Below are 57,671 nucleotides of genomic sequence, written 5' to 3'. Positions count from 1 at the left end.
CACGGAGTCCACGGAGCCGCTCAGGTTCTGCCACCTGCACCGCCAAGCACAGCAACCCCATCAACAGGATTTAGATGCGGCGCCGGATCTTGCAGGCCACCTTGCTCGCGGTGGCCGTCACCACGGTCGTGCTGGGGCTCCCGCTGGGCTTCAGCGCGCTCAAGCTCGTCCAGGACCTCACCGGTGCCGACCTGTCGACGCGGGCGCAGCAGATCGCGACGCTGCTCGACGAGCAGGTCGCCAACCAGCGCCCGATCGACCTCAACGCCGTGCGGCTGGCGGTTCCGGAGGGAGCTCGCCTGGTGGTGCGGACCCAGGCGCACGACTACGTCTACGGGCCCGATCCCGGTGAGGACCCGCTGGTCCAGAGCGTGCCGATGGTGCAGAGCGGCACGGTGACCATCGCCGCGCCCAGCGCTCCGGTGCGCACCCAGCAGCTCCAAGTGGCCGGGCTGGTGCTGATGCTCGTGGTCCTGTCCGCAGGCACCGGCATGATCGTCGCCTCGGTGACGGCGCGACGGCTCGCCGATCCGCTCCGCCACGTCGCGTCGCGAGCCGCGCGGCTCGGCGCGGGTGACTTCCGGCCCGATCCGCAGCGGCACGAGGTTCCCGAGCTCGACCGGGTCGCCGACGCGCTGGACGCTTCCGGCGCGGCGCTGTCCCAGCTGGTGCAGCGGGAGCGCGAGCTCGTCGGGGACGTCTCGCACCAGCTGCGCAGCCGCCTGACCGCGCTGCACCTGAGGTTGGAGGCGCTGGCTGCGGTCGACGACGCCGACGTCTCCGAGGAGGCGGGCGCCGCGCTGGAGCAGGCCGAGCGGCTCTCCGCGGTGCTCGACGACCTGCTGGCGGCGGCGACCGCGGCGCGCGCCCGCGACGCCGAACCGCTCGACGTGACCAGCCTGCTCAACCAGGTCGCCGACGAGTGGCGCGAACCGCTGCGCAACCAGGGCCGCACCTTGCGGCTCAAGATCGGTGACGAGCTGCTGGCGCGCGCCACCCCGGCGCGGCTGCGGGAAGCGATCGGGGTGCTGCTGGACAACGCGCTGCGGCACGGCGAAGGCCCGGTCACGCTCACAGCCAGGCACGGCGGTGGCACGGTGCTCATCGAGGTCTCCGACGCCGGATCGGGAGTGCCGGACGAGCTGGTGCCGCACGTCTTCGAGCGCGGCTTCTCCGGGCACGGCTCGACCGGGGTCGGGTTGGCGCTGGCCCGGGCGCTGGTGGAGGCCGACGGCGGTCGTCTGGAGCTCAGCCAGGCGCGTCCGGCGATGTTCGAGGTGTTCCTCCGGGTCGCGCGCGCCGACGACGTGCTGGGCCTGCTGTGGAAGCCGGAACCCACCCCGCGCTGAGCCTCAGCGGGCCAGCGCCGGGTCGTTCTCCGGGGTGTCCTCTTCGTGGTCGGTGGGGAAGACCCACTTGCGGAAGGCCCACCAGCGGAACGCCATCCCGAGCAGCAGCCCGACGATCTGCCCGGAGGTGAAGTCGGCGATCTCCTCGATCAGCCTGCTCGTGTAGGGCGTTTGCAGGTGGAGCACGTAGCGGGAGACCCACAGCGGCGCGGAGTACAGGCCGACTCCGATGCCGCTGATGATGAAGTACAGCGTCGCCTCGTGGTGCCTGCGATGACCGCCGCGCGTGCGGAACGACCAGTCGCGGTTGAGCACGTAGGACACCAGCGTCGCCACCAGCACCGCGATGACCTTCGACGTCACGGGTTTCGGCGAGAGGATCGTCAGCTTCAGCGCGTAGAAGATGCCCGTGTCGATGAAGAAGGTGATCGCGCCGACGACCCCGAACTTGAGCAGCTCGCGGTACCGCAACGCGAAAGCCCGGTACGGCTGCGGGACCCGCGCGAGTACCGAATCTGCAACGGACACCCCCCAAGTCTACGGAGGGGCCGCGCGTCCCTGGGCCAGGACCGGAGTACGCCACCTCACTTCCGGCCGCTCGTCCCGGCCCCGATCGGACCGCCGATCAAGGCCGGGACGAGCGCTGAGCAGGTCAGGAACCGGACGTGGTGGTGCTCGACGTCGTGGTGCTCGACGTGGTCGGGCGCGACGTGGTGGACGACGACGGCGGTGCGGTGGTCGTCGACGGGGGCGTGGACGACGAGCTCGGAGTCGGGCTCGGCGTCGTCGTGGTCGTCGTCGGCGGTGGTGGTGCTGTCGTCGTCGTGGGCGGGACCGCGGTCGGCGACGGCTGCGGCGGCGGGAGCGGGCGCTCGTGCGACGGCGGGTGGCAGTGCCCGTGCTCCCACGGCCGGTCGTGCCCGTTGCCGTGCCCGTGTCCGGGCGGCCACGGCGGCTCCCCGGTGTGGCCCGGCGGCCACCACGGCGGGCAGTCCGGCCGGGTGCTGGTCGTCGTCGACGTGGTCGTGCCGGTGGTGGTCGGCGGCGGGGTCGGTTCCGGCGGCTTCGGCGGCCACCAGGGCGACCACAGGTGCAGTGCCACGACCTGCCGATCGGTCGCCTCGCCCAGCGTCGCGGTGATCGGAACCCAGACGTCGTGCCGGTGACGTCCCTCGACGGCCACCGCGTCCGGGTCGTGCACCGGCCACCACGGGTGGCCCCGGTGATCGCGGTCGCTGGAGACCCACAGCTCCCGGTAGAAGCCCTCGTGCGGTGCGAGATCGTCTTCGGCGCAGGTGACGGTTCGACCGACGGCGGTGCAGCCGGTCGGCACGACGTCGGCTTCGGCGCCCTCGGGCAGCTCGGCCACCACTTCCGCGCGACCGGTGCTGGTGCCGGTGTTGCGGACCCCGATCGCGACCCGGCTGATGTCCATCCACGGCTGGTCCCACGCCCAGGCGTGGAGATCGACCCGGTCGACGGGCTTCGGCGGTGCCGGCGGTGCGGGCGGCGGGGGCTCCGGCGCGGGCTGCACGATCACCGGTACCGCGGGCAGCCGCAGGTTGATCTGGCCACCGGCGCTGATGGACACGGTGATCTCGCCGCCGGTCGCCGACTCGTCGGCCCGCACCAGGTAGTCGAAGACCATCGACTCGCCGGGCCGCAGCCCCCGGTCGGTGGTGCAGGTGACGGTGCCGCTCGAACCGTTGCAGCGCACCGCCGGAGCACCGGCCGCCTGCGTCACCGAGGCGCTCTGCGGCGACGTGCTCGCGGGCGTGGTCGACGCGGCCTGGGGCGCGGTGCTCGCCGGGCCGGACACGGCCGCCGGGAGCTGCGCGGTCACGCCCGGAGGCAGCGCCATCGTCGAGGTGAGCGGCACCGACGGACCGGTTCCGCTGTTGGTCACCCGGATCGGCACCGACACGGGCGCACCCCCGGCGACCAGCTGCAACGGCTGCGAGGGGCCGGTCGCGTTGAGCGAGGGCGTCACAGCCGGAGGGGGAGGCGGGGCGAGCGCCGGTGCGGGTGCGGGAGCGGCGGGCGGCGCCGCGGGAGGAGCCGCCGGAGCGGGAGCCGCAGGCGGCGCGGCCGGGGGTGCCGCAGGTGGCGCCGGAGCCGGTGCCGGCGCGGGCGGTTCCGCGGCGGGCGGAGCCGCAGGTGGCTGCGCGACCGGGATGGACTGGTCGGCGCCGGAGGTCATGGCGACCGCGATCGCGGCGGCCAGCACGGCGGACGCGACACCGGCGGTCACCGCCTGGCGAGGACCCGAGCTGGCCGCGTCCCCGGCGGCCGCACCGGCACCACCGGCGGCGCCACCGGTGACGAGCGCCCCGGCAGCGGTACCGCCGGAGGAAGCCGCGGCGAGGTAGCCGGTGGCGGTGACGCCCAGGACCAGCGGCGCGATGATGACCCGCAGCGCGCCGTTGACGTCGGCGAGCTCGGCCGCCAGCGCGCGGCACCGGTCGCAGGTGTCGAGATGGGTTTCGACCTGCGCGGTCTCGCGCTTGGACAGGCCGCCCCGGGTCCACGAGCCCAGCTTGTCGACGGCGGCCCGGCACTGCTCGACACCGGAGCCGGTGGCTTCCAGCTGACCGAGGTGGACCTGCAGGTAGGCCTGCCGGAGCCCTTCCCTGGCGCGGTAGGCCAGCGCGGACACGCCGTTGGGCGTCAGCCCGAGCAGCGGGGCGACCTCGGCGGGCGACTGCCCTTCGATCTCGACGTGCCAGAGCACGGTCTGCCAGCGCTCCGGCAGCCGGGAGAACGCCTGCGCGGCGAGGGTGCGCTCCAACCCGTCGACGGCGGTGTCGGTGAACGGCACGCTGACGTCGGCCCCGGAGACCTCGGCGACGTCGTCGGCCAGCTGCACCTTGCGCTCGCGCCGAGTCCGGTCGTAGGCGCAGTGCCGCAGCGCGGTCAGCAGGTAGGCGCGGAAGGCCGTGGTGGGACCGCGTCCTTCCCGCAGCGTGTCGAGGACCTTGGCGAACGCCTCGGAGACGAGGTCGTCAGCCTCGGCCGCGGACTTGGCGACCTGGCGGGCCATGTTGTAGGCCGCCGCCACGTGTCGCTCGTAGAGCTCGCCGTAGGCCTGCGACGAACCGCCGCGCACCTCTTCCAGGAGCTCACCGTCGCTGGGGCTCTCGACTTCTGCTGGGACAGTCGCCACGCCGCACCTTCCTCCCCGCAGGGGGCATGTCCTCGTCAGTCCTACCTGGGAGCTCGGTCGGCGAAAACCACCTGATGTGGAATTCGCCGAACATTGTGATCCGAATCGTATGGGCAAAGCCAGCGAGTCCACCGTCATGGGCGACCGTCTGCTTCGTCTCGCTCACGAGTAGGCCCGATGGGGAGGGACGTTGAGCATGCGGGACTGGCCACTGAGGTGTGACGCGTCGGCAGTGCGGACGCTGGAACGAGCGGTGCGCTCGCGCTGGCGGACGGCGAGCCTAGCAGCGGGGTGGCCGTTTCCCAGCGATTGGGAGGTTTCGGCCGTCGAAGCCGTGTGCGCGGCCGTCGTCGCGGGCGACGACCTGTCCGATCCGCTGGCGGAACTGGGCGCGTCGCGCGCGGAATCCGGTGTCGGACTGTCCGGAACGCTGCAGGACCTCGCCGCCCTGCACGCCGTGGCCGGCGAGGACTCCGACGGGCTGGTCTCGGCCGACCCGGACGCGGTGCCCGCATCGCTGATCCGGATCACGGCGCTGGGCTGGGCGGACGCGGTCAGCGGCATGGCGGTCGGCCGCGAGGTCCAGGACCCGCTGACCGGGCTCAACACCGCCGCCTACCTGCGCACCCGGCTGCACGAGGTCTACCGGGAGGCGAGCTCGCGGGGCTCCACCGCCGACGAGGACTACGCGCTGATCACCGTGATGCTGGGCGTGTCCACCGACGGCTACCCGCGGATGGTCGCGATGGTGCTCATCGCCGACGTGCTGCGCTCCGTCTTCGACGCGGGCGAGACCACGGCGCTGCTGCGCGCGGCCACGGCGGCGGTCCTCGCCCCGCGCACGCCGCAGCTGCGCAGCCGCTGCCAGCAGGCGCAATGGCTGATCGAGAACCGGCTTGCCGCGGACCCGGCGCTGCGCGACTGCGGCCAGATCCGGTTCCAGGAGGAGACGCTGCCGGGCGATCACGCGGAGGTGTGCCGGTTGCTCGCCGCGTTGTGATCACCCGCGCCGAGCTGTGAACCAGGTCGCGCTAGTTCGTCCCGGTGCAGGTGTGAGGCGTGCACCGCCTTACGCTGGACGGGTGGACCAGCGCACCGGAACCCCAGTTGTCGGCATGATCGGCGGTGGCCAGCTCGCCCGGATGACTCACCAGGCGGCGATTCCGCTCGGGCAGTCGCTGAAGGTGCTGGCGAACTCGGCGGACGAGTCCGCTGCGCTGGTGGCCTCGAACGTCGAGTTCGGCCACCACACCGACCTGGAGGCGCTGAAGACCTTCGCCCAGGGCTGCGACGTGGTCACCTTCGACCACGAGCACGTTCCCGGCGATCACCTCCGCGCGCTGGAGGCCGCCGGCGTGTCCGTGCAGCCGCGCCCCGACGCGCTGCTGCACGCCCAGGACAAGCTGGTGATGCGCCGCAAGCTCGCCGAGCTGGGCCTGCCGGTGCCGCCGTTCGCCGAGATCACCTCGGTCGACGACGTGCTGAAGTTCGGTGCCGAGCACGGCTTCCCGTGCGTGCTCAAGACCGCTCGCGGCGGCTACGACGGTCGCGGCGTGTGGATGCTCGACTCCGCCGAGGACGCCGAGCGCACCGTCTCCGAGCTGCTCGACGGCGGCGCACCGCTGCTGGCCGAGCAGCGCGTGCCGCTGCGCCGCGAGCTGGCCGCGCTGGTCGCGCGCTCGCCGTTCGGTCAGGGCGCCGTGTGGCCGCTGGTGGAGACCGTGCAGGAGGACGGCATCTGCGTGCAGGTGCTGGCACCGGCCCCGGACGCCTCGCCGGAGCTGATCGAGCGGGCGCAGGACATCGCCCTCAACGTCGCCGAGTCGCTGGGCGTCACCGGCGTGCTCGCGGTGGAGCTGTTCGAGACCGCCGACGGCCTGGTGATCAACGAGCTGGCGATGCGCCCGCACAACTCCGGGCACTGGACCATCGAGGGTTCCCGCACCTCCCAGTTCGAGCAGCACCTGCGTTCGGTCCTCGACTACCCGCTGGGCAGCACCGAGCAGACCGCGCCCGCCGTGGTGATGGCGAACCTGCTGGGCGCCGAGGTCGAGCCGACGATGAGCGTCGACGAGCGGCTGCACCACCTGTTCGCCCGCTACCCGCACGCCAAGGTGCACCTCTACGGCAAGAGCGAGCGCCCCGGCCGCAAGCTGGGCCACATCACGGTTCTCGGCGACGACATGGCCGAGGTCCGCGAGCAGGCACGGCTGGCGGCGCACTGGCTCTCCGCGGGTGAGTGGCTCGACGGCCACGAAATCCACTGACGTCCAGCAGCTTTCGACATTCCAGGAGGTCCGCGTGAGTGAGCAGCCGCTCGTTGGCGTGATCATGGGCAGCGACTCCGACTGGCCGGTGATGCAGGCTGCCGGTGAGGCGCTCGCCGAGTTCGACGTCCCCTTCGAGGTCGGCGTCTACTCCGCGCACCGCACGCCGCAGCGGATGCTCGACTACGCGCGCGAGGCCGCTGACCGCGGGATCCGCGTGATCATCGCCGGCGCGGGCGGCGCCGCGCACCTGCCGGGCATGGTCGCCTCGGCCACGGTGCTGCCGGTGATCGGCGTCCCGGTGCCCCTGAAGCACCTCGACGGCATGGATTCCCTGCTCTCCATCGTGCAGATGCCCGCGGGAGTCCCGGTCGCCACGGTGTCGGTCGGCGGAGCCCGCAACGCGGGCCTCCTCGCGGTCCGCACCCTCGCCACCGACTCCGGCGACCTGGGCACCCGCCTCCGCCACCAGATGGCCGACTTCCAGGCAAACCTCGAAACCCTGGTCCACGAAAAGCACGCAGCCCTCCAGTCCAAGGCCGACCAGTCCTGACCCGCGCCCCAGCGCGACCAACGCACCGAACCAACCCCGAACCCCCGGACATTCAGCCACCGGATCACGGCAGTTCTCCGCATCCGGCCCGTCCCCAGCTGGGTTCCCGATTTCAGTGGAAGTCCTCTGCCGGACTTCAGTGGAAATCGGAACCCGGATTTCCACTGAAATCCGGGATGCCGGGAGACCGCCACGCGTCTGGACCGCCCCGGGCTGCCCGGATTACGGCGGTATTCGGGCCCCTGTTCACGGCGGTTTTCCGGGTTCGGATCGTGAAAGTGGTCGGGTTGCGCCGGTGGGTGTGAGGGGTGTTGTCGTTTAGCCAAGTTGGTTGACCATGACTGCTTCTTGGGCTGTGCCGATGGGGCCCTCGGTGTCGTAGAGGCGGGCGTGGGCTGTGCCGATCCCGGTGAGCTGGACGTCTCGTCGCATCTCCATGCCGAGCCACTCGCCGCGCATCTCGCGGTGCAGGTAGATCGAGACGTCGGTGTTGATCCAGGGACCGAACAGTTCGCCGACCGGGCTGGCGGCGCTGATCGCGTCGGCGAGGATCGCCACGTGCGACAGCGGGCTGAGGGGTTCACCCGGCAGCAGCGGAAGCGGCATCCGCATCCACGCGCGGCTGACGCCGGTCGCCGACTGGTCGGCGATCCACCGCACCTGCATCACGTCGTGCACTCCCCAGCGCAGCCCCAGCTCGGGTGGGAGCAGCGTGCGGTCCTCCAGGCCGTCAGGACCGTCGAACGGCACGGCGGAGCCGGGCGCCGGTCCGTCGAGGTCGGAGCGCCGCAGCAAGTGGGCGGTTGCGTTGGTGTGCAGCCGGCCGTCGATGTGCAGCCCGGCCTGCACCACCTGGAGCCGCTTGCCGGTGCGCAGCGGACGCACCTCGATCGACAGCGGGACGCGCGGCACCGGGCGCATCAGGTCCACGGTGAGCCGGGCGAGGAATAGGTCCGGGTCGTCGTTGGCCGCCTCGATGGCGCGGGCGATCAGACCCGCGACCGGGCCGCCCCCGGTCAGCTCGCCCCAGGGGTTCCCGGACGCCTCGTTCGGCACGAAGAGCTCGCCCTCGGTGCGGAAGAGTGACTGCGCAGCACGCATCCCTCGATGTTACCCGCGAGTAGGTAACTGATGCGGGCCTTGTGTGAGGGGCCTCTCAGAGCCCGAGTTCGACGGTCGTGCGCTCGTCGGCGCGTCGCTTGTCGAGCTTGGCGAGGTCCGGGTTGGTGCAGTGCACGAGCGCGGCCTCCGCGGCGAGCACCGCGAGCAGCCCGTCCACGACGCCACCGGGCAACGTCCAGTCCAAGGTGGACAGGACCCGGTCGCTGCGGCCGATTCCCAGCTCACCCGCGCGGCGCTTCGCCAGCTCCAGCACCTCGTCGACCGACTTGCCCAGCAGCGCGGGCGAGTCCCCGGCGACGGGCGTGATCGGGCTGAAGTCGTCACCGTGCACGCGGATGTCCGAGACGTAGTCGACGGCGTCGGTGGGCAGGCCGCGAACCGGCGCCCCCATCGGGTCCAGACCGACGGCGGCCACCACGTGCGCGCCCTCGCCGCGCGCGAGGTCGGCGGCCGGGACGAACGCGACCTCGGCGCCCGCGGGCTCGTCGGTCACGTGCGCACCCGCCCACCAGGCGCCCAGCAGCACGCCGACGGTCTGCCAGTGCGCGGGCAGCGACACCGAGACCGGCGTCTCCGGCTCCAGGTCGATCTCGTCCACCAGCCAGTTCGCCGTCTTCGCCGCCCAGTTCGCGGTGGTGGCTCGGGAGAGCTCGATGCGAGCACCGGTGGCGTCGTCGTAGTGCGTGATCAGGGGTTTGGGTGCTCCGCTCGCCAGCAGCGGGCCGAGAAGTGCCTGGGTGACGCTCATGCGCGCAGCCTAACCGGCTAGTTCACGCAGGGAACGTCGCCGTCGGAGGTGATCGGTCGTTGCCGGGCGGTCCCGTCCAGGCGCAGACCCGGTTTCGGGGCCAGGCCGGGGGCGTTGGCGGACAGGCCGGCGAAGAACTGCTGCACGGCCGCGCGGTCGATGGAGACGATGCTCTGGCCCCGCTCGTCGCGCGCGCCCGCGCTGAGCACCGGCATCGTCACGAAGTTGACCCGCCCTGCGGCGATCTGCTGCATCTGCTGCACGAAACCCAGCGCGTCCCAGTCCTCGTCGAGCTCGACCGTGCGCTGGGTGGCCGCGGTCAGGTCGTTGACCATCGCGGGATCGGTAAGCGTGCCGGTCGAGAGCACCTTGTTCGCCAACGCCGCCATGAACACCTGCTGGCGCACGATGCGGTCCAGGTCGCCGCGCGGCAGGCCGTGCCGCTGGCGGACGAACGACAACGCGTCGCCGCCGGTGACGGTGTGCCGCCCGGCGCTGAAGTCGGCCCCGGAGTCCTTGTCGCTGGTCGCGTTGTTGAGGCACACCTCGACACCGCCGACGGCGTCGGTGAGCTCGAAGAACCCGAGCAGGTTGATCTCGGCGTAGTGGTCGATGCGCATGCCGGTGAGCGTCTGCACGGTCTGCACCAGCGCGCGCTGCCCGGCGACCTTCGAGCGGTGCTCGACCTCGACGGCGGGCAGGTTCTGGTCCTCCAGCTCCTCGGCCGCGGCCTTCTTGGTGAGCCCGTACACCGAGTTGATCTTGTCGGGGTTGCCGGACGGCGTCTCGGTGTAGGTGTCGCGCGGGATGGACACCGCGGTCGGAGCCGCACCGCTGTGCGGAACGCGGATGAGCACCAGGCTGTCGGTGTTGAGCCCACCGGTGGCCTCGGTCCGCAACTGCTTGAGGACCTTCAGCGGCAGCGGATTGCCCTGAGCGTCCGTGCGGCTGTCGCTGCCGACCAGCAGCACATCGGTGGCCCCGTCGTCGGGCGGAGGAGCGTGCGGCACCTCGGCGAGCACCTTCGCCGAGCTGACCTCGCTGAGCCGGTCGATGACGAACCAGCCGACGGCGCTGAGCCCCAGCACGACGACCGACGCGAACGCCACCACGCTCCGTCCCGCGATCCGCGCCGCTGAGCGGGACCGGCCGGACGAAACGACTTCGGGGCCGTCCGGTTCGGGGAGCTCATGCCCCTGATCCGGTTCGTCCACCGAGCCCTCCCCCTGGGTTTTGTGTCGATGATTCACAGTAAACCGCCGAGGATCATGCTCAAAAGCCGGAGGAGGGGAACCTTTCGGTCACGTCGTGAGGGGAACGTCTCGGTCACGAGGAGGGGAACTTTCCGCTCACTTGATGAAGGGGCCCCTGGGGCACGAGGAAGGGAGCCTTTCGCTCACCTCGTGAGGGGAGCTCTTCGGTCAGGAGTGGGGGAACTTTCCGCTCACTTCGCGAGAGGAGGCCCTGGGGTGCGAGGAGGGGAACCTTTCGCTCACGTCGCGAAGGGAGCCCTGGACGCGGCGAAGCCCGCGCCGGTGCGGCGCGGGCTTCGGGCGGGAGTTGCGTGGGTCAGAACAGGACGCCCTGGGCCGAGGGCTGGAGGGTGCCGACCTGCAGGCTCTTCAGCGGGATCTCGGTGACGGGCTCGTTGTTCAGGCCGTTGACCGGGGCGTTGACCGAGCCGCTCATGTCGGCGGGGCTGGCGACGAAACCGCTGGTGACGTAGGTGTTCGAGTCGCCCTTGTCGCCCAGTTCGGCGTGGACGCCGGCGAAAGCGGTGCGACCCGGCTCGAGGGTGATGTCCTGCGGTCCGCCCGGGATCTCGACGTTCTCGCTGGGAACCTCCTCGATCGGCTCGTTCGCCATGTTGGTGGGGGTCAGGTTCACCCAGCCGCCGAGCTCGCAGGCCTTGTCCGAGGTGTTGGTCATGGTCAGCAGGTACTGGTTCGGGTTGGGCTGGGCCTGCAGCTTGATCTGGAAGTCCGTCGCCGAGCAGTTGGACGCGGAGACGTCATCGTCCTGCGCGGTGCCGACGCCGGCGGCGTTGACGGCCTGCGGACCGGAGTTGGACAGCCCGGCCGGCGAGTTCGTCGCGGCCTGACCGCTGCACCCGGCGATCAGCAGGGTTCCGCCGAGAAGGGCGGTCGCGGCACCGACGGTACGAATTCGCTTCAGCATGATTGGGTCCTTCCCCCAGGGCGCTACCGGGCTTTTCTCACCCGCTTTTGCTTCGTAAGACGTGCCGCCCCCGTCTCGGTTGCTTCGCGTTGAAAAAGAATGCGAGCAAGTCCCTGACCTGCTGGTTCGTTGTTCGCGGGGAGGAGTGGGTCACTGTTCGCGCGGCTTTCGGGGGAATCCCCTAGGGGTTGTCCCCCATATTTCAAGCGCGATTCCAGATCTGCGTGCACGAGGCGCGAAATCACGAGAGCGGGAGTGCCGTCAATTGCGATTCAAGTGCCTGGCCCCGCGCAGGGCCGGCCGCACGAGGGAAGCACGGCCCCGAGCGCGGTCGGGTGGATCCAGCCCCTCACAGCAGAAGCATGGGAGCTTTCCTGTCATCTGCTGGTGACAGGAAAGCTCCCATGCTGCTTGGCGGTGACAGGGAAGTTCCCACGCGGCTCAGTCGATGCAGGGGACCCCATCCGCGGTGATGGGGTTGTTCCCGGTGTCCGCCTGCGTGCGCAGCGGGGCGGCCTTGTTCAGGCCGTCGAGGCGGAGGGTGGGGGCGCCGGTGAAGTTCGACTTGCCGGGGCCCTTGTAGTCCTTGCCGATGTAGACCTCGACGCTGCCCGCGGTCAGGTTGGGGCTGACCTCGGTGGGCAGGCCGCCGAGGGACTCGGCGACCATCTTGCCGACGTCCTGCTCGCCGTTGGCGTAGTAGACGACCGAGGAGCTGCGGGTCTCGGAGTTGGAGCTGCTGCCTTCCTGGAATCCCTGACTGGTCAGCTCCTCCAGCACGTTGGCGGCCAGCCCGCTGATGCCGGAGGCGTTGTAGACGCTGGTGGTGATCTTGGTCGGGGACTTCAGGGTCGCCAGCTTCTGCGCGCGCTGCTGCGGGGGCAGGAGCAGGTCGGCCGCGAACTGCTTGCTCTCGGCGATGTTGAGCGTGACGTCCTCCTGGCCGGACTCGCCGACCAGGTGCACCGGGGCGCTGTAGAACTGCACGTTGCCGCCGGCGATGCCCTGCATCTGCTCGGCGAAGCCGAGGATGTCGCTGGCCAGCGCCGGGTCCAGGGTGACCGACTTGTTGATCGCGTCGATCAGCGCGCTGAGCTTCGCCGGGTTGGCCAGGGTGCCGGAGGACAGGATCCGGTGGGCGAGCGCGGACATGAACACCTGCTGGCGCTTGCCGCGGGAGAGCTCGTTGAGCAGGCCGTGGCGCTGCCGGACGAAGGCGAGCGCGTCGGCGCCCTGGATCGTCTGCACGCCCTTCTTGAAGTTGGCGCCGGAGTAGCTGTCCTTGGTGGCGTCGTTGAGGCAGACCTCGACGCCGCCGACGGCCTTGGTGATCTCGTAGAACCCGAGCAGGTTGACCTCGGCGTAGTGATCGATGCTGACGCCGGTGAGCTTCTCTATGGTCTCCAGCAGCGCCTGCTTGCCGGCCAGCCGCGACTTCTCGTCGAGCTCCTTGGGGTCGGTGACCCCTTCGTCCTGCAGCTTGGCGCGTTCGGCGTCCTTGCCGCGGTTCATGGTCTCGGTGAGCTTGTGCTTGTCCTCGCCGATGCCGCTGTTGACCATGGTGTCCCGGGGGAAGGACATGGCGCTGGCGCTGTGACCGCCGTTGGGGATGCGCACCAGGATCATGGCGTCGGTGAGGTCGCCGCCCTCCTGCGTGGTGTGCAGCTCCTGCAGGATCTGCTTGGGCAGCGGGTTGCCCTGCGCGTCGGTGCGGCTGTCGTTGCCGATCAGCAGGATGTCGGTGGCGCCGTCGGGGGCGCTGAACCCGCTGCCGATGACGTCGGCGGTGCCGGTACCGCCCGCTCCCGGCCGGAACATCGCCCAGGCGAAGCCGGTGATGCACAGGACGATCACCGACAGCAGGGCGGTGAGGGTGCGCGCGCCGTTGCGGGTGCTCTTCCGCTGCCAGAAGCCGCCTCGGCTCCAGACATCGTCGGGATGAAGGTCGGCGTCACCGGTTCGAGCGGATTGCCTCGCCGCAGCCTTACTCTGAGCAGTCGCTGCTGTGCTCCTCGCAGCACCCGCGGAGCCGGTCTTCGCAGCGCCTGCCGCACCGGTGCGACGAGCACCCTGCGGTCGGCCGGCAGGAGCGCCGGAGCGGGCCGGTCCGCCTCCGGGGCCACGTGGCGGAACACCTCTTCCGGGCCGCCCATCAGGGCTCCCGGGCCGCCTCGGCCGGTCGTCCACGCGATTCCTCCTTGGGGGCTGCGGGGGCGAGCGTTACACCTACACGAGTGATATTGCCCGACTTCTCGGAGAAGGCTAACGGTGATCCACTCGAACCATGACGGGTCCCTCGAGATCTGGTGATCTCACTCATAAGGGTGAACCCCATCTGTGACGGTACGTAACTTGGGAGTCGATGGGGTCGAGCATCGGCGCATGTCAGACTGCCCATCGCGGGCCGTGCGCCTACTGCCCGCGCAGGACGAGGAAGAGGCGGAATGCGGATTCTGGTCACCGGTGGGGCCGGCTTCATCGGCTCGCACTACGTCAGGCAGCTGCTCAGCGGGGCTTACCCGGCCTTCAGCGGTGCCGAAGTGATCGTGCTGGACAAGCTGACCTACGCGGGCAACGAGGCGAACCTGGCAGAGGTGGCCGATGATCCTCGGCTGCGGTTCGTGCGCGGCGACATCTGCGACCGCGACCTGCTCGGCGAGGTCATGACCAGCGTCGACGTGGTGGTGCACTTCGCCGCGGAGACCCACGTGGACCGCTCCATCACCGGCTCCGACGCCTTCGTGGTGACCAACGTCGTGGGGACCAACGCGCTGCTGCAGGCCGCGCTGGAAGCCGGCGTGGGCAAGTTCGTCCACGTCTCCACCGACGAGGTCTACGGCTCGATCGAGACCGGTTCGTGGCCAGAAGATCATCTTCTCGAGCCCAATTCTCCTTATTCGGCGGCCAAAGCGGGCTCCGACCTGCTGGCGCGCGCCTACCACCGCACGCACGGGCTGCCGGTGTGCATCACGCGGTGCTCGAACAACTACGGCCCGTACCAGTTCCCGGAGAAGGTGCTGCCGCTGTTCATCACGAACCTGATGGACGGGCGCAAGGTCCCCCTCTACGGCGACGGCATGAACGTGCGCGACTGGTTGCACGTCGGCGATCACTGCCGAGGCATCCAGCTCGTCGCCGAGTCCGGGACGCCGGGCGAGATCTACAACATCGGCGGCGGCACCGAGCTGACCAACCGGGAGCTGACCGAACGGCTGCTCGCCGAGTTCGGACTGGACTTCTCGATGGTCGAACCCGTCGAGGACCGCAAGGGCCACGACCGCCGCTACTCGGTCGACCACGCCAAGATCGCCGAGCTCGGCTACGCCCCGCAGATCGACTTCGAGACCGGGCTGCGCGACACCATCGCCTGGTACCGGGAGAACCGGTCGTGGTGGGAACCGCTGAAGGAGCGCGCGGCGGTGGCCCGATGACCCGGCTGGCGGTGCTCGTCCCGGGCGGCAAGGGCCAGGTCGGCTCCGAGCTGTCGGCCATCCTCGACGCCCGGCGCGAGAACCTGGTGCACGCACCGGGATCGGGCGAACTCGACATCACCGACCCCGAATCCGCGCGCGACGCCGTCGCATCGTTCGCCCAGGCCGCCAGCGACGCCGAGCTCCGCCCGGTCGTGATCAACACCGCCGCCTACACCGCGGTGGACGCGGCCGAGTCCGATCCCGAAGGGGCGCACCGGGTCAACGTCGCTGGTCCTGCCGCGCTGGCGGAGGCGTGCCGGGACGGCGGACTGCCGCTGCTGCACGTGTCCACCGACTACGTCTTCCCCGGCGACGCCGACCGCCCCTACGAGCCGGGCGACGAGACCGGGCCGCGCACCGTCTACGGCCGCACCAAGCTCGAAGGCGAGCGGGCGGTGCTGGAATCCGGTGCGAGCGCGTGGATCGTGCGCACCGCCTGGGTCTACGGCGCGCACGGCGGCAACTTCGTCAAGACCATGGCCCGGCTGGCGGCCCAGCGCGACGAGCTGTCCGTCGTGGACGACCAGATCGGCTCGCCCACCTGGGCCGCGGACCTCGCTCGCGGCCTGCTGGAACTCGCCGAACCCGTCGCCGCGGGCACCGGACCGCAGCAGCGGGTGCTGCACTGCACCAACACCGGGTCCACGAGCTGGTTCGAGTTCGCCCGCGCCATCTTCACCGAACTGGGCCTCGACCCGAACCGGGTGAACCCCTGCAGCAGCGCCGACTACCCGACCAGAACCCCGCGCCCGGCCTACTCGGTGCTGTCCGAGAACGCCTGGAAGGGTGCGGGTCTGACACCATTGCGGCCTTGGCAGGACGCGCTGAAGGAGGCCTTCACCACCAGCGGGGAAGCTTTCCGCCACCGCGGATGAGCGGAAGGTTCCCCTACGCCACGGCGCGCAGGTAGGCGGCATGGGTCCGGCTCGCGCAGTGCTCCCAGCTGAAGCTCTTCGCGTGCGCGCGACCGGCTTCGGCATCCGGGGGAGCGGCCAGTGCGCGGCGCAACGACTCGCGCAGCGCGGCCGGGTCCTCGGCCGGTGCGAGGACCGCGTGCGAACCGGCGACCTCGCGCAGCGCGGGGAGGTCCGAGCACACCACCGGCACCCCGCACGCCAGCGCCTCCAGCACCGGCAACCCGAAGCCCTCGTCGCGCGACGGCAGCACCAGCGCGCTCGCCCCGGCCACCAAGCCGCGCAACTCCTCGTCGGCGAGGTAGCCGGTGCGGATCACCCCGTCGGCCTCGCCCGCCGCACCCGGGCCCGCGATGACCAGCGGCGGGAGGTCCGGAGCGAGCGCCGATCGCAGCACGTCGAGGCCCTTGCGCGGGCCCTCCGCGCCGACGAACAGCAGGTATTCGGGAGGAATCCGATCACCTGAGGCCGGTGCCGCCGAGAACCACTCGGGATCGACCCCCAAGGGCGTGACCGCCAGCTTCTCCGGCGAGACGTCCAGGCGCTCCGCGACCCGGTCGGCCATCGCCGCCGTCGGCGTGCACACCACGCGGGCCCGCTGCGCCGAAAGCCGCACCAGCGCGGGCAGATCCTCGTCGGCCAGCGAAGGATCGTCCAGGAACGCCAGGTCGTGCACCGTCACCACACCCGCCGCGCGCACCGACGGGGGCAGCACGAAGTTCGTCCCGTGCACCACGTCGACCGCCCCGGACAGCAGCTCCACCGGCGGGAAGCGCCCACCCCGCCACAACATCCGCAGCGCGCGAGCCGGAATCGGCGGCCCCACCACGTGAGTCCCGGCCGGTGCCTCGGTGCGCAACCGGCGCCACCCCCGCGTGCTGAAGCCGATCAACCGAACGTCCACATCGGACGCCAACGCCGCCACCAGCGACGCCGTGTAGCGGCCGATGCCGGTGCGCGGCCCCAGCAGCGGTGTGGCGTCCAGCAGAACCCGCAGGTCAGCGGCCACGGAGTCGTTCCCCGGCGATGCGCCGCAACCGGCCGGTCGCGCGCTTGGCGACCTCGGCGGGACCACCGGCGTCGAGGTACTCCCGCAGCAGCGACAGATCCCGGCGCACCGTCTCCACCCGTCCCGGCTGCGCGGTGCGCACCAGCGGCGCGGCGGCGGTGAGCCGGTCGGCGGCCGGACGCGGATCGCGGCAGAACGACGTCAGCGGCGAGAGCACCGCCTCCCAGGTGAAGCGCTCGCGGACCGGCTCGATCCGGCGACGGCACTCGGCGGCGAACTCCGCGTCGTAGAGGACCTTCTCCAGGGCGTCGGCGAGCGCCTCGGGATCCTCGGCGGGCACCACGACGCCGATGCCCTCGCTGCGCACCAGGTCGGCGAACGAATCACCGTCGGTGGTGATCACCGGCAGACCCGACCACAGGTAGTCCAGCACCCTCGTGCGGAACGCGAAGGTCGTCTCCACGTGCTCGAAGTGCGTGGTGACACCGCAATCGGCGTCCAGCAGGAAGTTCTGCCGCTCCTGGTAGGGAACCCAGGTCTCGTTGAAGAACACGAACTTGCCGGTCAGGCCGAGCCGCTGCGACAGCGCCCGGGTCTGCCCGGCCATGCCCATCTCCGGCACGTCCGGGTTCGGGTGCTTCATGCCCAGGAAGAACAACCGCACGTCGCTCCGCCGCTGCGCCAGCCGGTCGATCGCGCGCAGCAGGGTCAGCGGGTCGAACCAGCTGTAGACGCCACCCGCCCACAGCACGACCTTGTCGTCCGCCGAGATCCCCGGCCTGGTGCCCTTGATCGCGGGCGCGGTGCGGCGCGGAGCCACCGACGGCAACCCGAACGGAACCACCGACAGCAGCGACCGCACGGTCGGATCGTTGTCGTAGAGGCCCGGCGTCAACCGGCCCAGCGAAGCCAGGTGCCCGAGCCAGAAGTGCCGCTGGCGCTCCGAGGCGCACAGGAAGAAGTCACCGCGCTCCAGCTGCGCGTTGAGCACCTTGGTGACACCGGCGAGGTCCTTCGCGCGGCGCTCGTCATCGGAATCCCGGCCCTGCTCCAGCAGTTCCAGGTGCATCGGGTCGTAGACGTCGCAGACCACGATCTTGGTGGAGTCCACGCGCTTGAGCGCGGGCACCATCTCCAGGACGTGCCCCTGCAGCACCACGATGTCGGCCCACTCGACGTGCTCGCCCAGCTCGCGCGGCTTGGCGGCCAGCACCTCGAACTCCGACTCCGGCGGATCCACCCGGGCGTTGACGCTGACCAGCCGGACCTGGTGCTCGGCGGCCAGCACCTCGGCCATGTGCCAGGCGCGGATCGCGGGACCGGCCATCCGCTCGGTGACCGCGTCGCCGGTGATCACCACGATCTTGCGCGGCCGGCCGAACACCTCGTCCAGCTCGAACGCCTCCACCAGCGCCTCGTGCGCGGCCAGGTAGCGGGGCAGCGGGTAGGCGGGCTCCATCGCCTTGCGCATGAGCGGCAGCAGGTCGGCATCGGTGCGCACCCGCTCCCGCTGCTCCTGCTCGCGGGAGAGCTTCAGCGACGGGAGCAGCTCCACGAACTGGTCGATGGCCAGCATCCCCGCCAGCGCGGAGCGGTCGATCGGCACCGGCGAGTCGTCCTCGGCCTCGCCGCGCCGCGTGATCTCCAGCTGCGTCGGGTCGATCTCGCCGCGCGCCGTGGCCCGCCGCACCGCCAGCGCCATCGCCGCGGGCAGCGCCTTGGCGAGCGTCTCGTCGGAGACGTTCTTGTACAGCGCGGCCAGCGCGTTGCGCTCCAGCAGGTAGTGCTCGCGGGAGGAGGCCACCTCGGCCATCGACGCGTGGTGGCGGTGGAAGGTCAGCGACCTCGGCTCGTAGCGGACCCGCCAGCCGCGCAGGTTCAGCCGCCAGCCCAGGTCCACGTCCTCGTAGAACATGAAGAAGCGCTCGTCGAAACCGTCCAGCGCCGCGAACAGCTCGGCCCGCACGAACAGCGCCGAGCCGGTGCCGAACAGCACGTCGCGGGCCGCGTCGTGCGAACCGTCGTCGAGCTCACCGGCGTGCCGCTTGTAGCCCATGCCGAACCAGGTGAGGCCGCCGTCGACGAAGTCGACGCGCTCGCCGTCCCAGTCCAGGACCTTGCTGGCCACCGCGCCCACGGTCGGTTCCGCCCGCAGCACCTCCACGGCCGCCCGCGCCCAGCTGCGGTCCGGACGGGCGTCGTTGTTGAGGAACGCCAGCACCTGCCCGGTCGCCTCGCGCGCGGCCAGGTTGCAGCCACCGGCGAAACCGGTGTTGCTCGCCGACTCGATCAACCGCACCTCGGGCACGGCCTCGCGGATGCGCTGCGCGGAGCCGTCACCGGAGGCGTTGTCGACGCACAGCACCTCCAGCTTGTCGGCCGGGTAGTCCAGCTCGTCGCGCACCGCGCGCAGGCAGGTGATGGTGTCGTCCGCGCCGCGGTAGTTCACGACGATCACGGAGACGACGGGAAGGTTCGCTTCGACCACGCCCCAAGCCTGCACCATCGCGAGGCCGGGCCGCCCAGGTGTTCGGTCAATTCGGTCGCCATGACCTGCCACGGCGGCCGCTCGCGCCTCGCCGAGGGGCGGTTCCGGCCCGAACTGTCCGGGCATATCAGACATCGATCATGGCCGGTTCGGACCACGAACCGCCCCTGTCCTCACCTCGGTCCCCGGCTGAGCAGCTCCCGGAGCCTCGGGGTGTACAGCGCCGTGATGTCGGCGGCGCCGGCGAAGGCGTCGAAGTAGATCGACGTCAGCTCCTCGTCCTGCTGGATCGCGCGCAGCAGATCCAGCCGCTGCTCGTTCGGCGGCGTCATCCGCGCCACCGACAGCGTCGCCGCGTAACCCGAGGCCGAGGTGCTGTCGCGCTCGGCCGCGAACCCCCGCAACGCCGCGTCCAGCCTCGCCGGCGAATCGAGGAATCCGCTGATGTGCCTGGCCAGCGACTCGGCCTGGATGAACGCGTCGCTGATCCCGCGCGCGGTGATCGAGTCCTTGTGGTGCCCGGCATCGCCCACCAGCACCCAACCCGGACCGGCCGCCTCGCGGAAGAAGTTCTGCTGATCACCCGACCCCCGCAACCGCTCCACCTGCTCCCCGCCCTGCAAGCGCTCGTGCAGCTCAGGTGCGGTCTCCCGGACGCGGTCGAGGTGGGCGCGCTGCGCGTCGGCGCGCACCGAGCGGAACCGCGACTGCGGGAAGTAGGTCAGCACCAGCGTCGCGTGCCCGTGCGTGGGCGTGGCCGCCACCCAACTGCCCGGCGACTCGTAGATCTCCAGATCCGCGGGCACACCCGTCCAGTACGAGTAGTAGGCGCAGGTCAACCGCTCGTCCCAGGTCGTGAACCCGGCACCGGCGTGCGCGGCCACCGACGAGCGCATCCCGTCCGCGCCGACCACCAGCGACGCGCGCTCGGTGAACTCCACGCCCCGGTGCTCGCCGCGCACCCCCACCACCCGGCCGCTGTCGTCCCGCAGCAACCCGGTGACCCGGCACTTCTCCCGCAACTCAGCGCCCGCCGCCACGGCCGACCGCGCCAGCAGCTCGTCCAGCACGAAGCGGCGCGGCGCGTACCCCGCGCGCTGCCCGGCCACGCCCCGCCCGCACCCGGCCAGCCGCACGTCGGAGACCTGGTAGCGGGCGTGCCGCAGCGGCGGGCAACCGGTGGCGCGCAACTCGTCCAACAACCCCCACCGCGCCAGCGCGGCCACGCCCGGCTGGTGAATGACGTGGGTGGACACGGTGTCTGAGGGGAACGTCCCGCGCTCCAGCAGCAGCACCCGGTGGCCCGCGCGGGCCAGCAGCATTGCGGTGGGCGACCCCGCGCAGCGGGCACCCACGACGATCGCGTCGAACATCATCCCTCACAGTTCGAGTTCGGTGCGCAGCGCCCGGCGGTCGAGCTTGCCGTTGGCGTTGAGCGGAAGTCGGTCCAGCACCGTGATCCGGCGCGGCAGCATGTACGACGGCAGCCGGTCCCGCAGACCCGCCTGCAGCGCGTCGGGATCGCAGTCGCCCCCGACGGCCGCCACCAACTCCGGTTCGCCATCGGTCGGCACCGCCAGCACGATCGCGTCCTTCACCCCCGGCAGCGCGCGCAACGCGGCCTCGACCTCGCCGAGCTCGATGCGATGCCCGCGCACCTTCACCTGCTGATCGGTGCGACCCAGGTGCAGCAGCACACCGTCGGCGACCGTCACCAGATCCCCGGTCCGGTACCAGCCGCCCGGCGCGAAACGGCCCGCGTCGTCGGCGGGATCGAGGTAACCCGCGAACCGCTGCGGCCCGCGCACGCACAACTCGCCGCGCGCCGCAGGCCTGCCGGTGGGATCCAGCACCCGGAACTCCAGCGAGGGGAAGCACTCTCCGATCGGAGCGACCCCGTTCGGCGTGCTCGGCCACTCCGACACCTCGCGCGGCAACCGGTGGCCGGTGCAGGCGATCGTCAGCTCCGTCGGCCCGTAGAGCACCTCGACATCGCTGTTCGGCGCCGCTCGCTTCCAGCTCCGCAACGCCTCCATCGGCACCGCCTCACCGCCGAAGATGCTGCACCGCAACGTCGGCATCGCCCCCGGCCGCAGCGTGCCGAGCCGCTCCGCGAAGGAGATCAGCGACGGCACCGAGAACCAGTGCGTCAACCGCAGCGCGTTGACCGCGCGCACCGGTGACAGCAACGCTCCCGCGCGCGGCACCACCAGGGTCCCGCCCTGGCCGAGGGTGACGAACATGTCGTGCACCGAACCGTCGAAGGTCAGCTCGAAGTTCCCCGAAACCCGGCTGCCCGGCCCGATCCCGTACCGCGCGGCGACCTCCGTCAGGTACGCGTCGAGGTTGCCGTGCGAGATCGGCACCGCCTTCGGCGTCCCCGTCGACCCCGACGTGCAGATGACGTAGGCGATGTCGTCGGGTCCGACGGGCACCTCCCGCGCCCGCCCGAAGGGCTCGTCCCTCCCGGCGCGCAGCACGGGAACCTTCCACTCACCCCGAGCCCCGGACTCCTCGGTGAGCACCAGCTCGACACCGGCCTTGGCCACCAGTTCGCGGATGCGCTCCGGCGGGTGCTGCGGGTTCAAGGGCACCACCGTCGCACCGGCGCGCAGCACCGCCAGGTAGCCGGCGCAGGCGAGCACCGAGCGGTTGGCCAGCAACCCGACCCGCTGCGGGGCACCGGCGCCGTGCAGGCGCGCCGCCAGCCGCTCGACCAGTTCGCGCAGCTCCGCGTAGGTCAGGCTGGCCCCGTCGACCTCCAGTGCCGCCTCGTCGGGGAACTGGGCGGCGGCCCGCTCGAACCACGTGAAGACGTTCATCGCCGAACCTCCGTCAGATCTCTCGCCCAGCGGCACAGGTCCCGCACGGTGCGCAGCGCCGCCAGCTCCTCCGGATCGACCTCGCGCCCGGTGCGCTGCTGCACCTCCACCAGCAGCTGCAGCTTCGCCAGCGAATCGATGCCGATGTCGGCCAGCGCGGAATCCTGGGCGAACGCGGTGCGCGCGTGCTTGCCCAGCAACCACTCCGCCGGATCGTCACCGGCCGGCTCCTCGCCCGGCCACAAGCGGCGCGTCTGCCACGGGTACGTCGGCAGCGGCACGTGACGTCCGGGCCCGAACAGCCCGTCCCGGTCCACCGCTTCGGAACCGAGGAACCGGTCCAGCTCCGGCGTGCTGTCGGTGGTCAGCGACTCGACGAGCTCCCGGTGCGTCGCACCGATCGCCACCGCGCGGTGCTCGAAGCGGGTGCGGCGCAACGCCGCGCTGCGGCAGATGTCGCGCACCGGGAACTCCGCGCCCGAACCCGACAGGTGCTCGACGTAGGCGCGGGTGAGGTCCGCCAGCGCTTCCGGAGTGCGCGCGGACAGCACCAGCGGCCAGCGCGTTCCGTCGTCCGGCGTGCGCGGTTCGTGCTCGGCGCTGCGCAGCACCACGTGGGCGTTGAGCGCCGACGACCCCTGCGCGGACACCCCCGCGATCGCGCGCGAGGGGATGTCGGTGAGCACCTGCGGGATCGACAGGCCCGACCAGTCCACGTCGGTGCGTGGAAGCCCGGCGTGCAGGCTCGCGGGCACCTTGCCGTTCTCCAGGCACAACGCGGCCTTGATCAGCCCGACCAGACCGCCGGCGGCCTCGGCGTGCCCGAGGTTGGACTTCGCCGAGCCGACCAGCAGCGGCCGGTCCGGTGATCGGGAGGTTCCCATGAACCGGCCCAGCGCGGTCAGCTCCAGCGGATCCAGCAGCGGTGAGCCGGACCCGTGCGCCTCCACGAAGTCCACCTCCGAAGGCTCCACGCGCGCGTCCCGGTAGGCCCAGCGCAGCACGTCCAGCTGCCCGTCCAGCGACGGGTTGAGCACCGAGTCGCTGCTGCGACCGTCGTTGCCCACCGCGCTGCCGGCGATCACCGCGCGCACCCGATCTCCGTCTGCCAGCGCCGCTTCCCACGGCTTGAGCACCACCACCGCGACCGCGTCGGAAGGCGCGTGACCGTCGGCGTCGGCGCTGCCGAACCGGCTGCGTCCGTCCGCCGACATGGCCCCGGCGTGCGACATCATCACGGCCTCGTCGGGCCGCAGCGGCAGGTTCACCCCCGCGACCACCGCCGCCGGGATCTCCCCGGACCGCAGGCTCTGCACCGCCTGGTGCACCGCCGTCAACGCCGACGAGCACGCGGTGTCGACCACGACGCTCGGACCGCGCAGGTCGAAGAAGTGGGAGACCCTCGCGGGCAGCAGTGAGCGAACGTTTCCCAGCTGCGTCGCCGTGGCGGAGGAAAGGCCCTGCTGGAGGGCGGATTCGAGGAAATCGGCCCGGGAGTTGCCCACGAACACGCCGGTTCGGGATCCGCGCAACCGCTCCGGGACGATTCCGGCGTCCTCGAACGCCTCCCACGCGCACATCAGCAGCAGCCGCTGCTGAGGATCGAGCGAGGTTGCCTCGGCCGCGGACATGCCGAAGAAGTCGGCGTCGAAATCGGCGATTCCGTCGACGAACCCGGCCCGGCAACCGGCGAGACCGCCGGGCCCGGAAGAACGCAGGGCCGCCGCGTCGTAGCGGTCAGCGGGGGTGTGCGCGGTCGCGTCGACGCCGCCGCACAAAAGTTCCCACAGCCCGTCGGGATCGGTCGCCCCGGGAAGCCGGCAGGACATCCCCACGATGGCGATCGAGCGCTGGTGAACTCCAGTCGTAGTCATGCCCCCGAAGTGTGCGCAGGCCGCTTACAACCGCCTTGCACAGCACTGACGTCCGCTCACCGGCCCGCCCAGGCCTCCCACACCTCGCGGCGGGAAACCCGCGCCATCCGGCCGATCCGGCGACGGGCGCGCAGCGTCGCGGGCAGCAGCGAGGAGACCTTCACCAACACCCGCAGTCGCAGACCGGCCCGCAGGTTCGGCGGGCGATGGGGCAGATCGCGCCACGGCAGGAGCAGCGTGATGGCCGCGAACCTCGCCACTTCGCGGACCGCGACCCCGGTGGGCGCGCAGCGCAGCAGGGTAAGCAGGCGGTTCCCCTCGTTCCAGCGGTGGAACAGCGCCGAACCGGGCCGGGTGCTGGCCCCGTGCAGGTGCGTGGCGGTCGCCTCCGTGCCCACCACGTCGAAACCCGCCAGCCGCAGCCGCCACGCGGTGTCGGTGTCCTCGTAGTAGCAGAAGAAGTCGGCCGGAACCCCTCCCACCTCGCGCAGCACGTCGGTGCGCAGCAACGCCGCCCCGCCGCAGAAACCGAAGACCGCGCCGGTCCCGGTGGCGTCCGCGCCGTGCCCGTCAGCGGTCAGCCGCACCCCCGTCGACTGCACACCGCCGTCCGGCGTCCGCAGCACGGACGTGGCCGCCGCGGCCGTCGCGGTGGCAGAAAGGTTCCCCTCCACCACCTCCAGCCAGTCCGCGGACGGGGCGGCGTCGTCGTTGAGCCAGGCGACGAAGGGCGTGTCGACCTCGGGCAGCGCTGCGGCCAGGCCGCCCGCGTAGCCGACGTTGCGCGGCAGCCGCAGCACCTCGATCTCGGGACGGGCGGCGAGCAGTTCGGCCGTGCCGTCGTCGGAGGCGTTGTCCACCACCAGCGTCCGGTGCGGACGCGACTGCGCGGCCAGCGCCTCCAGGCAGGCGTCGATGTGGGCCCGGCCGCGCCACGTGATCACGATGACCGTGGTGCGCACCCCGTCTGATATCACCGGGGAAACCTAGCGTCACGCATCGGCGGGTTTCCAGCGCGTGCGAAGCTGAGCGCGTGCCCGAGCTGGTTGCCATCGCCGAGCAGCTGCTGGCCCCGGTCCGCGGCGGCACCGGCCGCTACACCCGGGAACTGCTGCGCGCCCTCGCCGCCACCGCACCCGACGGCTGGACGGTGACCGGTGCGATCAGCCGCAGCGGCGATCCCGAGCAGGCCCGCGTCCCCGGCGTCGCGGGCCCCCGCGTGCTGCCGCTGCCGCGACGTGCGCTGATCGCCGCGTGGGAACGCGGCGTGCCGCTGTGGCCGGGCGGCGACACGGTGCACGCGATGACACCGCTCGCCCCGCCCCGTCGTCGCGGGCGCGGCCTGGTCGTCACCGTGCACGACACCGTCCCCTGGACCCACCCGGAAACCCTCACCCCGCGCGGAGTCGCCTGGCACCGGCGCACGATCACCAGAGCCGCCGGTCACGCGAACGCCCTGGTGGTGCCCACCCGCGCCGTCGCCGAAGACCTGGCCGGTCGAGTTCCGCTCAGCTCCGAACCCCGGGTGGTCCCGGAGGGCGTGACACCCGCTCTGCTGGCCGAACCCGCACCCGCCACCCGACTCGACCTCCCGCCGGAGTACCTGCTGGCCATCGGCACCATCGAGCCGCGCAAGGGCTACCAGCACCTCATCCGCGCCCTCGCCGAACCGAACGCTCCCGACATCCCGCTGCTGATCGTCGGCCGCCCCGGCTGGGGAGACCTCGACCTCCCCGCGCTCGCGGCCGACACCGGGTACCGCCGCCTGCGGGTGCTCACCGACGTCACCGACGGCGAGCTCTCCGCGCTGCTGCGCGGCGCCACGGCCCTGGTCGCGCCGAGCCTCGCCGAGGGCTTCGGCCTGCCGCTGATCGAAGCGATGGCGCTCGGCCTCCCCGTCGTCCACTCCGACGCCCCAGCGCTGTCGGAGGTCGCCGGCGGTGCGGGAGTGGAAGTCCCCCGAGCCGACCCGCCCGCGATGGCGGCCGCGTTGCGCCGCATCGCCGACGACCCGCAGCGCAGAACCGACCTCGCCGCCGCAGGGCCCCGCAGGGCGGCCGAGTTCACCTGGGAACGAGCGGCCCTCGACATCTGGGAACTGCACCGCGACCTCGTCGGTGGCTGAGAGGTTTCCCTCCTCCCACCCGGACCGACGATCAGGTTGCGAGCCGGCGAACGGTGACCGAAAGGTTCCCTTGCTCACAGCGGCTGCCCCTCGCTCCCACATTTTTCACGTACTGGGCACGAAGCCGTGAACCTTCGCCGTACTCTTTCCTGGTGCACAGAGGTGAACCGCACATTCTGATCGACGCCACCGCGGTCCCCGCGGACCGAGGCGGCGTCGGGCGGTACGTCGATTCCCTGCTCGCCGCCCTGGATTCGGACGGCGCGCGGGTCACCGTGGTGTGCCAGCCGCGCGACGCCGCTCTCTACGCGACCCTCGCGCCGAACTCGCGGATCGTCCCGGCCGCCGAGGCGGTCGCGACCCGGACCGCGCGGTTGACGTGGGAGCAGACGACGCTGCCGGTGCTGGTCAACAGGCTCGGCGTCGACGTGCTGCACTCGCCGCACTACACGACGCCGCTGGCCAACCCCGCCGCGTCGGTGGTGACCCTGCACGACGCCACGTTCTTCACCAACCGCCGCGTGCACTCGCCGGTCAAGGCCCGCTTCTTCCGGGCGTGGACGCGGGCCGCGCTGCGCCGCGCCGAGATCTGCGTGGTGCCCAGCCAGGCCACCGCCGCCGAGCTCGCGCGCACCGTCGGAGCGGACCGCAACCGCATGGCGGTCAGCTACCACGGCGTCGACCCGGACCGGTTCCACCCGCCGACGCCCGAGGAGATCGAGGTCGTCCGCGACCGCCTGAACCTCTTCGACCAGCCCTACGTCGCGTTCCTCGGTGCCCTCGAACCGCGCAAGAACGTCCCCGCGCTCATCCGGGCCTTCACCCAGGCATGCCGGGGACGCCGCGACGAGGCCCCCGCGCTGGTGCTCGCCGGGCAGCCCGGCTGGGACACCAAGGTCGAGCGGGCGCTGGAATCGGTGCCGCACCGGATCCGGGTGATCAGGGCCGGGTACCTGCCGTTCGGCGAGCTCGCCGGATTCCTCGGCGGTGCGCGGCTGGTGGCCTACCCGAGTCTCGGCGAGGGCTTCGGGCTGCCGGTCCTGGAAGCGATGGCCTGCGGTGCACCGGTGCTGACCACCCGCAGGCTGAGCCTGCCGGAGGTGGGCGGTGACGCCGTCGCCTACTGCGGCGTCCGGCCCACCGACATCGCCGCCGGCCTGCGCGAACTTCTCGACGACCCGGCTCGCCGCTCGGCCCTGGCCGCTGCCGCGCAGCTGCGGGCCAAGGAGTTCACCTGGGGCGCCTGCGCGACCCAGCACCGCGAGGCCTACGCCCGCGCCCACCACGCCAGCACCCGCTGATCCGGTGGCGACCGCGTTGCAGCAGAATGTGACGGCGTGACCAACGCGCGCACCTACGGCGACGAGCTCGCCGTCGTCACCGTGACCTACTCGCCCGGCGAAACGTTGCAGCGCTTCATCGACACGCTGGACAAGGCCACCGAGCGCCCGGTCCGCGTGATCCTCGCGGACAACGGTTCGCAGGACGGCGCGCCGCAGCAGGCCGCGCAGCAGCACGCGAACGTCGAATTCGTGCCGACCGGCGGCAACCTCGGGTACGGCGGGGGAGCCAACCGCGGCGTCGCCGCGCTCGGTCCGGAGTACGGCTGGGTGGTCATCGCCAACCCCGACCTGGAGTGGGGCGCGGGATCCCTCGACGAGCTGATCGCGGCGGCCGGGCGCTGGCCGCGCGGTGGTGCTTTCGGCCCGCTGATCACCGAGCCCACCGGCGAGGTCTACCCGTCGGCTCGGCTGTTGCCGTCGATCGGTCGCGGTGTCGGGCACGCGCTGTTCGTCAAGATCTGGCCCGGCAACCCGTGGTCGCGCGCCTACCGCCAGTCGGACTCCGGCAGCGGTGAACGCACCGCCGGGTGGCTGTCGGGATCGTGCCTGCTGATGCGGCGCGAGGCGTTCGACTCCATCGACGGGTTCGACCCGCGCTACTTCATGTACTTCGAGGACGTCGACCTCGGCGACCGGCTGGGCAAGGCCGGCTGGCTCAACGTCTACGTGCCGGACGCCGAGATCATGCACATCGGCGGTGCCTCGACCTCGCAGGTGTCCAAGCGGATGCTCACCGAGCACCACCGCTCCGCCTACCGCTACCTCGCCGACCGGTACCAGGGCCTGAAGTGGGCGCCGCTGCGCCTCGCGCTGAAGCTCGGCCTGACCGCGCGCGCCAAGATCCAGGCGCGCTGATCGCCTAGTACTGCTGCGGGTACTGCTGGGTGGGCTGCGACCCGAGCGGTCCGAACTCGTTCGGACCGCGCTGCGACTGGTACGGGTTGGGCGGCATGCCGTGCTGCTGCGGTTGCCCGTAGTCCTCGGTCGGCCACCCGGTGTGCGGGTCGGCGGTCGGGAACTGCGGCTGCTGCTGCGCCTGCATCTGCTGACCTGCGGCGGGCAGCATGTTCGTGTCGGTGTCCGCGCCCGCGCTGTTGACGATGTCGCGCGGGATCCGCACGGTGTTCGCCGCGTCCATCGGTGACGTGGCGTTGTCCGGTGTGACGACGAACGCGCCGCGTGCCCGCGCGCGAGCAAGTGCTTCGTCGGCTCGGAGGCGCGGGTCCATGTGGATGCCCTCTCAGTCGTTCGCAGTCGGTGGTGCCGAACCTGGCACAAAACCAGGTGTGGCGTTGAACCGGGCACGTCCATCGGGCACGGGCCCAGTGTCATTATGCCGTTGCCACTGCCAGAGTATTCCCCCCAATGGGTTTTCGTCATTGATCTAGGTCAGGTAGAGGAGGACGACGCCGATGTCCGCGGATGCGCAGACCCCGGCCGAACCGCGCCCGAAGGCGGAAGCGGTCGTGCTGGTGGGCGGTCGGGGGGTCCGGCTCCGGCCTTTGACCCTGTCCGCACCGAAGCCGATGTTGCCGACCGCCGGGGTGCCGTTCCTGCGCCACCTGCTGTCCCGGATCCGCGCGATCGGCATCGAGCACGTGGTCCTCGGCACCTCCTACAAGGCGGAGGTCTTCGAGGAGCACTTCGGTGACGGATCCGACCTCGGCCTGCACATCGAGTACGTGGTGGAGTCCGAACCGCTGGACACCGCGGGAGCCATCCGCAACGTCGCCGACCGGCTCACCGCCGACGACGTGCTGGTGTTCAACGGCGACATCCTCTCCGGCGTCGACCTCGCCGAGCTCCTCGACACCCACCGCGACACGGCGGCCGACGTCACCCTGCACCTGGTGAAGGTCGACGATCCGCGCCGCTTCGGCTGCGTGCCCACCAACGCGGACGGGCGGGTCACCGACTTCCTGGAGAAGACCGAGAACCCGCCGGTCGACCAGATCAACGCGGGTTGCTACGTCTTCCGAAGAGAGGTGATCGACAGCATCCCCAACGGCAGACCGGTGTCGGTCGAGCGCGAGACCTTCCCCGAACTGCTCGCCTCCGGAGCCCGCGTGCAGGGCTACGTCGACGCGTCGTACTGGCTGGACATGGGAACCCCTGCCGCGTTCGTGCGCGGCAGCGCGGACCTCGTCCTGGGCAACGCCCCGTCCGACGCGCTGCCCGGCCCGACCGGGCAGGCGCTGGTGCTCACCGGAGCGAAGGTCGCCGAGGACGCGGTCGTCGACGCGGGCAGCACCGTGGGGGAGAACTGCGAGATCGGTTCCCACGCCCACGTCAGCGCCTCGGTGCTCTTCGAGGGCGTGACGGTCGAGGACGGCGCGGTCGTGGAGCGCTGCGTGGTGGGAGCCGGTGCGCGGGTCGGTGCGGGGGCCGTGCTGCGCGACGTGGTGATCGGTGACGGCGCGACGGTCGGTGCCGACTGCGAGCTGCTGGCCGGGATCCGGATCTGGCCCGGCGTCGAGCTTCCGCCGAACGGAGTACGGTTCTCGGCGGATTGAGCGATATGAACGAACCCCTCACCCGTGACTGGCACCACGACTACCCGCTGGACCTGGTCCGCGTCCTGTCGCCGCTGCGGCGCGGCAGCGGTGACCCGACGACCCGCGTCGAGCCGGGCGAGCTGTGGTGGGCCAGCACCACCACCGACGGCCCCGCGACGCTGCGCCTGCGTCGTGCGAGCGGGGGAACCGTTCGCGCATCCGCGTGGGGCCCGGGAGCCGAAGCGGTGCTGGCGGGAGTTCCCGACCTGCTCGGCGCCTCCGACGACGACAGCGGGTTCGCCCCCGCTCACGACGTCGTGACGCGAGGGGTGCGGGCGGCGTCGGGCATGCGGCTGTGCTCGTCGGGCCGGGTGTGGGACGTTCTCGTCGCCGCGATCCTGGAGCAGAAGGTCACCAACCGGGAGGCGTGGCGCTCGTGGCGGGAGCTGTGCCGCCGCTTCGGCCACCCCGCACCCGGGCCGGTGGAGAAGCTGTGGACGGCGCCCGATCCGCGGCAGGTCCGCGAGATCCGGGACTGGGAGTGGCATCGCGCGGGCATCGACGGAGCCCGTCGCCGCACCCTGCTCGCGGCGGCCTCGTCGGCGCGCAGCCTGGAGAAGGCCGTGGTCCTCCGCGGTGAGGCGGGCCGGGACCTCCTGCAGAAGATCCCCGGCATCGGCCCCTGGACGGCGGCCGAGGTCGCGCAGCGCGCCTGGGGTGACCCCGACGCGGTCAGCGTGGGTGACTTCCACCTGCCCACGATCGTCGGCACCGCCCTGGTCGGCCGGCCCCTCGACGACGAGGGGATGCTCCGAGCGCTGAGCCCCTACGAAGGCCACCGCCACAGAGCGGTCCGCTACCTCGCCGCGGCAGGCGTCCACCGCCCCCGCTACGCCCCGCGCTTCCCCGTGCGCGACTACCGGGCGTTCTAGCCATGACTGCATTATGACTCTATAATGAAGTCATGGCTGTTCTGACGATTCGCAACGTTCCCGAAGAAGTAAGAGAGTTGCTCACCCGGGCCGCAAAGCGGAGCGGTCAGTCCTTGCAGGCCTACCTGCTGGCTGTGCTGGAGCGTGAGGCGCGGTTCTCGCGCAACGCTGAACTGGCGGACATGGAGCCTGTTGGTGGCGGGTTGTTGAGCATGGACGAGATCGTTGATGCGGTCCGCGCTGCCCGTGGTGAGGCTCCAGGGGGCGATGGTCGGGCGGGTGTTGCGTGATCGTCGTCGACACTTCCACCCTGGTCTCGTTCTTCCTCGGAGCGAACCACAGCGGGCCTCAGGTCCGGAAACTCCTCGGGACGCACACTAGCTGGGCAGCGCCCCCGCATCAGCCAGTCGAGATGCTCAGCGTGCTGCGGGGTCTGGTCGCGGGCGGAAAGATCTCTGCGATGCACGCGGAAGACGTCCTCGGCAGGTGGGCGGCGACGTTCATCCAGGAACTCCCGTTCACCGCGGCGGTCAGGGGAAGGGTCTGGGAACTGCGTCACAACCTTTCCTCTTACGACGCTGCGTATGTTGCCGTAGCGGAGCTGAACGAACTGCCCCTCGTCACGGGTGACAAGCGGCTGGCCGCTGCCCCGGGGATTCGATGTGAACTCCGGTTGGTGCAGTGACTCGGCCTTGGCCCCGCAAGCGTTCGAACGGAGTCAGCCGGCCATCGCCGCGGTGAGCAGCGGGCCGAGGTCGGTGTTCTCCGGCGGGGTCGTCAGGGGCCACCAGCGCAGGTCGAGGGATTCATCGCTGCGGGTGGGTTCGGCGCCGGCCGGGGCGCGGACGACGTAGCGGACGTCGAAGTGCCGGGTCGGCTTGCCGAGCGAGCAGGTGATCGGGTGGACGTCGAGGTGCACCGGCTCCGGATCGACCACCAGACCGGTCATCCCGGACTCCTCGGTGGCCTCGCGCAGCGCCGCACCGGTGAGGGTGTCGTCCTCCGGCTCGCAGTGCCCGCCCAGCTGCAGCCACCGGCCCACGCGGGGGTGCAGGGTGAGCAGCACGTTGTCGCCCGCCGAGTCCAGCAGCACCGCCGAGGCCGTGACGTGCCCGGGCTCGCAGGCGCGCAGGCAGGCGTCCTCGCGGGCGTCGAGCAGCGTGAGGAATGCCTGGCGCAGGGCTTCTTGCTGCGGGTCGACCGGGCGCCAATCGCCCAGCACCCGCGTCGCGTCCGCGTGCGGTCCGCTCACAGCTCCACCAATCCGTCGTCGAGGTCGCGCGGCGGTCGCGGGCCCTCGGCCGGGGTCGCCGGGTGGCCGACCGCGACGGCGCCGAGGGGCTCCCAGTTCTCCGGCAGGTCCAGGGCTTTGCGGACCACGTCGGCGCAGAACATCGTCGAGGAGACCCAGCAGGAGCCGAGCTCCTCGGCGGCGAGCGACACCAGGAGTCCCTGCACCGCGGCGCCGCCCGCGACGGTGAACATCTGCCGCTCGGCGTCCGATCGCGCCTCGTCCGGGTAGGTGTGGGCGCCCTCGCGGACCAGGAACGGCAGCACCACTTCCGGCGCCGCGTAGAGCAGGTTCCCGCGGTTGACCCGGCGCTGGGCTGCCTGCTCGGACAACCCGTCGCCGCGCAGGTCCTCCAGCCACGCGGTGCGCATCGCGTCGAGCAGCTTGACCCGCAGCGGCCGATCGCGCAGCCACACGAAGCGCACCGGGCGCGTGTGGTGCGGAGCGGGAGCGGTCAGCGCCGCCCCGACCGCGCGCCGCAGCGATTCCTCCGCCACCGGGGTGTCGGCGAACTCGCGCACCGAGCGGCGCACCAGCACGGCTTCCCGCCGTCCCCGCGCGATCGCCTCGGCCGTTCCCAGGTGGAAGAGGTCCTCCTCGACCGGCCGGGCGAGGTCTCGCGCCGTCGAACCGTCGTCCACAGTGGTCAGTCCGCGCACCACGGCGACCGGGATGCCGCCGAGCTTGCCCTTGACCAGGTCCGCCGCACCGGCGATCTCGTCGGCGATCGCGACCTCGGTGACGGCCAGCTCGTTGCCCTGCGCGTCCGTGCTGCCCGCGTAGCGGTGCAGCACGGCCAGCCCGGCGGAGCCGATGGCCGCATCGGTCTGACCGACCCGCCAGGCCCGGCCCATCGTGTCGGTCACCACCACGGCGACCTGCACGCCGAGCCGCGCGGCGATGCCGTCCCGCAACCGGCGCGCGGAGGCGTCCGGGTCTTCCGGGAGCAGCGCGATCTGGTCCTGCGCGACGTTCGAGGCGTCCACGCCGGACGCGGCCTGCACGATGCCGAGCTTGTTCTGCGTGATCAGCGTCCGGCCCTTGCGGGCCAGCACCGACGTGGCCTCCGACAGCACCAGCTCGCGCCGCAGCGCGTCGCGCTCTTCGGGGTCCTCGGGCGCGGTGATCATCCGGCCCTCGACCTTCGACACGATCTTGCTCGTGACGACGAGGACGTCACCGCCGCTCAACCAGGGAGCGGCCGCCGAGATCGACGCCGCCAGGTCGTCCCCCTCGACGAACTCCGGCAACCCCGTCACCGCGAACAGCTGCAAGCCCCCGGTCGCCGCGTGATCCCTGGGTGTCATGCCTTCTCCGAAGCGAGGTCGAACGCCGCCCGCGCCATCGCGGCGGTGGCGTCCACATCGGACATCAGCAGCGGCACCGAGCGCACCGTCACGCCGGGCACGTCGGCGGTGTCGTCGCTGTGCACCAACCATCCGTCCAGGATTCCCTCGGCGTCGCCGCGCGCGCCGTAGTGGCGGCCGACGGCCTCCGCCGAGGTCTCCACGCCGATCGCGCTCAAGCACGCGTCGGCCATCCCGCGCAGCGGCTTGCCGCCGATGATCGGCGACAGGCCCACCACGGCGGCCTTCGTCTCGCGCAGCGCGGTGCGGAAACCGGGCACCGCCAGCAGCGTTCCGATGCTCACCACCGGGTTCGACGGGGCCAGCAGCACCACGTCGGCCTGCGCGATCGCGTCCAGCACCTCGGGGGTCGGCTTGGCCTCGTCGGCGCCGACCGGCACGATCGCGTGCGCCTCCGGCTCGGAGCGGTAGCGCACCCACCACTCCTGGAAGTGCACCGCCCGGCTCTCACCGGTGTCCGGGTCGTCGATCGCCACGTGCGTCTCGACCCTGTCGTCGGTGACCGGCAGCAGCCGAACCCCCGGCCGCCAGCGGTCGCACAGCGCCTCGGTCACCGCCGACAGCGAGTAGCCCGCGCGCAGCATCCGGGAGCGCACGAGGTGGGTGGCGATGTCGCGGTCGCCGAGGCCGAACCAGGTCGGCCCCGCGCCGTAGGCCGCGAGCTCCTCCTTGACCGACCAGGTCTCGTCGACCCGGCCCCAGCCCTTGGCGGTGTCGATGCCGTCGGCGAGCGTGTACATGCAGGTGTCGAGGTCAGGACAGACCCGCAACCCGTGCATCCACACGTCGTCGCCCACGTTGACCACCGCGGTGATCTCGTGTTCGGAACTCTCCGCCTCGCCGATGGCGGGCAGCCCGAGCGCCGCCTTGACTCCGAGCAGGAAACGGGCGCCACCGACGCCGCCGACCAGAACTACGACCTTCACACCACCGATCCTCGCACGCCCCTCCCCGGCGAGGTCTGTGAACCCGGACGCTCCCGGTCAGTGGACTCAGAGGCCGCCGAAGATGCTCCGGAAGAAGGTCTGCCCCAGCGAGGTCATCGCGGAGTCCCCGCCGACCAGGTCGAACACGAAGTAGGCGAGCTCGAAGAACCAGCTGCCCACCAGCGGAACACCGATCAGCAGCAGGAACAGCACGAGCGGAGCCCACGGCCTGGCCTTCTCGCCGAACCGCCGCGCCGGCGCCGACAGCCACGGCTCGATCGCGCCGTACCCGTCGAGACCGGGAACCGGCAGGATGTTGAGCACGAAGGCGATCACCTGCAGGAAGGCCAGGTAGGACAGTCCGGCCGTCAGCCCGATCGGCATCGGGACCAGGGCGATGATCGTCGTCAGGATCAGACCCAGCACGAGGTTCGTCAGTGGTCCCGCCAGCGAGACCATCGACTCGACCCTGCGGCCCCGCAGCGCGCCGTGGTTGATCCACACCGCGCCGCCGGGGAGGGGGATGCCGCCGATGGCCACGAAGATCAACGGCAGGATGATGCTCAGCACTGGATCGGTGTAGCGGCGCGGGTCCAGCGTCAGGTAGCCCTTCGAGCGCACCGACCAGTCACCACCGCGGTAGGCGGTGGCCGCGTGCCCGAACTCGTGCAGGCACAGCGAAACCGCCCAGCCGCCCAGCACCAGCAGGATGACGCCACTGGTCAGGGCGGTGGTGTTGGTGAACGTCGTCAGAACACCGCCGAGCGCGGTGACGGCGACGATGCCGAGGAACAGCGGGCTGACCCGCGCGGCGGAGGTAGTCACGGTCCAAGTCTCCACGACTCGCCGTGCGCGTGTTGATCGGTTTCGGACAGCGGTGATCGATCGGGGGTGGTATTAATGATCTTGGCGCAGCGCGATGCGCCGTACGGACCACTGGCCCTGTGCTGAACGCGCGGGTCTGGTTGGGGCGGCCGGACCTGGGGATCCGCAGATCCGGATGTCCCCCTACGGATGGTCCCGGCTTGACCGCAAGGAGCTACACGGGTGTAATCACAGCAGTGTCATTCGCTGCTGAAACCGAACACCTCGCTGCGGCGCGGTGGTCATTTCGGCGGTCGGCCGGGAGCGGGAGAACCCGGCCGGACACGAGGTCGATCGGCACGTCGCCGGCAGTGAGAGGGCGGCGGTGTGAGCGGTCGGCGACGGCATCGCCGTCGATGCGTTCTGGTCCCGGCATCGGGACCGGAAACCTGCGAGCAGGAGTGCGTCCTGTTCCGGTCCTGGGGAGGGCCGGCGGGATAACGGGGAGAAATCGGGGGAGTCATGTGGGAATCAGGAGATAGCCGTCTCGCGGAGCGCGGGGACGCCACCGCCACCGCAACGGTCGCGGAGTTCGACGCGCTGGCCGAGCTCTTCGAGATGGAAGAAGAGCAGGAGTGGCAGGAGCGCGCGCTGTGCGCGCAAACCGATCCAGAAGCGTTCTTCCCGGAGAAGGGCGGATCCACTCGCGAGGCCAAGCGCATCTGCGCCGGCTGCGAGGTCCGCTCCGAATGCCTGGAATACGCGCTGCAGCACGACGAGCGCTTCGGCATCTGGGGCGGTCTGTCAGAACGCGAGCGCCGCAAGCTCAAGCGCCGCGCGGTCTGACCGGCTGTTTCCGCGCTCGCCCCGAAGCGGTGCGAGCCGCGAAAGTGGTCTTCACGTCCGTCGCGTCCGCTCCGCGAAGGCAACGAGAGGTCGTCACACCCAGTCCGCTGGACGTTCCGCGTGCATTACCGTTCGGGCCGTAGTGGTTCGGACGAGCGGGAGGACCAGCGCGGGTGGACGAGCCGTCGAAGTCGCGGTTGCAGGGCCTGAAGTCGTTGCGCCGCTTCGTCTTCGAGCGAAGCGAGCAGACCGAGCAGCCGACGCCGTCACCACGCGAGTCCGCGGACGACGCCCCGGCCACCGAGGAAACCCCGGAGCCGGTCCGCCGCTCACCGCGCGAGCGGGCGCTGTCGGCGCTGCGCTCGCCCGGAACCGCGATGACCGCCGTTCTCGTCGTTTTCGCGCTCGTCAACGCGCTGATCGCGAACCGGTTCGGCGGAACCCTGGCCGGCGGCCGGTTGTTGCCGACCGCTGATCTGGCCACCACCTGGAGCGACTACCTCAGCGCGTGGCACGCCGTCGGCGGTGGCACCGGTTCGCCCGCGTCGCCCTCGCTGGTCGTGCTGGCGCTGCTGGGATCCGTCCTAGGTGGACCGTCGGTCGTGGTCGCCGCGCTGATGCTCTTCGGCGTGCCGCTCGCCGGGCTGAGCGCGTACCTCGCCACCAGCGCGATCGACGCCTCCCCGCTGCGCCGCGCCCTGGTCGCCGGCGCCTACGCGCTGCTGCCGGCCGCCGCGATCTCGGCCGGGCAGGGACGGCTCGACGTCGTCGTCGCGCACGTGCTGGTTCCGCCGCTGCTGGCCGGGATCGCCGCGGTCATCCGCCGCTCCGACGCCCAGTGGCTCGGCACCGCCGGCCTCACCGCGTTCGGCCTCGCCGTCCTCGGCGCCTTCGCGCCCGCGGTGCACCTGTCGCTGATCGTGCTGGCGCTGCTCGCGCACGTGCTCGTCCCCGGCAACGGCCTGCGCGGACGCCGCCGCGCCGCCGGACTCGTCGCGCTCGTGCTGCTGTCGGTGGCCTGCCTGCTGCCGTGGCCGGTGCTGCTGCTCAACCACCCCGAGGTCCTGGTGCACGGGCTCGGCGCCCGCCTCGTCGAGCAGCCCGCGTCGGTGCTGCTGGCCACGCTCAGCCCGGACGGCTCGGCGGTGGGCGCGCTCGGCGTGCTGCTGGTGCTGGCCGCGATCCTGGCGCTGGCGATCTGCTGGGACGCCCGGATGCTGGCCGGTGCCGGAGTCGCCCTGCTCGGCTGGTTGGCGGCCGTCGTCATCGGGACGGTGTCCACCGAACCGCTCACCGGCGGCGTCGCGAGCCCCGGCTGGACGGGCGGCCCGCTGGTGCTGGTCGCCGCCGGATGCGCCGGGATCGTGCTGTTCGCGAAGATGCCCGCGCTGAACTGGAAGATCACCGCGCCGGTGCTGGCGGTCGGGCTGCTCGCGCTGGGCGGTGCCTCGGCGATCGGCAGCGCTTCGGGCCCGCTGCGGGTCCACCAGGACGCTCCCGCGACCGGCACCCGGTTGGTGCTGGAGCCGGGACCGCAACCCGCCCGGCTGATCACCGGCAGCGGTCCGCGCTTCGGCGACGACGACCTCGCCCCGGCGGGCACCGCCGCCGACTGGCTGCGCCAGGTCGACGAGGACCTGCGCAGCGACGACAGCGCACGGGTCCGCCGAGCGCTGGCCGCCGTCGCCGCCCGCGGCGCCGACCACGTGATCGTCCCGGCGGACTCGCGGCTGCCCGAACTCGCCTACGACATGGTCGTCGACGACGGCCGCCTCACCGGCCCCGGCCGCGAGCTGCGGCTGCTGCTGCCCGCGACGCCGGTGAAGCTCGTCGGCCCCGACCTGTCCAGGCAGGCCCAGACCGAACCCGGCCCGGCCCCGGAAGCGCGCCCGCTGCCGGTGGACGCCGAGCTGCCGTCGTTCACCGTGCGGATCTCCGAGGGCGGGACCGGGCGCGCGCTGGTGCTCGGCGCCGAGAACGAGCCCGGCTGGTACGCCACCGTCAACGGCAAGCGCGTCCCGCTGGCCACCGCCTGGGGCCACCAGGTCGCCGTGCCGCTGCCGCAGCAGACCGCCGAGGTCCAGGTCGGCTACACCGAGCTCCCGCGCACCACGCTGCTGGTGGTGCAGGCGGCGGTGGTGCTGTTCACGGTGATCGCGGCGATCCCGGGGAGGCGCCGCAAGGGCGTCACTGCCCCTCGATGACGTCCGGGTCCAGGCCCAGGTAGGTCGCGACCTGCTCGACGAGGACGTCGTGCAGCAGGTCGGCCATGTCCGTGCCGTCGCGAGCGCGGGCTTCCAGCGGTCTGCGGTAGAGCACGATGCGGGCGCGCGTGGGCAGGCCGCGCTTGTCCACGCCTGCCGGGACGAGCCTGGCGAGCGGGACGTTGGCGTCGACGACCACGTCGTCGTCCCAGGTCACCTTCTCCGGAGCGGTGTTGCTGATCTCCGGTACCTCGTCGACGGCCACATCGAGCTGGGTCAGTTCGGCGTGCCAGCGCTGCTCGATGGGTTCCAGCGCTTCCAGCACCAGCGCGTCGAAGCGCTGCGAACGGCTGCGCGAGACCGGGACCGAGGAGGGGTACAGCGGTCCGCGCAGGCCACGGCCGCGCCGATCCCGCCGGTAGCGGGTTCGACGCCGAGATCCACGTGCGGTCACCACGGGCTGAGGGTACGCCCTCGGCAACCCGGGCCGGGACAACCCGCACGGGGATTTCCGGTGGTGATCGCGACCGCCTGTTCGCCGAAAGCAGACACCCCCTCAACTAGGCGGGAGGCAGGGTGGAAACTGGTGTTCGGCGTGGCTCGTGAAAGAGATTCCGCGTGCCTGCGCCGCGAGGTGGACAGGAGGCGCTATCGTGCGTGGCGTGCGGAGCGTGAGGCGGTGCTCGCGGACCGGGTGTGTCAACCCGGCCGTCGCCACGCTCACTTATGCCTATGCGGACTCGACCGCGGTCGTCGGACCGCTGGCCACCTATGCCGAGCCGCACAGCTACGACCTGTGCGAGGCGCACGCGCTGCGGCTCACCGTTCCCAACGGCTGGGAGGTCGTCCGGCACGAAGGCGAGTTCGCGCCACCGACCCCGTCGGATGACGACCTGACCGCGCTGGCCGAGGCCGTGCGCGAAGCGGGCAGACCGGACAGGCCGGTGGAACCGCAGGTCAGCGCCCCGGGAGCAGGTCGCCGCGCGCATCTGCGGGCGCTGCCCGACCCCGTGGACGAGTGAACAGATCGTGACGAACAGCTCTGGTCAAACCGGATGCTGCCAACGACGTGCCGATCGCCGGTAGGCTGCCAACCACGTTGGTTGGGAACCGGGGAGGGTGCAGCGTGCGGGACCTGTCGGGGATCGTCAAGGCTTACGACATCCGCGGAGTGGTCGGCGAAGGCATCGATGCCGACGTCGTGCGGGAGATCGGAGCGGCGTTCACCAGACTGGTCGGCGGACCGGCCGTGGTGATCGGCCATGACATGCGGGACTCCTCGCCCGGCTTGGCGCAGGCGTTCGCCGAAGGCGTCACCGGCCAGGGCGTCGACGTCATCAACATCGGGCTGGCCAGCACCGACATGCTCTACTTCGCCTCCGGCAAGCTGGAGCTGCCGGGCGCGATGTTCACCGCCAGCCACAACCCGGCCCAGTACAACGGCATCAAGCTCTGCCGCGCGGGCGCGGCGCCCGTCGGCCAGGACAGCGGCCTGTCCGAGATCCGCGAACTGGTCGGTCACGGGGTGCCGGAGTTCCTCGGCGCCAAGGGGTCGACCAGCCAGCGCGACATGGTCGCCGAGTACTCGGCCTACTTGCTCGACCTGGTGAAGCTGCGCGACATCCGCCCGCTCAAGATCGTCGTCGACGCCGGCAACGGCATGGGCGGGCACACCGTGCCCACCGTGTTCGCCGACCTGCCGGTCGAACTCGTGCCGATGTACTTCGAGCTCGACGGCTCCTTCCCGAACCACGAGGCCAACCCGCTGGACCCGGCCAACATCGTCGACCTGCAGGCCAAGGTCCGCGAGGTCGGAGCGGACGCGGGTCTGGCCTTCGACGGCGACGCCGACCGCTGCTTCGTGGTCGACGAGCGCGCCGAACCGGTCACCCCGAGCGCGATCACCGCGCTGGTCGCCGCCCGCGAGCTGGCCAAGGAGCCCGGCGGGACGATCATCCACAACCTGATCACCTCCAAGGTCGTGCCGGAGATCGTCTCCGAGCTCGGCGGCAAGCCGGTGCGCACCCGCGTCGGCCACTCGTTCATCAAGCAGACGATGGCCGAGACCGGGGCCATCTTCGGCGGTGAGCACTCCGCGCACTACTACTTCCGCGACTTCTGGCGCGCCGATTCCGGGATGCTGGCCGCGCTGCACGTGCTGGCCGCCCTCGGAGGCCAGGACGCGCCGCTGTCGGAGCTCATGGCCGACTACTCCCGCTACGAGGCCAGCGGCGAGATCAACTCCACGGTCGACGACCAGCAGGCCCGCTTGCGCGCCGTCGCCGACACCTTCGGTGACCGGAATGGCGCTTCTGTCGACGAGCTCGACGGGCTTACCGTGGAGCTGTCGGACGGATCGTGGTTCAACCTGCGCCCGTCCAACACCGAACCGCTGCTCCGGCTCAACGTCGAGGCGAGGGACACTGAGGCCATGACCGCGCTGCGCGACGAGGTGCTCGCGGTCATCCGCGGATGAACCGGCGTCGACACTGATGAGCGACACTCGCCGAAGCGCGCGAGTTGGGGAGGAAATCGTGGCCGTTGACCTGGAAGCGCAGTTGCTGGAGATCCTGGCCTGCCCGTGCGAGCAGCACGGCGCGCTGCGGCCCGGCTTGGCCGACGACGCGCAGGCCGACTACCTGACCTGCGCTTCCTGCGGCCGCGGTTTCCCGGTGCGGGACGGCATTCCGGTGCTGTTGCTGGAAGAGGCCGTCGGGGGCGGGTCTCCCGGCGGCGCCGGGGAGGGGTGAAGCGCCGGTGCTGGACGACAGTCTCCTCGACGACCCGGCCAGGCTGGCCGACGTCGATTCCGGCGGCCTGCTGAGGTTGGCCGCGCTCTCCGGCGCGCAGGTGCGCGCTACCGCCGAAACCGCGGCCGAAGCCGGCCTCGACGAGCTGGCCGACGGCCGCCCGCGCGCGGTCGTGCTGCTGACCAGGCCCGGCGTGTCCACGAGCGTGGCGAACCTGCTGGTCGCTCTGACCGGAGCCCGCTGCCCGGTCCCGGTGGTGATCTCCGACGAGCTGCCGTCCTGGGTGGGTGCGCTGGACGTCGTGTTCGCCCACACCGACGACGTCGGTGATGTCGCGCTCGCCGAATCCGTGGCCACCGCCTGCCGCCGCAGCGCCAGCGTCGTGCTCGCGGTGCCCTCCGAAGGTCCCGTCGCCGCCGCAGGCGCGGGCCGCGCGAAGACCCTGGTGCCGCGCGTGCCGGTGCCGCCCGCGCTCGCCTTCGCCTACGTCTTCGCCGCCGGGATCAGCACCTTCCGCGCCCTGGGCCTGCTGGACTTCGACACCGACGAGCTCGCCGAGGAGCTCGACCGGGAGGCCGAGCGCGCCCACCCCGGACACGAGTCGCTGAGCAACCCGGCCAAGTCGCTCGCGCTGCGGATGGCCGACCGCACCCCGCTGCTGTGGGGCCTGTGTCCCATCGCCGCCGCCGTGGCCGGTCACGGTGCGTTCGCGCTCGGCGCGCACGCGGGTGTTCCCGCTCACGTCGCCGAGTACCCGCACGCGGTCGTGCAGCGCGCGCTGCACCGCGCCGCCGCTTCCGCCGGCTCCGAGGCCGACATCTTCGCCGACCCCGAGGACGAGCCGGGGGCGCAGCTGAGGGCCTTGCTGATCAGCACGCGCCACAACGACCAGGGGGAGGTGTTCGAACGGTCCGCTGCGCGGGACCTGCCCGGTGCCGACGTGGTCGTACCGGGGGACACGGTGCGCGCCGACCCGCTGCTGCGCGCAGCGGTCCTGGCCGCCCGGTTCGACCTGGCCGCCGTGTACCTGGGCCTGGCCGCGGGCACCCTCAACGGCCCGGGCTGGCCGGCCCTGGCCATGAGCTGAGGCGAGCCGCACCGAGAACCCGGGATCTCCCCGATGCCGCACGCCCGCCCGGCGAGGTGTGCTTGGCCGGACGAGCAAGCGCGAGAACGAGGAAGCGAGAACGACTGTGGAGCTACTGCGAAACGCGGTGCGCCCCTACGCCTGGGGCTCGCGCACCGCTATTGCGGATCTGCTCGGTCGGCCCGTCCCCACCCCGCACCCGGAAGCAGAGCTGTGGATGGGCGCTCACCCCGGTGACCCCTCCCGGGTGCTGCGACCCGACGGGGACGAGGTGTCGCTGCTGTCGCTGCTGGACTCCGAACCCTCGCACCACCTGGGCGACGAGTGCGTGCGCCGCTGGGGCGGCCGGCTGCCGTTCCTGATGAAGGTCCTCGCCGCCGACGAGCCGCTGAGCCTGCAGGCCCACCCCTCCGCCGAGCAGGCCGCCGAGGGCTTCTCCCGGGAGGAGCGGGCCGGGATCGCGCGCAACGCTCCCAACCGCAACTACCCGGACCCGACGGCCAAGCCCGAGCTGATCTGCGCGCTCACCGAGTTCCACGCGCTCGCCGGGTTCCGCGAGGCGCAGCGCACCGTCCGGCTGCTCGACGCGCTCGACGTGCCCAGCCTGCGCGCGCACCGCGAGCTGCTGGCCGCGCAACCGGACGCCAGCGGTCTGCGCGCGCTGTTCACGACCTGGATCACGTTGCCCGAGCACTACCTGCGCGATGTGCTGCCGGAGCTGCTGGACGCCTGCATCGCGCACGTCAGGGAGCGCGGTGAGTTCGCCCTGGAGTGCCGCACGGTGCTGGAGCTGGGGGAGGCGTACCCGCACGACGCGGGAGTGCTGGCGAGCCTGCTGCTGAACCGGATCGTGCTGCAGCCGGGCGAGGCGATCTTCCTGCCGGCGGGCAACCTGCACGCCTACCTGCACGGCACCGGCATCGAGATCCTCGCCAACTCGGACAACATCCTGCGCTGCGGCCTGACGCCCAAGCACGTGGACGTGCCGGAACTGCTGAAGGTCCTGGACTTCTCGTGCGGGGACATGCGGGTCCTCAAGGGCGAGTCGCTGGACGCCAACCTCACCGCCTACCGCACTCCGGCCGACGAGTTCGAGCTGTCCCGGTTGGACTGGACACCGGCCGAGTCCGGAACCGTCCACCTGGATTCGCCCGGTCCGCAGATACTGCTGTGCACCAAGGGGAGCGTCCGCCTGACCAGTGGTCGTCCGGGCAACGGTTCGCTGCCGCGCGAACTGGTCCTGCACCGCGGCCACTCGGTGTGGCTCGCCGCGAGCGATCCGGCGGTGGAAGTCCGCCCGGCCGAACTGGATCCGGACGGACAGGCCCAGGTCTTCCGCGCCGCGGCCGGGTCCTTCTCGAGAGCGATCTCGCACAACGGTTAGGTTCACTCCGCCCCTGATCGAGCCGGACACCCGGTAGATTCCTCCCGACATCGCAGCCGGATCGCAGGAGGAGAACGTGTCAGCAGGGGGCGGGACCAAGGCCATCCTCGCCGCATTGGCCGCCAACGCGGGAATCGCGGTGGCCAAGTTCGGTGGATTCCTGTTCACCGGTTCGTCGTCGATGCTGGCGGAGTCGGTGCACTCTCTCGCCGACACCTCGAACCAGGGGCTGCTCCTGCTCGGTCAGAAGACCTCGCAGCGCAAGGCCTCCGAGGAGCACCCGTTCGGCTACGGCCGGGACCGGTACTTCTACTCGTTCGTCGTGGCGCTGATGCTGTTCACCCTGGGTTCGGTGTTCGCGCTCTACGAGGGCGTCCACAAGATCGAGCACCCGGAGCCGCTGGAGTCGGCGTGGGTGGCGGTGCTCATCCTGGTGATCGCGATCGGCCTGGAGACCTACAGCTTCCGGACCGCCATCACCGAATCGCGCGCGATCAAGGGCGAGCTGAGCTGGTGGCAGTTCATCCGCCAGTCCAAGACCCCCGAGCTCCCGGTGGTGCTGCTGGAGGACCTCGGCGCGCTCGTCGGCCTGGTGCTGGCGCTCGGCGGTGTCGGTCTGACGGTGCTGACCGGCAACGCGATCTTCGACGGCATCGGCACCGTGTGCATCGGCGTGCTGCTCGGCGTGATCGCGGTGGTGCTGATCGTGGAGACCAAGAGCCTGCTCATCGGCGAGGGCGCGAGCCGCGACCTGCTCGACGAGATCGTCGGCCAGGTGGAGTCCGAGCGCGTGGAGCGCGTCATCCACATCCGCACCCAGTACCTCGGGCCCGACGAGCTGCTGATCGCCGCGAAGATCTGCTTCACCGAATCGCTCTCGGTTGCGGAAGTCGCCGCCGAGATCGATGGTGCTGAAAAGCGGATCCGAGCGAACGTTCCGGCGGCTCGTCTGATCTACCTGGAACCGGACCTCGACCGTGGCCGAACGACCACGGCCTGACACAAGACACCATCTTGTCATCACAACGGGTTAACGAAAACTATGGCGAACACTAGTCGGCCGTTACCTGGAGCGACACAAGCGGGTTAGGGTGCGTTCCACCCCGCGACACTTGGGACTTGATGAGGAGGCGACAGTGCCAGGCACTGGGCTGTGGCGAACCAAGTCGGTAGAGCAATCCATTCTCGACACCGACGAGCCGGACACAAAACTACGCAAAAATCTGGGCACCTGGGACCTGATCGTCTTCGGCGTATCGGTCGTGATCGGTGCCGGCATCTTCACGCTCGCGGCACGCACGGCGGGTGACGTCTCCGGACCTTCGGTGTCGCTGGCCTTCGTGCTCTCCGCGATCGCCTGCGGGCTCGCCGCGCTGTGCTACGCCGAGTTCGCCTCGACGGTGCCGGTCGCGGGTAGTGCCTACACCTACTCCTACGCGACCTTCGGCGAGTTCATCGCCTGGATCATCGGCTGGGACCTGATCCTGGAGTTCGCGGTCGCCGCCGCGGCCGTCTCCAAGGGCTGGTCGGTGTACCTCGAAGAGGTCCTGAAGCTGATCGGGCTCGAAGTGCCCACCTCGCTGCCGCTCGGGCCGCTCCAGTTCGACTGGGGCGCGCTGCTGCTGGTCGTGGTGCTGTCCACGCTGCTGGCGGTCGGCACGAAGCTGTCCGCGCGGGTGTCGCTGGTCATCACCATCATCAAGGTGGCCGTCGTGCTGCTGGTGATCGTGGTCGGCCTCGCCTACATCAACGCCGACAACTACACGCCGTTCATCCCGCCGGCCGAACAGGCCACTGAGGACAGCCCGGCGATCGAGCAGTCCCTGCTGTCGCTGATGCTCGGCGGTCAGACCAGCACCTACGGCATGTTCGGCCTGCTGGCCGGTGCCTCGCTGGTGTTCTTCGCGTTCATCGGTTTCGACATCGTCGCGACCACTGCGGAGGAGACCAAGAACCCCCAGAAGAACGCCCCGCGCGGCATTCTGGGCAGCCTCGCGATCGTCACCGTCCTCTACGTCGCGGTCGCGCTGGTCGTCACCGGCATGGTGCCCTACACCGACCTGGCGACCACCGAGGACGGCACCCGGGCCACCCTGGCCACCGCGTTCGCGCAGCACGGCGTGACCTGGGCGGCGGCGATCATCTCCTTCGGCGCGCTGGCCGGTCTGACCACTGTGGTCATGGTGCTGCTGCTGGGCCAGACCCGCGTGCTGTTCGCGATGTCCCGCGACGGCCTGATGCCCAAGGGCCTGGCCAAGACCTCCACCGCCGGAACCCCGGTGCGCGCGACGGTCCTGGTCGGCGTCGTGGTCGTCCTGGCGGCGGCCTTCTTCCCGGCGGACAAGCTGGAGGAGATGGTCAACGTCGGCACGCTGTTCGCGTTCATCCTGGTCTCGCTGGGTGTGATCGTGCTTCGGCGGACCCGTCCGGACCTGCCGCGCGGCTTCCGCGCCCCGCTGGTGCCGCTCGTGCCGATCCTGGCGATCCTGGCCTGCCTGTGGCTGATGCTGAACCTGACCGCGCTGACCTGGGTCCGGTTCCTGGTGTGGATGATCGCCGGTGTGGTGATCTACTTCCTCTACGGCCGGTCGCACTCGCGCCTGGGCAAGGAGGGCGACGTCGCCAACGGCGGCTCCGTCACCAGCTAGCCCGAGCAACACCCGACAGCGGCGTCCTCCTCCGGGAGGGCGCCGCTGTCGCGTTCAGGGGCCCGCGGCAGTGGGCGGTGCTGGTCCGGAGCTGACCGGGCAAGACGGGCGTCGACCAGGGACGGTCCGGGGGCGTCGAAGCCGCGGCCCATCGGTGAAAAAGGGGGCCACGCCTTCGCGGCGCGGCCCCCTGCGGTGGTGGTGTCAGCTGTCGGAGCGGAGGGAGGCGCCGCGCTCCCAGGGGGCGATGCGGCCTCGTGGCTCGGTGATCTCCGGGAGGGTCGAGGGCTCCGAGCGGGCCTCGGAGCCCTGCTGCGCGGGCAGCTCCGGGGCGTCCTCGACGGGCTCCGGGGCCGATTCCTCGTGCGTCTGCTGCTCCGGGACCTCGGTCTCCGACCCGCCCTTGCGGAACGGGATGACCGGCCTGGAACGCTTGGTCCTGGTGGTCTCCGCCGTCTCACCCGGCGTGCGACGGGGCAGGTCCTCGACCGAATCGGTGATCGACCCGCCGTCGTCGCCCTGCGGCGACAGCGACGCGCCGAACGCGTGCGGAGCGGGCGCGGACGGGATCTGCGGAGCCTCCGGCGTCGACAGCGGCAGCGCCGCACCGCGCACCGGACGCTCCAAGCCCGCCGCCATCGCCACGGCGCGATCCCACTCCGGATCGCCGCTGTAGTCGGAATGCCCCAGCACACCGGGAACCCAGCGGCGGCACGAGAACGGCCCCCGCTGCGGGTCCGGCAACCAGTGATCGCCACCGAGCACCAGCGCACCGGTCGGTCCGCGCGTCGCCGCCGGCAAGGGACCCTCGGTGCCGTCGCCGCGAAGGCCGACGCCGATCAGCATCCCGTTGTAGACCTGCCTGTTCCAGGTGGTCACCGCCCCGCCCAGCGGATCGGTGCCGCGGCACAGCGACCGCCACCGTTCGCCCATCGACCCCGCCAGGTCCCGCAGCGCCGAATGCGGCACCACGCCCGGGAAGGCGCGCGGATAGGCCCACTGCAACTGCGAACCGGCCGTCACCAGGCCGACCCGCTCGCGGTCCTGCTCCGGCAGCTTCTCCAGCAGCCGCGCGGCCGCGACCGCGGCGAGCAGGCTGCCCTGGCTGTGCCCGACCAGCACCACGCGCGTGTTCGGATCGGACAGGTGCTCGGCGGCCCGGTCGGCCAGCTCGGGGATCACCTTCAGCGCGTAGCACGGCGGCACCACCGGGTGCGCCTCGCGCGGCCAGAACAGCGCCAGGTCGCCCAGCACGCCCAGCACCCGCGCGGTGTCCCGCTTCGTCGCCGCCAGGAACACCGTGCGCAGCAACCCGACCGCCAGACCCGCCAGCGTCACCACGCCGATCGCGCTCAACCAGCCGACGCTGGGCATCCCGGCGAACCGGGCAGCCAGGCTCGCCGCGGTGCTGACCGTCAGGACCCCGGCGATCACCAGGAACAGCTGGTGCGAGTACCGGCGCTGCAGATCGGCGAACTTCCAGGCGCTCGCGGCCTTGCGCTGGTCCTCCTTGCGACCCGCGTGCAGCAGCGCCACCTCGTCCGGGATGGGGTCGCCGTCCTCGCTGCGCCGGAACCGGCGGACCAGCAGCCACGGCAGCGCCAGCAGCAGCGAGGCGGCCAGCAGCACCACGGCGCTGCCCCAGAAGAACGTCACGTCGTCGAACGCGGCGGGCAGCAGCAGTTCAGCGGCTCCCGGCGCCCGCGGCACGCTCAGCGTCTCCCGGACGCTGAGCGCCAGGCCAGCGCCGAACCCGTTGCCGAGCATCGTCGCGAGCATCAGCACCGGCGCGGTCATCCAGCCGCCCGCCCACGGCCGCAGCTGCTTCGGCGAGGACTTCCACTCGGGCCGCGCCAGCAGCGACGCCGGGACCAGCAGCACGGCGACCGCCACGCAGGTCAGCACCAGCAGCGCGGTGATCGCGTCGATCGTCGAACCCGAACCGGGCAGCGGGCCCCGCAGCTCACCCGGGAGCAGTGCCACGGAAGCGACCAGCACACCGCCGACCGACATCAGCACCTGCCGCGCCCGCCGCCCGAGCAGCGTCCGGAAGACCTTGCTGGTCTCCCGCATCCCGGCCGGATCGTCCAGCCCGGCGGTGCCGACGAGCGACAGGACCAGCAGCACGGCAGCGACCAGCCAGCGCGGATCGAAGCTCGGCGCCAGCGGCCCGCCCAGCGCCACCAGGGCCACAGTGGACAGAGCGGCCGTCACGTGCAGGGCACGCAGGGCCGGGGTGTCCGGATCGGACACGACGTTCTCGCCCGGCAGCATCGGCGCCAGCGCGGAGTGCTGCGGGCTGTCCTTCTTGGGCGCGGACACCCGCCAGGACACAGTGGACAGCCGGTGCATGAGCAGCACCGCCAGCGCCACCGGCACCAGCAGCGCGGTCGAACGCAGCACGTCGACACCGCGCAGCGCGTCCGGGATGAAGCTCATGCACTGCGCGCCGGGTGCCAGGCACTGCGCCGCCACCAGGTCCAGGGTGATCACGGTCAGCTGCGCGACCAGCAGCATCGTCAGCAGCAGCGCGGACAACCGCAGCAGCCCGCGCAACACCGAGCCCAGCATCCGGCTGAGCGGGTTCGCGGTGCGAGTCGGCGGCAGCATCCAGTGCGCCATGTTGGCCAGCGCGAACGGGAACAGCAGAGCCCAGGTCGCCTTCGCCAGACCACCCGAGGTCATGGCGCCCCACACGTAGCCCTCGACGATCCGGGGCACCGAGCGGTCACCGGCGTTGAGCATCGGGCCCGGAACGGGTCGGCGCAGCCGGTCGGCCGGCCGCATGATGCGACCCACCCCGTCGCCGGCCACGTCCACCGACGCCACCGAATCCGTCAGCTCGTCGCCGGTGGTGCCGAGAATTCCGTGCACGCGCAGCTCAACGACGCGGGTGTCGGGCCCGGGTACTTGCACAGGGGTCCTCCCGAGCAGGTCGTGATCATCGAACGCCGAGGTGATTCTCCATCGTGGATGCACACATGGCGACCTCTCCGATCATGATTGTGATCGTCCCGGCAGGGGATGTCATGATTTCGAACGTTTTGCCACCGCCCCGCTGAGAGCTGTTGAGGAAATACGCGGCGTCCCGGCGTACTCGCCACGAAGGCGCTGGCGAACCCGCGGCGGTGCCAGTGCCTTGGGTGGTGGAAGAGGATGCGGCTCCGCCGCATGCTTGAACGGCTTCGAGGGCCGATGGCGCCCGGTACCTCGCCGACACCGTTGGGCTACCGTTTCCGACGTGGGACGACTCATCGTCATCGAGGGGCTGGACGGCGCGGGCAAGCGCACCCTGGCCCGGGGGATCACCGCGGAGCTCACCGCGCGCGGGTGCAGCGTGGCCAGCGCGGCGTTCCCGCGCTACACCGAGGACGTGCACGCCGAACTCGTCGCCGAGGCGCTGCGGGGTGAGCACGGCGACCTCGGCTCCTCCGTGCACGGGATGGCGGTCCTCTACGCGCTCGACCGCAGGGGAGCGGCCGACGCGCTGCGCGCCGACCTCGACGCCCACGACGTCGTGCTGCTCGACCGCTACGTCGCCTCCAACGCCGCTTACGCCGCCGCGCGGCTGCACCAGCACGCCGACGGCGAGGTCGTGTCCTGGATCCGCGACCTGGAGATCACCCGCTTCGGGCTGCCCGAGCCGGACCTGCAGATCCTGCTCCGGGTGCCCGCCGAGGTCGCCACCGGTCGCGCCGAGCACCGCGAGCGCACCGAATCCGATCGCCGCCGCGACCGCTTCGAATCCGACACCCCGCTCCAGCAGCGCTGCGCCGAGGTCTACGCCGAGCTCGCCGACGCGGACTGGTGGACCCCGTGGGTCGTCGTCGACGGCGCCACCGAGGTCGATTTCTCGGTGCTCGTCGACAAGCACGTCCTCGCCTGAAGGTTGAAACCGACACCACACGGCGCCTGCTCCATTCGGTGGTACCGATTGCGCTGAACCGGCCTCGAGTTCGCTACCTGCGACGACACCCGGCGGGTGGATGCACGGCCTCCAAGTGACAAGTGCAACGATGTGGTGCATGAAGGCACGCGTGCTCGTGGTGGACGATGATCCGGCCCTGGCCGAAATGCTGACCATCGTGCTCCGGGGAGAGGGGTTCGAGACCGCCGTCGTCAGCGACGGCACCAAGGCGATGCCCGCCTTGCGCGAGCTCAAACCCGACCTGGTCCTGCTGGACCTGATGCTGCCCGGCATGAACGGCATCGACGTATGCAAGGCGATCCGGACCGAGTCCGTGGTGCCCATCGTCATGCTGACCGCCAAGAGCGACACGGTCGATGTCGTCCTGGGCCTGGAGTCCGGCGCCGACGACTACATAGTGAAGCCCTTCAAGCCGAAGGAGCTCGTCGCCAGGCTGCGCGCCCGGCTGCGCCGCACCGACGCCGAGCCCGCCGAGGTGCTCACCATCGGCGACGTGATCATCGACGTACCCGGGCACGAGGTCACCCGCGACGGCCAGCCGATCGCGCTGACCCCGCTGGAGTTCGACCTGCTGGTCGCCCTGGCCCGCAAGCCGCGCCAGGTCTTCACCCGCGAGGTGCTGCTGGAGCAGGTGTGGGGCTACCGGCACGCGGCCGACACCCGCCTGGTCAACGTGCACGTGCAGCGCCTCCGCTCCAAGGTCGAGCGCGACCCCGAACGCCCGGAAGTGGTTCTCACGGTCCGAGGCGTCGGCTACAAAGCGGGCCCTCCGTGATCGGCTGACCACCCGGCACCGGACGCCGGTGCAGAACGTCCCGAAGCCGTCTGCGAGAGTCTGACGAGGGGCGTTCGCTCGCGAGCGGCGGAGCCGCGAGGCGTTGAGAACGCCTTCGCGACCTGCACCGCCGCGGGTTCCGACACGTCGTCGGGCGAGGACGCCGCGACGCATGCACGAGGAGTGGCGCCCGGAGCCGGACGGCGGGTCAGGTTCCGATACCTGCACCGCTACGCAGAACGAGTTCCGAACAGCCTGAGGTCGCCGTGAGCGTGTGGACGCGCCAGAGCCGCTGGGTGCGGTTGTTGAGCAGTCGTGTCCGCGAGGAGACGCGCGCTCGCTGGCACCGCTTCGAGGCGCTGTGGCGGCGGTCGATGCAGCTGCGCGTCGTCGTCAGCACCCTCGCGCTGTCGCTGGCCGTGGTGATCGTGCTGGGCATGGTGCTGCAGTGGCAGATCACCTCGCAGCTGCTGGAGTCCAAGGAGCAGGGCGCGATCTCGCAGGCCGAGGTGAGCCTGCCGATCCTGGAGCGCGAGCTCACCGCCGTCGACCCCAACTCCGACAGCGTCTCCGAGCAGCTGCAGGCAGCCCTGAACCGGCTGACGACCTCCTCCTCCGGCCAGTCCACCAGCGATGTCGCCGGCGCGTTCACCGCCGTACTGGTCGACGGTCGAGCACCCGGCCCGCGCAACGCGCAGCCCGCCGCCGGTCCCATCGAGGACGTGCCCGAGGACCTGCGCGTGTTCGTCGAACGCGGCCAGCTCGCCACCAAGATCCACACCGTGTCGCGAGGGGACGGTGCGGTCACGATGGTCGTCGTCGGCACACCGGTGTCCAGCGCGACCCGCCCGTTGCAGATCTACCTGCTGTTCCCGCTGACCGCCGAGCAGCAGACCCTCGCCGGCCTCCAGCGGACCCTGCTGGTCAGCGCCGTGGTGCTGCTGGCGCTGCTGGGCGCGATCACCAACCTGGTGACCCGCCAGGTCGTGCGCCCGGTGAGGCAGGCCGCGCAGACCGCCGAGCAGCTCGCCGAAGGCGACCTGGACAAGCGGATGCGGGTGATCGGCGAGGACGACATGGCCCGGCTCGCCGAGTCGTTCAACGAGATGGCCGACAGCCTCAAGCAGCAGATCACGCAGCTGGAGGAGTTCGGCCAGCTGCAGCGCCGCTTCACCTCCGACGTCTCGCACGAGCTGCGCACCCCGCTGACCACGGTCCGGATGGCCGCCGACGTGCTGCACGCCTCCCGCGAGGAGTTCCCGCCCGGCCTGTCGCGCTCCACCGAGCTCCTGGTCGACGAGCTCGACCGGTTCGAGCTGCTGCTCGCCGACCTGCTGGAGATCTCCCGCCTCGACGCGGGCGTCGCCGATCTGGCCGCCGAGCGGCTCGACCTGCACGAGATCGCCGAACGCGCCGCCGAATCCGTGCGCGCCATCGCCGACACCAGCGGCGTCGAACTCCGCGTGTTCGCACCCGCCGACGGAACCGACCTCACCATCGTCGCCGACGCCCGCCGCGTCGAGCGCATCATGCGCAACCTCGTCGCCAACGCCATCGACCACGCCGAAGGCGGCCCGGTCGAGCTGCGCTTCGGGGGCAACGAGCAGGCCGTCGCCGTCACCGTCCGGGACTACGGCGTGGGGCTGCGCAGCGGCGAGGCCGAGCTGGTGTTCACCCGCTTCTGGCGCGCCGACCCCTCCCGCAACCGGCGCAGCGGCGGCACCGGGCTCGGCCTGTCGATCAGCCAGGAGGACGCCCGCCTGCACGGCGGCGAACTCGACGCCTGGGGCGAACCCGGCGAAGGCTCCTGCTTCCGCCTGACGCTGCCGCGCAAACCGGGCAAGGAACCCGAGACCAGCCCGCTGTCGCTGCCGAGCACCCGGCGCATCGCCGCCCCCGAAGCGCTGCTGGCCACCGGCGTGGAACGGCCGTCCGAAGCGGACGGTGAGCAGGACGTGCGCGACACCGGGCCCGCTCGTCTGACCGAAGAGTCCTGGGAGGAGAAGTGATGGACGCGCACCGGTCACGCGGACTCGCGGCACTGCTGGTCCTGCTGCTGTCGGTGTCGGCATGCGCGTCGATCCCGGAGGACTCCGAGCCCAAGGCGGTCAAGGAGGTCGACGGCAGCAACACGACCATCCCGATCAACCCGCCACCGCCCGACATCGACGCGCTGGCCCTGGTGCGCAGCTTCGTCGACAAGGCGGCCTCGCCCGCCAGCAACCACGAGTCGGCCCGCAAGCACCTGGCGGAGTCGATCGAGCGCGACTGGACGCCACCGCCGGGCATGCTGATCGTGGAGAACGTCGACACCATCCCCGTCGCCACTCCGCAGCCGCTGCCCGACGGGGTTCAACTGGTGACGCTGCGGGCCGACCGGATCGGCAGGCTGCTCGCCGACTCCTCGTTCGTGCCCGAGTCCGGCGAGTTCGCCGTGGACGTGCGCGTCGAGCGGCAGAGCAACGGCCAGTGGCGGATCACCACGCCGCCGCCGGAACTGGTCGCGAGCAAGACGTCCTTCAGCTCCACCTTCCGGCCGGTGCCGATCTACTTCCTCGACCACGACCTCACCGGCGTCGCCTCCGACCTGCGCTACGTGGTGGCGCAACCGGCCACGACACTGCCGCGCCGGGTCATCGACCTGCTCACCTCCGGGCCGTCGGAGGGCATGCGGCAGGCGATGCGCACCGCCATCCCGCCCGGGGTGCACCCCAAGACCAACACCACCGAGGCCGCGGACGGCGCGATGGACGTCAACCTCAGCGAGCTCGGCGACGTCTCGCCCGAGATGCGCGAGCTGATCGCCGCGCAGGTGGTCTACACGCTCGAAGGCGTGAGCAGCGCGCGCGTGCGCATCAAGGAAGAGGGCGTTCCGCTGCTGCCCGATGGCAAGGACCTGCGGCCCACCGACATGGAGCAGTACGAGGCCGACAACGTGCAGCGCCCGGACCTGCCGGGCCTGGCGGTGGTCGACGAACGCGTCCTGGTGCTCGACCGGAACGCGCGCCCGATCCCCGGACCGGCCGGTTCCGGCGAGTACGACGTGGTGCGCGCGGGGCGATCCCCGCACGGCGACAAGTTCGCCGCGGTCACCCGCCGCCCCGGCGGTGTGGTGCTGCGCGTCGGCAACTTCGGCGAGCAGCTGTCCGAGCTGCCCACGGTCGGCAACTACATGAGCAAGCCGACGTGGCGCGGCGACGAAGAGGCGTGGACGGTCGTCGACGGCCGCGACGTGGTGCGCGTGGTCGACACCGGCGGCGAGTGGAGCCCCCAGACCGTCGACACCCGCGCGCTGCCACCCGGCCGTCCCATCACCGACCTGCGGTTGTCCCGCGACGGCACCCGGATCGCGGCGGTCATCGACGGCAGCGTGGTGGTCGCCGGGGTCGCCGAGCAGGACGGCCACGCGGTGCTGCAACGCCCGGTGGTGCTGCGCGCTCCGCAGGACATGCAGGTCACGTCGGTGGAGTGGCGGCAGGACGAGTCCCTCGTCGCGATCACCAACAGCAACAACTACCCGGTCTACGACCTGTCGGTGGACGGCTTCCGCTGGGAGCCCTACACGGCGGCGAACCTGGGGCAGCCGCTGACCGCGGTCACGGTCGGTCCGGGAGGCCAGGTGGTGGTCGCCGATCGCAACGGCATCTGGCAGTCCCGGGACACCGACGACGTCTGGTCCCTCACCGACGCGCCGATCGGAGGCGCCTCCATCCCGTTCTACCCGGGCTGATCACCGACGCGCGTCGGTGAGTCGGATCGGCGATCGGGCCATGATCGGCCGGTGCTGTCCCGCCTTCGCGAAGCGATCTCCGGCCTGGCCGACCTGCTGCTGCCGCTGCACTGCGTCGGCTGCGACGTCGCGGGCACCGCGTGGTGCCCGCGCTGCGCGGGCAGGCTCGGCGGGCTGCGCCGGGTGCACCGGCCGCTGTTCGGGAACTCGCCACCGGTGTTCGCCCTCGGCCGATACCGGGGCGTCGCCCGGCGCGCGGTGCTGGCCTACAAGGAGGACGGTCAGCGCGCGCTCGCCGCTCCGCTGGGCGCGCAGCTGGCCACCGCGCTGCGCTCGATCACCCTCGACCGGTCGCTGGAACCGGAGTGGTGGCTGGTGCCCGCGCCCTCGCGCGCGATGGCCTCGCGGCGGCGGGGCGGCGCGCACATGGCCCGGATCGCGCACCGCGCGGCGGTCGAGCTCAGCGCCGCGGGGATGCCGACGCGCGTCGCCGACTGCCTGCTGACCGGCCCGGGTGCCGCGGATTCGGCGGGGCTCACCCCGCAGCAGCGCCTCGACAACCTCTCCGGCCGGGTGCTGGTGCGGCCCGGCCGGCTGCCGCCGGGCGGGGCGCAGGTCGCGTTGCTCGACGACGTCGTGACGACGGGGGCGACGGTGACCTGCGCTGCGGCAGCGCTCGACGGGGCCAGGCGCCCGGTCGCGGTGGTGCTCGCCCTGACCTCGACGGCCGGCTGATCTCGTCGAGTGATTTCCGCTTACCTGATCGGCCCAGGAACTGATCGGCGGCCGCGTTCGTTCCCCGGGTGTGAGCTGGCTGAAAAGGCAGATCGCCACCATGCGCAGAGCTACTGCGCTTTCTACCCGAACGGGTGAACCACCCGTTCGGAGGCTCACTCCGGCCACGCCTGGCACGCAGCGTGATCTGCTGCTTTCGGCAGCAAACATCACTCTCGGTGGATGCTTGACTTCGCCCGTCTGAGGGGGTGTCACAAATCGATAAACCGAGCTAACGTGGCGAACCAATCCAGCCAACCGAGGCGGAGGGAAGGAGCGAAAACCCATGTCCCTGGCGCCTGAAGCGAGCTGATCTCCTTTCCAGGCGCCCCCGTGCACACCTCGCCTACGGAGCTTGCAAGGAACGGAGGTCGTGAATGGATATCGTCGTCAAGGGTCGTAACGTTCAGGTTCCCGATCACTACCGGGAGCACGTCAACACCAAGATGACCCGGCTTGAGCGGTACAACCGGAAGGCCATTCGGGCGGAAGTGGAACTGTTCCACGAGAAGAATCCCCGCCAGGCCAAGAACTGCCAGCGAGTCGAGATCACTCTGAAGGGCAAGGGCGCTCCCATTCGAGCCCAAGCCTGTGCAGGCGACTTCTACGCCGCGCTCGACGCCGCGACGACCAAGCTGGAGAGCAGGCTCCGGCGCATGCACGACCGTAGAAAGGTGCACTACGGACAGCACAACCCGACTTCCGTGGCAGAGGCGACCGCAGCGATGGCGGACCGGCCTGTGGTGACCGGCCCGATCGGATCCGGCTCCGGTGGAGCCGAAGGCCGAACCGCGCTGCTCGAAGCGCCCCAGGAAGCTCCCGCGCACACCGCCGAGGTGCCGGGACAGCGCATGACCGAAGAGGACGGCTACGCCCCCGGCCAGGTCGTGCGCGACAAGGAGCACTCGGCCAAACCGATGACCGTTGATGAAGCCCTCTACCAGATGGAACTGGTCGGGCACGACTTCTACCTCTTCTCCGACGCCGACAGCGGACGTCCCAGCGTCGTCTACCGCAGGAAGGGATTCGACTACGGCGTGATCCGACTCGCCGAGGCCTAAGAACCCATCTGGGCGGCTTGCCCGGCGGAACCTGGGACGCCGTCTGGACCGCGGGCGCCACTCCCGACCCACGCGGAGTGGTCGTCCCCACCAGACGACATCCCAGAACCCGCGGCGGTGCGAGCTGCGAAGGTGGGAAGCGGAGAGCGGCTGCAGCCGCTCTCCCGACGGCGAAGGGCGAGTCTGCGCCACGCCCGACCCGCACGGCTGTCCCCCGCGTACGGTGGTTCGCGGGGGACAGCCGTGTGTTGCGGTCCGCCAACGCTGCATCGGACTACGGCACACCCCCACAGCCAGCTCTAATACGATGGCCACAAAGCGTCCGTGACGGACGCGTCACGATCAGCTAGCGAGGTCGACCGGATGGTCCTGTCCCGACTGCTCCGCGCCGGCGAGGGCAAGATGCTCAAGCGCCTGCGTGCTATTGCAGCGCACATCAACGAGCTCGAAGACACCGTCGTCGGTTTGTCCGATACCGAGCTGCGGGGCAAGACAGACGAGTTCAAGCGCCGCCACAGCGAGGGGGAGTCGCTCGACGAGCTGCTGCCCGAAGCCTTCGCGGTCGCCCGCGAAGGCGCCAAGCGCACCCTCGGCCAGCGGCACTTCGACGTGCAGCTGATGGGCGGCGCCGCCCTGCACCTGGGCAACATCGCCGAGATGAAGACCGGTGAGGGCAAGACCCTGACCTGCGTCCTGCCCGCCTACCTCAACGCCATCACCGGCGAAGGCGTGCACGTGGTCACCGTCAACGACTACCTCGCCAAGCGCGACGCCGAGTGGATGGGCCGCGTGCACCGCTTCCTCGGCCTGGAAGTCGGCGCGATCCTCGCCGAGATGACCCCGGAGCAGCGCCGCCAGGCCTACGCCGCCGACATCACCTACGGCACCAACAACGAGTTCGGCTTCGACTACCTGCGCGACAACATGGCCTGGAGCCTCGCCGACTGCGTGCAGCGCGGCCACCACTTCGCCGTGGTCGACGAGGTCGACTCCATCCTCATCGACGAGGCCCGGACCCCGCTGATCATCTCGGGCCCCGCCGACCAGTCCTCCCGCTGGTACCAGGAGTTCGCCCGGCTCGCCCCCATCCTCAAGCGCGACGCGCACTACGAGGTCGACGAGCGCAAGCGCACGGTCGGCGTCACCGAAGAGGGCGTGTCGATCATCGAGGACCAGCTCGGCATCGAGAACCTCTACGAGGCCGCCAACACGCCGCTCGTCGGCTACCTCAACAACGCGCT

Annotated in this window: 49 protein-coding genes (1 of these 49 running past the window's edge); 29 read left to right on the top strand and 20 right to left on the bottom strand. The window is 71.3% G+C overall.

The features are described from left to right. Window positions 1-74 precede the first annotated feature (74 nt). The gene (locus E1181_RS03965) at window positions 75-1,349 is read left to right on the top strand and encodes an ATP-binding protein (protein ID WP_132672488.1); all 1,275 of its coding nucleotides are present in this window, start codon (window positions 75-77) and stop codon (window positions 1,347-1,349) included. A gap of 3 nt (window positions 1,350-1,352) precedes the next feature. Here E1181_RS03965 and E1181_RS03960 read toward each other — a convergent pair whose 3' ends face one another. Together E1181_RS03960 and E1181_RS31710 are read right to left on the bottom strand one after the other, a co-directional pair. Then, the gene (locus E1181_RS03960; RefSeq protein WP_132672487.1) at window positions 1,353-1,877 is read right to left on the bottom strand and encodes a GtrA family protein; all 525 of its coding nucleotides are present in this window, start codon (window positions 1,875-1,877) and stop codon (window positions 1,353-1,355) included. Between the two features lie 124 nt (window positions 1,878-2,001). Next, window positions 2,002-4,512 carry a sigma-70 family RNA polymerase sigma factor gene (locus E1181_RS31710; protein WP_207922003.1) on the bottom strand — a complete coding sequence of 837 codons (2,511 nt, stop codon included), beginning with the start codon at window positions 4,510-4,512 and terminating at the stop codon, window positions 2,002-2,004. Window positions 4,513-4,744: 232 nt separating this feature from the next. Here E1181_RS31710 and E1181_RS03950 point away from each other — a divergent pair, with 232 nt between their 5' ends. From E1181_RS03950 to purE, 3 genes are all read left to right on the top strand, one after another. Next, the gene (locus E1181_RS03950) at window positions 4,745-5,512 is read left to right on the top strand and encodes a hypothetical protein (RefSeq protein ID WP_235876047.1); all 768 of its coding nucleotides are present in this window, start codon (window positions 4,745-4,747) and stop codon (window positions 5,510-5,512) included. Between the two features lie 82 nt (window positions 5,513-5,594). Beyond that, window positions 5,595-6,779 carry a 5-(carboxyamino)imidazole ribonucleotide synthase gene (locus E1181_RS03945; protein WP_132672486.1) on the top strand — a complete coding sequence of 395 codons (1,185 nt, stop codon included), beginning with the start codon at window positions 5,595-5,597 and terminating at the stop codon, window positions 6,777-6,779. A 64-nt stretch (window positions 6,780-6,843) separates the two neighbouring features. After that, window positions 6,844-7,332 carry a 5-(carboxyamino)imidazole ribonucleotide mutase gene (purE, locus tag E1181_RS03940; RefSeq protein ID WP_132672519.1) on the top strand — a complete coding sequence of 163 codons (489 nt, stop codon included), beginning with the start codon at window positions 6,844-6,846 and terminating at the stop codon, window positions 7,330-7,332. 318 nt (window positions 7,333-7,650) lie between these two features. Here purE and E1181_RS03935 read toward each other — a convergent pair whose 3' ends face one another. From E1181_RS03935 to E1181_RS03915, 5 genes are all read right to left on the bottom strand, one after another. Further along, entirely contained in the window at window positions 7,651-8,433 is a 783-nt protein-coding gene (locus E1181_RS03935; RefSeq protein WP_132672485.1) for a thioesterase family protein, read from the bottom strand. 55 nt (window positions 8,434-8,488) lie between these two features. Then, window positions 8,489-9,202 (bottom strand): TIGR03089 family protein, encoded by a 714-nt coding sequence (locus tag E1181_RS03930; protein ID WP_132672484.1) that lies wholly within the window; start codon window positions 9,200-9,202, stop codon window positions 8,489-8,491. A gap of 17 nt (window positions 9,203-9,219) precedes the next feature. Continuing rightward, window positions 9,220-10,416, bottom strand: coding sequence for an LCP family protein (locus E1181_RS03925; RefSeq protein ID WP_235876045.1), 1,197 nt, complete (start codon window positions 10,414-10,416; stop codon window positions 9,220-9,222). Between the two features lie 355 nt (window positions 10,417-10,771). Continuing rightward, the gene (locus E1181_RS03920; RefSeq protein WP_132672482.1) at window positions 10,772-11,380 is read right to left on the bottom strand and encodes a DUF4232 domain-containing protein; all 609 of its coding nucleotides are present in this window, start codon (window positions 11,378-11,380) and stop codon (window positions 10,772-10,774) included. 441 nt (window positions 11,381-11,821) lie between these two features. Further along, window positions 11,822-13,234: an LCP family protein gene (locus tag E1181_RS03915; protein ID WP_235876043.1), complete on the bottom strand. Its 1,413-nt coding sequence runs from the start codon at window positions 13,232-13,234 to the stop codon at window positions 11,822-11,824. A gap of 590 nt (window positions 13,235-13,824) precedes the next feature. Between E1181_RS03915 and rfbB the strand changes: the two genes are divergently transcribed. Next, window positions 13,825-14,811, top strand: a complete 987-nt coding sequence (gene rfbB / locus E1181_RS03910; protein WP_132672481.1) for a dTDP-glucose 4,6-dehydratase — start codon at window positions 13,825-13,827, stop codon at window positions 14,809-14,811. Further along, window positions 14,808-15,728 (top strand): dTDP-4-dehydrorhamnose reductase, encoded by a 921-nt coding sequence (gene rfbD, locus E1181_RS03905; RefSeq protein ID WP_132672517.1) that lies wholly within the window; start codon window positions 14,808-14,810, stop codon window positions 15,726-15,728. The genes rfbB and rfbD overlap by 4 nt, the downstream gene beginning before the upstream one ends. A 13-nt stretch (window positions 15,729-15,741) precedes the next feature. On the opposite strand, the gene E1181_RS03900 is transcribed toward rfbD, so the two are convergent. The 6 genes from E1181_RS03900 to E1181_RS03875 form a co-directional block, all read right to left on the bottom strand. Then, complete coding sequence (locus E1181_RS03900) at window positions 15,742-16,776, bottom strand: glycosyltransferase family 4 protein (protein ID WP_132672480.1); 1,035 nt, start codon at window positions 16,774-16,776, stop codon at window positions 15,742-15,744. After that, window positions 16,766-19,282, bottom strand: coding sequence for a glycosyltransferase (locus E1181_RS03895; protein ID WP_132672479.1), 2,517 nt, complete (start codon window positions 19,280-19,282; stop codon window positions 16,766-16,768). Before E1181_RS03895 ends, E1181_RS03900 begins: the two co-directional genes overlap by 11 nt. Window positions 19,283-19,437: 155 nt before the next feature. Continuing rightward, window positions 19,438-20,640 carry an NAD(P)/FAD-dependent oxidoreductase gene (locus E1181_RS03890; RefSeq protein ID WP_235876032.1) on the bottom strand — a complete coding sequence of 401 codons (1,203 nt, stop codon included), beginning with the start codon at window positions 20,638-20,640 and terminating at the stop codon, window positions 19,438-19,440. 3 nt (window positions 20,641-20,643) lie between these two features. Beyond that, the gene (locus E1181_RS03885; RefSeq protein ID WP_132672477.1) at window positions 20,644-22,086 is read right to left on the bottom strand and encodes an AMP-binding protein; all 1,443 of its coding nucleotides are present in this window, start codon (window positions 22,084-22,086) and stop codon (window positions 20,644-20,646) included. Continuing rightward, window positions 22,083-23,960, bottom strand: a complete 1,878-nt coding sequence (locus tag E1181_RS03880) for a beta-ketoacyl synthase N-terminal-like domain-containing protein (protein WP_132672476.1) — start codon at window positions 23,958-23,960, stop codon at window positions 22,083-22,085. Before E1181_RS03880 ends, E1181_RS03885 begins: the two co-directional genes overlap by 4 nt. 56 nt (window positions 23,961-24,016) lie before the next feature. Further along, on the bottom strand, window positions 24,017-24,937 hold the full coding sequence (locus E1181_RS03875) for a glycosyltransferase family 2 protein (RefSeq protein ID WP_132672475.1): 921 nt from the start codon (window positions 24,935-24,937) through the stop codon (window positions 24,017-24,019). A gap of 56 nt (window positions 24,938-24,993) precedes the next feature. Here E1181_RS03875 and E1181_RS03870 point away from each other — a divergent pair, with 56 nt between their 5' ends. The 3 genes from E1181_RS03870 to E1181_RS03860 all read left to right on the top strand — a co-directional run bounded on the left by E1181_RS03870 (window position 24,994) and on the right by E1181_RS03860 (window position 28,283). Further along, window positions 24,994-26,085, top strand: coding sequence for a glycosyltransferase family 4 protein (locus E1181_RS03870; RefSeq protein ID WP_132672474.1), 1,092 nt, complete (start codon window positions 24,994-24,996; stop codon window positions 26,083-26,085). A 173-nt stretch (window positions 26,086-26,258) separates the two neighbouring features. Beyond that, the gene (locus E1181_RS03865; RefSeq protein WP_165944511.1) at window positions 26,259-27,386 is read left to right on the top strand and encodes a glycosyltransferase family 4 protein; all 1,128 of its coding nucleotides are present in this window, start codon (window positions 26,259-26,261) and stop codon (window positions 27,384-27,386) included. Window positions 27,387-27,422: 36 nt separating this feature from the next. Next, window positions 27,423-28,283, top strand: coding sequence for a glycosyltransferase family 2 protein (locus tag E1181_RS03860; RefSeq protein WP_132672472.1), 861 nt, complete (start codon window positions 27,423-27,425; stop codon window positions 28,281-28,283). 4 nt (window positions 28,284-28,287) lie between these two features. On the opposite strand, the gene E1181_RS03855 is transcribed toward E1181_RS03860, so the two are convergent. Continuing rightward, window positions 28,288-28,656 carry a hypothetical protein gene (locus E1181_RS03855; RefSeq protein ID WP_132672471.1) on the bottom strand — a complete coding sequence of 123 codons (369 nt, stop codon included), beginning with the start codon at window positions 28,654-28,656 and terminating at the stop codon, window positions 28,288-28,290. A 184-nt stretch (window positions 28,657-28,840) separates the two neighbouring features. On the opposite strand from E1181_RS03855, the gene manB reads away from it, so the two are divergent. Genes manB through E1181_RS03835 form a run of 4 tightly spaced genes read left to right on the top strand, consistent with a single transcriptional unit; the run spans window position 28,841 to window position 31,540 of the window. After that, the gene (gene manB / locus E1181_RS03850) at window positions 28,841-29,941 is read left to right on the top strand and encodes a mannose-1-phosphate guanylyltransferase (protein WP_132672470.1); all 1,101 of its coding nucleotides are present in this window, start codon (window positions 28,841-28,843) and stop codon (window positions 29,939-29,941) included. A gap of 5 nt (window positions 29,942-29,946) precedes the next feature. Beyond that, on the top strand, window positions 29,947-30,855 hold the full coding sequence (locus E1181_RS03845) for a DNA-3-methyladenine glycosylase family protein (protein ID WP_132672469.1): 909 nt from the start codon (window positions 29,947-29,949) through the stop codon (window positions 30,853-30,855). 32 nt (window positions 30,856-30,887) lie between these two features. Continuing rightward, window positions 30,888-31,145: a FitA-like ribbon-helix-helix domain-containing protein gene (locus E1181_RS03840; protein WP_132672468.1), complete on the top strand. Its 258-nt coding sequence runs from the start codon at window positions 30,888-30,890 to the stop codon at window positions 31,143-31,145. After that, window positions 31,142-31,540, top strand: a complete 399-nt coding sequence (locus tag E1181_RS03835) for a type II toxin-antitoxin system VapC family toxin (protein WP_132672467.1) — start codon at window positions 31,142-31,144, stop codon at window positions 31,538-31,540. Before E1181_RS03840 ends, E1181_RS03835 begins: the two co-directional genes overlap by 4 nt. 33 nt (window positions 31,541-31,573) lie before the next feature. Here the strand turns inward: E1181_RS03835 and E1181_RS03830 are convergent, their stop codons facing one another. The 4 genes from E1181_RS03830 to E1181_RS03815 all read right to left on the bottom strand — a co-directional run bounded on the left by E1181_RS03830 (window position 31,574) and on the right by E1181_RS03815 (window position 35,264). After that, a complete protein-coding gene (locus tag E1181_RS03830) occupies window positions 31,574-32,107 on the bottom strand; it encodes an NUDIX hydrolase (protein WP_132672466.1) in 534 nt (177 codons plus the stop codon). Beyond that, entirely contained in the window at window positions 32,104-33,453 is a 1,350-nt protein-coding gene (locus E1181_RS03825; protein ID WP_132672465.1) for a coenzyme F420-0:L-glutamate ligase, read from the bottom strand. The genes E1181_RS03830 and E1181_RS03825 overlap by 4 nt, the downstream gene beginning before the upstream one ends. Then, the gene (gene cofD, locus E1181_RS03820) at window positions 33,450-34,439 is read right to left on the bottom strand and encodes a 2-phospho-L-lactate transferase (RefSeq protein ID WP_132672464.1); all 990 of its coding nucleotides are present in this window, start codon (window positions 34,437-34,439) and stop codon (window positions 33,450-33,452) included. The genes E1181_RS03825 and cofD overlap by 4 nt, the downstream gene beginning before the upstream one ends. A gap of 66 nt (window positions 34,440-34,505) precedes the next feature. Continuing rightward, window positions 34,506-35,264: a site-2 protease family protein gene (locus E1181_RS03815; RefSeq protein WP_132672463.1), complete on the bottom strand. Its 759-nt coding sequence runs from the start codon at window positions 35,262-35,264 to the stop codon at window positions 34,506-34,508. 597 nt (window positions 35,265-35,861) lie between these two features. Between E1181_RS03815 and E1181_RS03810 the strand changes: the two genes are divergently transcribed. Both E1181_RS03810 and E1181_RS03805 read left to right on the top strand, forming a co-directional pair. After that, window positions 35,862-36,089, top strand: coding sequence for a WhiB family transcriptional regulator (locus tag E1181_RS03810; RefSeq protein ID WP_145744635.1), 228 nt, complete (start codon window positions 35,862-35,864; stop codon window positions 36,087-36,089). Window positions 36,090-36,262: 173 nt separating this feature from the next. Then, window positions 36,263-38,293 (top strand): hypothetical protein, encoded by a 2,031-nt coding sequence (locus E1181_RS03805; protein ID WP_132672461.1) that lies wholly within the window; start codon window positions 36,263-36,265, stop codon window positions 38,291-38,293. Here the strand turns inward: E1181_RS03805 and E1181_RS03800 are convergent. Then, window positions 38,277-38,750 carry a metallopeptidase family protein gene (locus E1181_RS03800; protein ID WP_207922001.1) on the bottom strand — a complete coding sequence of 158 codons (474 nt, stop codon included), beginning with the start codon at window positions 38,748-38,750 and terminating at the stop codon, window positions 38,277-38,279. The two genes, E1181_RS03805 and E1181_RS03800, sit on opposite strands and share 17 nt — an antisense overlap. Window positions 38,751-38,955: 205 nt before the next feature. Here E1181_RS03800 and E1181_RS03795 point away from each other — a divergent pair, with 205 nt between their 5' ends. The 7 genes from E1181_RS03795 to E1181_RS03765 all read left to right on the top strand — a co-directional run bounded on the left by E1181_RS03795 (window position 38,956) and on the right by E1181_RS03765 (window position 46,162). Continuing rightward, window positions 38,956-39,315 carry a DUF3499 domain-containing protein gene (locus E1181_RS03795; RefSeq protein ID WP_207918411.1) on the top strand — a complete coding sequence of 120 codons (360 nt, stop codon included), beginning with the start codon at window positions 38,956-38,958 and terminating at the stop codon, window positions 39,313-39,315. Window positions 39,316-39,419: 104 nt separating this feature from the next. Continuing rightward, window positions 39,420-40,769, top strand: coding sequence for a phosphomannomutase/phosphoglucomutase (locus tag E1181_RS03790; protein ID WP_132672460.1), 1,350 nt, complete (start codon window positions 39,420-39,422; stop codon window positions 40,767-40,769). Between the two features lie 58 nt (window positions 40,770-40,827). Further along, the gene (locus E1181_RS03785) at window positions 40,828-41,043 is read left to right on the top strand and encodes a Trm112 family protein (protein ID WP_165939659.1); all 216 of its coding nucleotides are present in this window, start codon (window positions 40,828-40,830) and stop codon (window positions 41,041-41,043) included. A 7-nt stretch (window positions 41,044-41,050) separates the two neighbouring features. Beyond that, a complete protein-coding gene (locus E1181_RS03780; RefSeq protein ID WP_132672459.1) occupies window positions 41,051-42,130 on the top strand; it encodes an SIS domain-containing protein in 1,080 nt (359 codons plus the stop codon). Window positions 42,131-42,236: 106 nt separating this feature from the next. After that, window positions 42,237-43,514, top strand: coding sequence for a mannose-6-phosphate isomerase, class I (gene manA, locus E1181_RS03775; protein ID WP_132672458.1), 1,278 nt, complete (start codon window positions 42,237-42,239; stop codon window positions 43,512-43,514). Window positions 43,515-43,590: 76 nt separating this feature from the next. Beyond that, complete coding sequence (locus E1181_RS03770; RefSeq protein ID WP_132672457.1) at window positions 43,591-44,514, top strand: cation diffusion facilitator family transporter; 924 nt, start codon at window positions 43,591-43,593, stop codon at window positions 44,512-44,514. A gap of 136 nt (window positions 44,515-44,650) precedes the next feature. After that, complete coding sequence (locus E1181_RS03765) at window positions 44,651-46,162, top strand: amino acid permease (RefSeq protein WP_132672456.1); 1,512 nt, start codon at window positions 44,651-44,653, stop codon at window positions 46,160-46,162. A 204-nt stretch (window positions 46,163-46,366) separates the two neighbouring features. On the opposite strand, the gene E1181_RS03760 is transcribed toward E1181_RS03765, so the two are convergent. Then, on the bottom strand, window positions 46,367-49,078 hold the full coding sequence (locus E1181_RS03760) for a lipase family protein (RefSeq protein ID WP_132672455.1): 2,712 nt from the start codon (window positions 49,076-49,078) through the stop codon (window positions 46,367-46,369). A 325-nt stretch (window positions 49,079-49,403) separates the two neighbouring features. Between E1181_RS03760 and E1181_RS03755 the strand changes: the two genes are divergently transcribed. The 7 genes from E1181_RS03755 to secA all read left to right on the top strand — a co-directional run. Beyond that, window positions 49,404-50,048: a dTMP kinase gene (locus E1181_RS03755; protein WP_132672454.1), complete on the top strand. Its 645-nt coding sequence runs from the start codon at window positions 49,404-49,406 to the stop codon at window positions 50,046-50,048. Window positions 50,049-50,187: 139 nt separating this feature from the next. Next, window positions 50,188-50,865: an MtrAB system response regulator MtrA gene (gene mtrA, locus E1181_RS03750; protein ID WP_132672453.1), complete on the top strand. Its 678-nt coding sequence runs from the start codon at window positions 50,188-50,190 to the stop codon at window positions 50,863-50,865. A 302-nt stretch (window positions 50,866-51,167) separates the two neighbouring features. Continuing rightward, the gene (mtrB, locus tag E1181_RS03745) at window positions 51,168-52,874 is read left to right on the top strand and encodes an MtrAB system histidine kinase MtrB (protein ID WP_456238795.1); all 1,707 of its coding nucleotides are present in this window, start codon (window positions 51,168-51,170) and stop codon (window positions 52,872-52,874) included. Beyond that, a complete protein-coding gene (locus tag E1181_RS03740) occupies window positions 52,874-54,595 on the top strand; it encodes an LpqB family beta-propeller domain-containing protein (RefSeq protein ID WP_132672451.1) in 1,722 nt (573 codons plus the stop codon). The genes mtrB and E1181_RS03740 overlap by 1 nt, the downstream gene beginning before the upstream one ends. A gap of 51 nt (window positions 54,596-54,646) precedes the next feature. Continuing rightward, complete coding sequence (locus tag E1181_RS03735) at window positions 54,647-55,330, top strand: ComF family protein (RefSeq protein ID WP_132672450.1); 684 nt, start codon at window positions 54,647-54,649, stop codon at window positions 55,328-55,330. A 416-nt stretch (window positions 55,331-55,746) separates the two neighbouring features. Next, window positions 55,747-56,430 carry a ribosome hibernation-promoting factor, HPF/YfiA family gene (gene hpf / locus E1181_RS03730; RefSeq protein ID WP_132672449.1) on the top strand — a complete coding sequence of 228 codons (684 nt, stop codon included), beginning with the start codon at window positions 55,747-55,749 and terminating at the stop codon, window positions 56,428-56,430. A gap of 363 nt (window positions 56,431-56,793) precedes the next feature. Next, window positions 56,794-57,671, top strand: partial view of a preprotein translocase subunit SecA gene (gene secA / locus E1181_RS03725; protein ID WP_132672448.1) — the beginning only. The gene runs 2,002 nt beyond the window's last position; only the first 878 of its 2,880 coding nucleotides appear in the window; the start codon lies at window positions 56,794-56,796; its stop codon lies beyond the right edge, outside the window.

It is taken from the genome of Saccharopolyspora terrae, from assembly GCF_004348435.1.
Lineage (GTDB): Bacteria > Actinomycetota > Actinomycetes > Mycobacteriales > Pseudonocardiaceae > Saccharopolyspora > Saccharopolyspora endophytica.
The sequence above is the reverse complement of the archived record's forward strand: the minus strand, read 5'-3'. Positions and strand labels throughout refer to the sequence as shown.

Bases quoted from the DNA above. Each gene is read 5' to 3' on its own strand.
- E1181_RS03935 (WP_132672485.1), bottom strand. From the start codon at position 8,433: ATGCGTGCTGCGCAGTCACTCTTCCGCACCGAGGGCGAGCTCTTCGTG.
- E1181_RS03885 (WP_132672477.1), bottom strand. From the start codon at position 22,086: ATGAACGTCTTCACGTGGTTCGAGCGGGCCGCCGCCCAGTTCCCCGAC.
- E1181_RS03930 (WP_132672484.1), bottom strand. From the start codon at position 9,202: ATGAGCGTCACCCAGGCACTTCTCGGCCCGCTGCTGGCGAGCGGAGCA.
- E1181_RS03880 (WP_132672476.1), bottom strand. From the start codon at position 23,960: ATGACTACGACTGGAGTTCACCAGCGCTCGATCGCCATCGTGGGGATG.
- E1181_RS03845 (WP_132672469.1), top strand. From the start codon at position 29,947: ATGAACGAACCCCTCACCCGTGACTGGCACCACGACTACCCGCTGGAC.
- manB (WP_132672470.1), top strand. From the start codon at position 28,841: ATGTCCGCGGATGCGCAGACCCCGGCCGAACCGCGCCCGAAGGCGGAA.
- rfbD (WP_132672517.1), top strand. From the start codon at position 14,808: ATGACCCGGCTGGCGGTGCTCGTCCCGGGCGGCAAGGGCCAGGTCGGC.
- hpf (WP_132672449.1), top strand. From the start codon at position 55,747: ATGGATATCGTCGTCAAGGGTCGTAACGTTCAGGTTCCCGATCACTAC.
- mtrA (WP_132672453.1), top strand. From the start codon at position 50,188: ATGAAGGCACGCGTGCTCGTGGTGGACGATGATCCGGCCCTGGCCGAA.
- E1181_RS03895 (WP_132672479.1), bottom strand. From the start codon at position 19,282: ATGGTGCAGGCTTGGGGCGTGGTCGAAGCGAACCTTCCCGTCGTCTCC.
- purE (WP_132672519.1), top strand. From the start codon at position 6,844: ATGGGCAGCGACTCCGACTGGCCGGTGATGCAGGCTGCCGGTGAGGCG.
- E1181_RS03965 (WP_132672488.1), top strand. From the start codon at position 75: ATGCGGCGCCGGATCTTGCAGGCCACCTTGCTCGCGGTGGCCGTCACC.
- E1181_RS03920 (WP_132672482.1), bottom strand. From the start codon at position 11,380: ATGCTGAAGCGAATTCGTACCGTCGGTGCCGCGACCGCCCTTCTCGGC.
- E1181_RS03890 (WP_235876032.1), bottom strand. From the start codon at position 20,640: ATGATGTTCGACGCGATCGTCGTGGGTGCCCGCTGCGCGGGGTCGCCC.
- E1181_RS03740 (WP_132672451.1), top strand. From the start codon at position 52,874: ATGGACGCGCACCGGTCACGCGGACTCGCGGCACTGCTGGTCCTGCTG.
- E1181_RS03825 (WP_132672465.1), bottom strand. From the start codon at position 33,453: ATGACACCCAGGGATCACGCGGCGACCGGGGGCTTGCAGCTGTTCGCG.
- E1181_RS03840 (WP_132672468.1), top strand. From the start codon at position 30,888: ATGGCTGTTCTGACGATTCGCAACGTTCCCGAAGAAGTAAGAGAGTTG.
- rfbB (WP_132672481.1), top strand. From the start codon at position 13,825: ATGCGGATTCTGGTCACCGGTGGGGCCGGCTTCATCGGCTCGCACTAC.
- E1181_RS03855 (WP_132672471.1), bottom strand. From the start codon at position 28,656: ATGGACCCGCGCCTCCGAGCCGACGAAGCACTTGCTCGCGCGCGGGCA.
- E1181_RS03810 (WP_145744635.1), top strand. From the start codon at position 35,862: ATGGAAGAAGAGCAGGAGTGGCAGGAGCGCGCGCTGTGCGCGCAAACC.